Source organism: Enterobacter cloacae complex sp. SHL018 (assembly GCF_049237905.1).
Lineage (GTDB): Bacteria > Pseudomonadota > Gammaproteobacteria > Enterobacterales > Enterobacteriaceae > Enterobacter > Enterobacter hormaechei_C.
The window spans coordinates 166,738-224,408 of sequence record NZ_JBMKJE010000006.1; the positions used below are offsets into that span (position 1 = coordinate 166,738).

Here is a 57,671-nt window from a genome sequence, read left to right on the forward strand (position 1 = left end):
TTCTCCACCCTTGATTTGAAGGGCGCGATCTATCTGGAATCCATTCGCCTGAACGATAAGCAGGGCGACACGACGGATATCGCCCTCTCCCGCCACCAACTGACGCCCGCCCGCCTGACCGATGCAGAACGCCAGCGCTTTGCCGCACCGTAACGCCCTGCGCCCGGCGCTGCTGTGGGTCGCGGTATGCCTGATCCTGCTGGGCGTGCTGCTGTCGCTGCTGCCCGGCGCGCGGCTGAACAGCAGCGTGCTCGCCATGCTGCCGAAACAGACGCTCGGCGCGATCCCTCCCGCTCTCAACGACGGATTTATGCAGCGCCTCGACCGCCAGCTCATCTGGCTGGTCAGCCCCGGCAAACAGCCGGACCCGCGCGTGGCGCAGCAGTGGTTAACCCTGCTGCAACGCAGCCAGGCGCTGAGTGTCGTAAAAGGTCCGCTGGATGCCGCCGGGCAACAGGCCTGGGGAGATTTCTTCTGGCAACACCGCAATGGCCTGGTCGATCCGGCCACCCGCGCCCGCCTGCAAAACGGCGGTCAAGCACAGGCCCAGTGGATCCTGTCCCAGCTCTACTCCGCCTTTTCCGGCGTGAGCGGCAAGGAGCTGCAAAACGATCCGCTGATGCTGATGCGCGGCGCGCAGCTCGCGCTGGCGAAAAACAGCCAGAAGATGCAGCTGATGGACGGCTGGCTGGTGACAAAAGATGCGGCCGGGAACTACTGGTATCTGCTGCACGGCGAGCTGGCGGGCTCATCGTTTGATATGCAGCAAACCCACCAGCTGGTGACCACCCTTAACGCGTTGCAGCAGACGCTGAAAAGCCAGTATCCACAGGCGCAGCTGCTCTCGCGCGGGACGGTGTTCTACAGCGATTACGCCAGCCAGCAGGCTAAAAACGATATTTCCACGCTTGGCGTCGCCACGGTGCTCGGGGTGATCCTGCTGATTGTGTCGGTGTTTCGCTCCGTGCGTCCGCTGCTGCTGAGCCTGCTCTCCATTGCCATCGGCGCGCTGGCGGGGACGGTCGTGACGCTGCTGCTGTTCGGTGAACTGCACCTGATGACGCTGGTGATGAGCATGAGCATCATCGGCATCTCGGCGGACTATACGATTTACTACCTCACGGAGCGGATGGTGCACGGCGCGGAACACTCGCCCTGGCAAAGCCTGGCGAAAGTACGTAACGCGCTGCTGCTGGCGCTGCTGACCACCGTCGTGGCGTATCTCTTCATGATGCTGGCCCCCTTCCCCGGCATTCGTCAGATGGCGGTGTTCGCCGCCGCAGGGCTGAGCGCCTCGTGCCTGACGGTAATGTTCTGGCATCCGTGGCTGTGCCGGGGCATGCCGGTCCGCCCGGTCCCCCTGAGAGGGATGATGCAGCGCTGGCTGAACGCCTGGCGCGACGGTAAAGCCCTCTCTGTCGGTCTGCCGGTAGCGCTGGCGCTGCTCTCCGCCATCGGGATCGCCAGCCTGCGGGTGGATGACGATATCGCCCGGCTTCAGGCGCTGCCGCAGGACATTCTGGCGCAGGAAAAAACCATCACCGCCCTGACCGGGCAAAATGTCGATCAGAAGTGGTTCGTGGTATACGGCGCGTCGGCTCAGGAAACGCTGGAGCGGCTGGAGGCGTTTACCCCGGCGCTGGCGCAGGCGCAAAAAACCGGTGAATTAACCCGCTGGCGCACCCTGCCGCTGAACTCGCTGGCGCGGCAGAACAGCGATTTGCATCTTCTGCGTAACGCCGCGCCGACGGTGATGAAAATGCTGCAAAGCACGGGGCTGAAGACCAGTGAACCGAACCTGAACGCCATGCCTGTCAGCGTGGAGGCGTGGCTCGCCAGCCCGGCCAGCGAGGGCTGGCGTTTGCTGTGGCTGACGCTGCCGGACGGCAAAAGCGGTGTGCTGGTCCCGGTCGATGGCGTCAGGAACAGCGCCGCGCTCGGCGAGCTGGCCGCCCGCCATCCCGGGGTCGTCTGGGTTGACCGTAAGGCCAGCTTCGACAACCTGTTTGCGCTTTACCGCTCGCTGCTGACGGGGCTGCTGGGCGTGGCGCTGGCGGTGATTGCCTGCGGCGCGATGCTACGCCTCGGCTGGCGAAAAGGGCTGGTGGCGCTGGTACCGTCCGTGCTGTCGCTGGGCGGCGGGCTGGCGGCGCTGGCCGTGACGGGCCATCCGGTGAACCTGTTTTCCCTGCTGGCGCTGGTGCTGGTCCTCGGCATTGGCATTAACTACACGCTGTTTTTCAGCAACCCGCGCGGCACGCCGCTGACCTCCATGCTGGCGATTACCCTCGCCATGATGACTACCCTGCTGACGCTGGGGATGCTGGTGTTCAGCACCACTCAGGCCATCAGCAGCTTTGGCATTGTGCTGGTGAGCGGTATCTTCACCGCGTTCCTGCTCGCCCCGCTGGCGATGCCGTCTAACAAAGAGAACTTACCATGACCCGTTTCATTCGCCTGGCGGCAGTGATGCTGGCCCTGCTGCTGGCGGGGTGTAGCCATACGACGAACCGCGATGATGCACGCCCTCAGGCCTGGCTCCAGCCCGGCACCCGCGTCACGCTGCCCCCGCCGGGCATCACGCCTGCCATCCGCGCGCAGCAGTTGCTTACCGGCAGTTTTAAAGGCCAGACCCAGTCGCTGCTGGTAATGCTTAACGCCGATGAAAATAAAGTGACGCTTGCCGGCCTCTCCTCCGTCGGGATCCGCCTGTTCCTCGCCACCTACGACGACACCGGGATCCACACCGAGCAGTCGGTTGTGATGCCGCAGCTGCCGCCCGCCAGCCAGGTGCTGGCCGACGTGATGCTGAGCCACTGGCCGCTCAGCGCCTGGCAGCCGCAGTTGCCGAAAGGCTGGACGCTGAACGATACTGACACCAGACGCGAACTGCGCAACCCCGATGGCAAACTGGTCACGGAAATTGTCTACCTGAACCGTAACGGCAGGCGCGAACCGATTAGCATTGTGCAGCACGCTTTTCACTACCACATCACCATTCAATATCTGGGTGACTGAGATGATTTACCTTTCTGCCGTTGGCATGGTCAACGCACTCGGCAACTCGGCTGATGAAATAGCGGCGAACCTGATCGCTGGTGTGGCCCCCGGGATGCGCCAGCGTGCAGGCTGGCTACAGGGCTTACCCGAGGCCGTGCTGGGGGGCGTGGAGGGTGAACTTCCCCCTGTCCCCGGGTCTTTTTCTGCGCATCGCAGCCGCAACAACCAACTGCTGCTGGCGGCGCTGGCGCAAATCCGGCCCGCCGTCGATGCGGCCATTGCGCGCGTGGGGCGCGACCGCGTGGCGGTTGTTCTGGGCACCAGCACCTCCGGGCTGGACGAGGGTGATGAGTACGTGCGCCGCGCGCAGAACGGCGAGAGCAGCCCGCAGTGGCAATATCCGCAGCAGGAGCTGGGCGATCCGTCGCGCTTTCTCGCCCGCTGGCTTGCGCTGGACGGCCCGGCGTATACCATCTCAACCGCCTGCTCCTCCAGCGCGCGGGCGATCGTCAGCGGTCGTCGTCTGATTGACGCCGGGCTGGTGGACGTCGCCATCGTCGGCGGGGCCGACAGCCTGAGCCGCATGCCGGTCAACGGCTTCAACAGCCTGGAGTCCTTCTCCCCAACCCTGTGCGAACCGTTTGGCCGCCACCGTCGGGGGATCACCATTGGCGAAGCGGCGGCACTGATGGTGCTGACCCGCGAGCCGGGCGAGGTTGCGCTCCTGGGCGCGGGGGAATCCAGCGATGCGTACCATATTTCCGCCCCGCATCCGCAGGGGGAAGGGGCGATCCGCGCCATCAACCAGGCGCTGAACGAGGCGGGCATGACGGCGGCGGACGTCGGCTATATCAACCTGCACGGCACCGCCACGCCGCTGAACGATCGCATTGAGGCGCAGGTGATCCACGATCTCTTTGGCGACCGCGTGCCGTGCAGCTCCACGAAACATCTTACCGGCCACACGCTGGGCGCCGCGGGGATCACCGAGGCCGCCCTGAGCTGGCTGATCCTGACCCGAGACCTGCCGCTGCCGCCGCAGGATTTTTCCCGCTACGCACCAGACGACACCCTGCCCGCCTTCGGCCTGCTGCACCAGAGCGCACCGCTGAATAAACCGGCGATCCTGTCAAACTCCTTCGCGTTTGGCGGCAACAACGCCAGCCTTCTGCTGGGGAGGGTATGATGCGCTACTTACGTCCCGGGGATTATCTTCCTCACGACACGCCGATGCTGCTGCTTGAGAGCGTGGAAAACGTCACCGATGACCGCGCCGTTTGCAGCGTGACGGTGAACGATCGGGGCGTTCTGGCTCCGTTCCTGGACGCGGACGGCAACCTGCCTGGCTGGTTTGCGCTGGAGCTGATGGCCCAGACCGTGGGCGTCTGGTCTGAATGGCACCGGATGCAAAAAGGGCTGCCGCACTGTGCGCTGGGCATGGTGCTGGGCGCGCGCGAGCTGGTGTGCGACGCAGGGCATTTTGCCGCAGGCTGCACGCTGACCATCACCATCGAACGTCTGATGCAGGATGAACGCTTTGGCAGCTTCGAGTGCACCATTCATGCGGATAGTGTCTCCCTCGCCACGGGCCGCGTGAACACCTTCCAGCCGAGCGAGGAAGAATTAACCACACTTTTCAACCAGGGAACACCATCATGAGATCCGTACTGGTCACCGGCGCCAGCAAAGGCATTGGCCGCGCTATCGCCCTTCAGCTTGCGGCGGACGGTTTCACCGTCGGCGTGCATTACCATCGTGATGAAGCGGGCGCGCAGGAGACGCTGGAAGCGATTGTCCAGGCAGGCGGCGCGGGCCGTTTACTCACCTTCGACGTGGGCAACCGCGAGCAGTGCCGCACGGTGCTGGAACAGGAGATCGCTGACCACGGCGCGTGGTATGGCGTGGTCAGTAACGCCGGTATTACCCGCGACGGTGCTTTTCCGGCGCTCAGCGACGATGACTGGGACAGCGTGATCCACACCAATCTCGACAGTTTTTATAACGTCATTCATCCCTGCATTATGCCGATGATCGGCACCCGCAAGGGCGGGCGGATCATCACCCTGTCGTCGGTGTCAGGCATTATGGGCAACCGTGGGCAGGTGAACTACAGCGCGGCGAAAGCCGGGATCATCGGCGCCACCAAAGCGCTCGCCACCGAGCTGGCAAAACGCAAAATCACCGTCAACTGCATCGCGCCGGGGCTGATCGATACCGGCATGATCGAGATGGACGAAGCTGCGCTGCACGCGGCGATGTCGATGATCCCGATGCAGCGTATGGGCCAGGCCGAGGAGGTCGCCGGGCTGGCGAGTTACCTGATGTCGGATAAAGCAGGCTATGTGACGCGTCAGGTGATTTCGATTAACGGAGGCATGCTATGACCCGCCGGGTAGTGATTACGGGCATGGGCGGCGTCACCGCGTTCGGCGAGGACTGGCCGACCATCTCGCGCCGTCTGCGCGAGTATGAAAATGCGGTGCGTACCATGACGGAGTGGCAGGCGTATGACGGCCTGCAAACCCTGCTCGCCGCGCCGATTGAAGACTTCACTCTCCCCGCTCACTATACCCGTAAGCGCATTCGCGCCATGGGCCGGGTGTCGCTGCTCTCTACCCGCGCCACCGAGCTGGCGCTGGAGCAGGCGGGACTGATCGACGACGCGGTGCTGACCAACGGTCAGACCGGCATCGCCTACGGCTCGTCGACCGGCAGCACCGGGCCGGTCAGCGAGTTCGCCTCCATGCTCACCGAAAAGCACACCCACAACATCACCGGCACCACCTACGTGCAGATGATGCCGCACACCACGGCGGTGAATACCGGGTTGTTCTTTGGCCTGCGCGGACGGGTGATCCCCACCTCGAGCGCCTGTACCTCTGGCAGCCAGGCGATTGGCTACGCCTGGGAAGCGATTCGTCACGGCTACCAGACGGTGATGGTGGCAGGCGGCGCGGAAGAGCTGTGCCCGTCGGAAGCGGCGGTTTTCGATACCCTGTTTGCCACCAGCCAGCGTAACGACGCGCCAAAAACCACGCCGTCGCCGTTTGACGTTCAGCGCGATGGCCTGGTGATTGGCGAAGGGGCGGGCACGCTGGTGCTGGAAGCGCTGGATCACGCCAGAGCCCGCGGGGCGACAATCTATGGCGAGATCGTGGGCTTTGCCACCAACTGCGATGCGGCGCACATCACCCAGCCCCAGCGTGAAACCATGCAGGTGTGTATGGCGCAGTCGCTGGCGATGGCGGGCCTTGGCCCTCAGGAGATTGGCTACATTTCTGCCCATGGCACGGCAACCGATCGCGGGGACATCGCCGAGAGTCAGGCGACCGCCGCCATTTTCGGCGACAGCGTGCCCATCTCATCCTTAAAGAGTTATTTCGGCCATACCCTGGGCGCCTGCGGCGCGCTGGAAGCCTTGCTGAGTCTGCACATGATGCGGGAGGGCTGGTTCACGCCAACGCTCAATTTAAGACAACCGGATGAGCAATGCGGCGCTTTAGATTATATTATGGGGGAAACCCGCCCGATTGATTGCGAATTTATTCAGAGCAATAACTTTGCCTTTGGCGGCATCAATACCTCGATAATCATTAAACGCTGGGCGTAACTATGTACCAGTTTGTACTGGGAAAGATCTCCACCCTTAGCGCGGACCCGCTGGCGTCAACGCTCGCAGACATGGCACCTCAGGGTGCACGACACGCTTCCTGGCTTGCAGGCCGGACGCTGCTCGCCAGAACCTTATCCCCCTCACCGCTTCCCGAGATAATTTACGGCGAGCAGGGAAAACCGGCCTTCGCTAACGGCCATCCTCTGTGGTTTAACCTGAGCCACAGCGGGGACGACATTGCCCTGCTGATGAGCGATGAAGGTGAAGTGGGCTGCGATATCGAAGTGATCCGCCCGCGGGAGAACTGGCAGGCGCTGGCGAATGCCGTTTTCAGCCTCACCGAACATGACGAGCTGGAACGTGAAGCGCCGGAAGAGCAGCTTTCCGCATTCTGGCGCATCTGGACGCGCAAAGAGGCAATCGTCAAACAGCGTGGCGGCAGCGCGTGGCAGATTGTCAGTATTGACAGCACCGCCCAGACCCTCCCGGTCAGTCAGCTACGCTTCGGCTCGCTGAGCCTGGCGGTCTGTACCACTACGCCTTTCACCTTAACGGCGGAAGCGGTTACTTACTCCGGTATTTCTGCGGCATAAAAATGACCAGCACACCGAGTATAATCAAGCCGACGCCCGCCAGCCCGCGCCAGGAAAAGTATTCTCCCCAGCCGGGCAGTAAAATTGCAGCACTCCACACCAGGATGTAACTGAGGCTCAGCAAGGCATACGCTTTGCTGAGCGCCATACGATGCAATGCCAGATACCAGCAGCCCATTGAGGCGCAATAGCCTGTCAGCCCCAGCATCAGCGCGCCCGTATCGGGGGCTATATGCCAGAGGGCTGCCCAGAAAGCGTCGCTCATCGGGGGCAGCGTCACCATCGCATGACGCAGCAGCAGCTGCGCCACGCTGACTAACACTACGCTGCATAACGCCCAACACGCACCGTTCACAGGCTTCCTCCCAGCAAAATAACCCCGACGATAATCAACCCGACGCCCAGCCAGTGACGTAGCGGGACAGGCTCATGCCAGACGATTTTTGCCGCCAGCGTTACCCAGACAAAGTTAAGGCTCAGCATGGGGTACGCCACCCCGACGGGCAGATGCTGCAATACCACCAGCCAGGCAACCATCCCGCCACCCAGCATCAGCAGGGCCAGCCCAAGCCACAGGGCGACCTGCTGACCGCCGCCTGCCCGGGTCGCCTGTTTCTGGCACAGTTGACCTGCGCAGCTCAACAGGCTTGCCAGCACCAGCCAGATCCAGGCCATCACTGCGGCAGATATTGCAGGTAAGCCAGACGCCCCTGAATCGTCAGGTTGTCCGGTTTTGGCAGCCCGGCGCGGGCCAGGTCGTCGTTTTTCGACAGCAGGATCACCAGCGACACCGGTCCCTGCTGACGATGCGCTTCAAGCCAGTGCGCGATATCATCTTTGCTCACAAAACGCCCCTTAGCGTCCGGATAATCCAGGCCGTATTTCAGCTCACCGCTCTGCCCATACAAAATGATGTCATTACGCTGAAGCTCCCACGCCAGCCCGGAGGCTATACCAACGTTGTTCGCCAGGACGAATTTACTCATCTGCAATGGCTCACGAACGGAATCCACCAGCGACTGCGGCTGTTTGGAATCCACTACCCGGTCCGGGATCGCAAAACCCACCAGCAGGGCCAGTCCGGCAGGGCAAAGCGCCGCCAGCCACCAGCGCTGCGGATTTTTAAGGGTAAACCAGCCCACCGAGGCCCAGACCAGAAACGCCACCACGGCACAGAAGACTTTGTACAATTCGACCGGTGTCCAGACCGGATGTTTAGCAAGCCCCCATGGCGATACCACCAGCGCCGCCAGCATGCCAAGCACGCCAAACGCGATATTGATCCCACCGTTAATACGTAACGCTTTTTCGGCGACGGTGCAGGCGTAGCGCGCCATCAGGATCGCCAGCGGCGCAAAGCACGGCAGGATATAGGTCGGTAGCTTGCCTTTGGCGATGCTGAAGAACAGCAGCGGCATCACTATCCAGCCCAGCAGATAAAGCCCCGCCCTCTCGTTTTCTCTGTCTCGCCATCCCAGGCGCAGCGAGCCCGGCAGCATCGCCAGCCACGGCAGACTTCCCGCGATGAGGAACGGCAGATAGTACCAGAACGGCGCTTTATGCTGGGCATCGCTCCGGGCAAAGCGCTGGATATGCTCCACCCAGAAGAAGTAACGCCAGAAATCGGGTTCACGCTGAGCGATTGCCAGCCCCCAGGGCAGGACGATAAGTACGCAGCTGAGGATCGCCAGCCAGCCGAAAACCAGCACCTCCTTCCAGCGTCGTTGCGCAATCACCCACGGCAGCACGCCAATCACCGGTACCGCCAGCGCCAGGAAGCCTTTGGTCATGACGCCCATGCCGCAGGCCAGCCCCAGCAGAATGTAGCCCCCCGCTTTTCCGGCTATCGTTTTCGCCTGCGAAGCCAGCCAGAAGCTGCACATAGCCGCCACCAGCCAGAGGGTGATAATGGGATCCAGCACGGCGTAGGTGCCGATGCCATAGACCAGGAACAGGGTTAAGAAGATCAGGCCGGAGAAGATCGCCACCCGCTTATCCTGCCAGAGACGCCAGGCCAGCCAGATCACCAGCAGCGCCGTCAGCCCGGTGCAGAATATCGCCCCCGCGCGAACGGCAAAATTGGTGTGTCCAAATAGCCATTGCCCGATGCTGTTCACCCAGTAACCGGCAATGGGTTTTTCAAAGTAACGCAGCCCGAGGAAATGCGGGACCACCCAATCGCCGGAGGCCAGCATTTCGCGGCTGATTTCCGCATAGCGCGTCTCATCTGGCTGCCATAACAGGCGAAGGTTGACCGGAAGGAGGTAGTAAACGACAAACAGGGCGAGAAGCGTCAGGCCATAGCGGGCTGTTTTCATAGTGCCGGGCTCACGGTTTGTTGATAGCCAAGCCAGCCTTCCCGGCCAGCCATTTCACGACGGACGATTTTTCCCAGGGGCAGCGTGCCAGGATCCTCCGGCAACAGCTGGCTTAACGGGCAGAACTGAATGCCCTCCTGCGCCGCCAGCGCAAGCAACGCGTCAAAATCCTGCTGATACGCAATGCCTTCCACTTCGGCATGGATGGTATAAACCGGCGTACCGGCATCGCGGTGCATCGCATCCAGAATGTAACGGTTGAACCTGTCGGCACTCACCTCGCGCCCGACCACTTCATCCCACGTCGGAAGGGTGACCGGAATCTGCACCGTGCCGGTTCGGTTTTCCCCCAGCAGCGGTAAAAACGGTCCGGTGCCCCGGCAATCGCTGTTGTAGCGAAAGGCAAAGCGCTCTTTGGCCTTCACCACGCGCTGGTCGGCCCGCCATCCCGCCACGGCGGAACAGCGCACAGGCTGGCCGGTAATGGCTTCCAGCTCCAGCACGCCGCGCTCAACCTCACGCGCCAGGCGGGGGATATCCCACACGCCCGCCCAGGCCTGCCAGGCATGGTGATCCCAGGCGTGCAGCCCCACTTCATGATGCTGCGCGGCCTTGCAGATGATCGTTTCATTTTCCGCGCCGATGCGCCTGCCGGGCCATGCGGTTCCGGCCAGCAGGATATCCCAGCCGTAGAGCGATGCCGCGCGCGAGCGCAGCATTTTGTACAGAAAGGCCGGTTTAACCAGGCGCCACAGGTGACGCCCCATATTGTCTGGCCCGACGCTGAAGAAAAGCGTCGCGCGCACGTTGTGTTTGCTCAGCAACTCCAGCAGCCGCGGCACACCCTCGCGCGTGCCGCGAAAGGTGTCGACGTCAATGCGTAAACCGACCTTTTTCATGATGCCTGTTCCGACAGCTCCACGGTGCGCAGGAAGAAGTCGAGCGTTTCATCAATGGTCTGCTCCATCTTCACCGTCGGCGTCCAGTTCAGGCAGCGCTTCGCATTGCGGATGCTCGGCTTGCGGTGCTCAACGTCCTGATAACCCTTGCCGTAGTAGCTGCTGCTCTCCACTTCGCGGAAACCGGCAAACGGCGGGAACTGGCTGCGCAGCGGGTGACGTTCAAAGCTTGCCAGCAGCATTTCCGCCAGCTCGCGGATGCTCGCTTCGTTGTCCGGGTTACCGATGTTGATGATCTCTCCGTTACAGCGGCCGTCTTTGTTTTCGATGATGCGGAACAGCGCTTCAATACCGTCGCTGATATCGGTGAAGCAACGTTTCTGTTTGCCACCTTCAATCAGCTTAATGGGCGAACCTTCCACCAGGTTGAGGATCAGCTGGGTGATAGCGCGGGAGCTGCCGATACGCGCGGCGTTCAGGTTGTCCAGGCGCGGCCCCATCCAGTTAAACGGGCGGAACAGGGTAAAGCGTAGCCCCTCTTTCTCACCGTATGCCCAGATCACGCGGTCCAGCAGCTGTTTGGAGACGGAGTAGATCCAGCGCTGCTTGTTAATCGGCCCGACCACCAGACTGGAGGTGTCTTCATCGAAGTTATTGTCGGTACACATGCCGTACACTTCCGACGTCGACGGGAAGATGATGCGCTTATCGTATTTCACGCAGTCGCGGATAATCTTCAGGTTCTCTTCGAAATCGAGTTCGAACACGCGCAGCGGGTTACGGGTGTATTCAATCGGGGTGGCAATCGCCACCAGCGGCAGCACCACGTCACATTTTTTGATGTGGTACTCGATCCATTCGGAATGGATGCTGATGTCCCCTTCAACGAAGTGGAAACGGGGATTAGTGAGGAATCGACCGATCGCATCGGATCCGATATCGAGACCGTAGATCTCGTAATTGTCGTCTTCCAGCAGCCGTTCGGTCAGATGGTTACCGATAAACCCGTTCACGCCGAGGATTAAGACGCGCGTGCGGCGTTTGATCGCCACCACCGGCGCGCTGGTGATCAGCGCCCCCGCCACCAGCCCAAGAGACTGCGCCAGCTGCGCCCCCTGCACGTACAGCCCGTTATCCGTTTGTCCTGTGACGATCTCCAGCGCCTGCTCGCCGCAGCTCACAATCAGCGGAGAGACGGAGATGACGGTGCCCGGTTTTGCCGCCGGAATGTCCTCACGCACGCGGGATTTCCAGACGATAAATTTACTGACCCCGGCGAAGCTGTACGCGCCCGGCCACGGGTCGGTCACGGCGCGCACCAGGTTATGCAGCTGACGCGCCGGTTTCGCCCAGTCCAGTCGCCCGTCCTCCGGCGTGCGGCGACCAAAACTGCTTGCCTTGCTTTCGTCCTGCACGGTTTCGGTAAAAGTCCCCTGACGGATCGTCGGCAGCGCGTCGCGAAGCAGGCTTTGCGCGGCGATGCAGAGCTTGTGGTGCAGCTCCAGCGCCGTTTCATCAGCGCCAATGCCCACTTTCAGCTGTGCCACGATACCGCCCGCATCGGCACGGCGTACCATTTTGTGCAGCGTTACGCCGGTTTCCATTTCACCGTTAACCAGCGCCCAGTTCAGCGGCGCACGGCCACGGTAGGCAGGCAGCAGCGAGCCGTGCAGGTTAAATGCGCCTTTTGTCGCCACGCTCAGGATGTCGTCGCAAAGCAGATTGCGGTAGTAGAAAGAGAAAATCACGTCCGGCGCAAGCTTCTGAATACGATCCACCCACAGCGGATGGTTCACATCGTCCGGGGCGTAAACCGGAATACCGTGTTCAGCCGCAATACGCGCCACCGAGCCGAAGAAGTGGTTTTCCCCGGCAACATCCGGATGGGTGAAGATGACGGTAATGTCGAAGCCTGCGTCCAGCAAGACTTGCGTGCCCGTGCACCCCATATCGTGATAGGCAAAGACGACGGTTTTCATGGGTGGTTTTCCTCTTGAGATGCCAGGTGCTCCTGACGGACAACACGTTGAATAAAATAGCGCGGACGCGCGCGAACATCGTTGTAAATACGGCCAATGTACTCACCCAGCAGACCCATACCGATGAACTGGGCGCCAATGAACGTGAACAGCACGGCAAACAGCATAAAGACCCCTTCCGCCGCCCACTGGGGACCAAAGACCAGCCGCAGAACGACCAGCAGAACGGAAAGCGCAAACCCGGCCAGCGCGATAACGCTGCCGAACACGCTCAGCAGGCGCAGCGGCGTGGTGGTCAGGCAGGTGATCAGGTCGTACATCAGGTTGATGAGACGCATAAAGCTGTACTTTGACTCCCCGTGCTCGCGCTCGGCGTGCAGCACCGGGATCTCCGTCGCTTTACGGGCAAAGATGTTCGCCAGAATCGGAATGAAGGTGCTGCGCTCATGGCAGTGCAACATGGCGTCGACGATGTGGCGGCGATAGGCGCGCAGCATGCAGCCGTAGTCGCCCATCGCTTTACCGGTGGTGCGCTGGATCAGACGGTTGATGGTGCGAGACGCCAGCTTACGGAACAGGCTGTCCTGGCGGTTTTGCCGCACGGTGCCGACCACGTCGTAGCCTTCGTCGGCTTTGGCGACCAGACGCGGGATCTCTTCCGGCGGGTTTTGCAGATCAGCATCCAGGGTAATCACCAGATCGCCCGTAACGTGGCTGAACCCGGCCATAATTGCCGAGTGCTGGCCGTAGTTACGGTTGAGCAGTACGGCAACAATGTGGCTGCCCTCCGCTTGCGCGGCGTCGGTCAGCATCCGCGCGGAGTCGTCGCTGCTGCCGTCGTCAACCAGCAGAATTTCATAAGCTTTGCCGAGCGTCTCGCAGGCGGCAGTCGTGCGGCGGATGAGTTCCGGCAGGCTCTCCTGCTCGTTATAGACCGGGATCACCACGGAAACTTTTTGTACAGGCGGCGCACTGAACATATCAATGTCCTGCAAGCTGATGGAGCGCGGTAATGACGCGGGTTGTGTCGTCATGGGTCATGTCCGGGAAAAGAGGGAGAGAACAAATACGCGCGCTGTTCCATTCAGAGTTCGGAAGCGACACATCAGGGAAACGCTCGCGGTAGTATTTTTGCGTATGTGCCGCACGGAAATGCAGGCCCGTACCGATGCCCTGCTCCTTCAGCGCGGCCATCAGGGCATCACGCGAGAGGCCGCACCGGGCCTCATCCACGCGAATGATAAACAGGTGCCAGGCGTGCAGATGCGGCCAGGACGGAATGCACAGCGGCTGGAAAGGGGTATCCGAGAGTTCAAGCAGGTAGCGGTCGGCAATGTCGCGACGGCGCCTGTTGGCTTCGCCCAGCTTGCCGAGCTGCACCAGCGCCAGCGCGGCGTTGATATCCGCGAGGTTGTATTTAAAACCCGGGGTGATGACCTCGGCCTGCGGCGCGCGGCCATGGGTCTGGCGGTTATAGGCATCAACGCCCAGACCGTGGAACTTCAGGCTACGGATGTTTTGCGCCAGCTGCTCGTCATCCGTCACCACCAGCCCACCTTCGGCGCAGGTCATGTTTTTGATGGCATGGAAGGAGAAAATTGCGGTGCCCCGCCAGCCCACATGACGGCTGTGGTAGTACGTTCCGGCGGCATGGGCCGCGTCTTCAATGACAGGAATACCGTGACGTTCACCGACGGCGCGGATGGCGTCAATATCGCACGGCGCACCCGCATAATGAACCGGCACAATGGCTTTGGTGCGAGGCGTAACGGCGGCGTCGACCGCTTCAGGCGTCACCATCAGCGTGTCTCTGTCGACGTCGATCATCACCGGTATGGCACCCAGCAGCACGATCATATTCAGCGTCGATACCCAGGTCAGGGAGGGCGTAATCACCTCATCGCCGGGACCAATCCCCATCGCCATCAGGGTGACGTGCATCCCCGCCGTGGCAGAGGAGACGGCAATCGCATGACGGTTTCCCGTCAGCGTACAGAACGCCTCTTCAAGCATCTGATTTTTCGGCCCGGTGGTGATCCAGCCGGAGGTTACTACCTCCTGTACCGCGGCGATTTCCTCCGCGCCCATTGAGGGCCGGGAAAAAGGCAAAAAATCACGCATTATTAATTTCCTTGAGTTATGCATGGCAACTTTTTGATATTAACCAAATGCCGATTCGTTTATTTCAACGAACCATAAACTCATCTCAAGGTAACGTTCATTTCTTAGGGAAAAATTAAGATGGTGATAAAAAGGAGGGGTGAATTTATATAAATTCATTATTAAACAATAGTTTAAGTAATTATGAATTATTTATTATGTGATTCCGCTCACCGTATTAAAGTCAATTATCTAAACCAAACATCAACAAATAAAAAAATCCCCGACCATTTCCAATAAATATGAAATGAGTCGGGAACTTTTCTTTTTAGTTAATTGTCGCGCTTATTTTAAATTATCAGGAAAGTTTTTTGGCAACTCGCTGGCCGCGCACGCAATAACGCTGTCGTCATTCGCACCGCAGTCGCGCACGAAGGTGATGGTGGCAAATTCATCAATCACTTCGGTTGGATACGCTGGCCCGGCATCACGGTAGCTATTCATCAGTGGAATGTGATCGTTCTGGAAGCAGACGGTTTTTTCCGGATTATTCATGACCCAGCGCGGGAAGAAGATGGTGCCGTGGAACAGGCTGTCTCCCAGGTTCACGATCAGGCTCACGTCGGTACCGGTTGGCTCCGTCCAGGAAATTTTATAGATGCTCTCCCCAACACGAACAATGTAGGCCTGCTGATCTTTCACCCAACGGTTGCCCACCAGACCGCTGTGAATACGGTAGTCCAGGGTGTTTTCGTTTTTAACGTAAATTTCGTAGTTCCAGCCATTATCGTAGGTATATACCAGATGTTTGCCGACGAAGCCGCTTAAATCATGTTTATCGAAGGTGCTCATACGATGTCTCCTTTGTTTTGATGAGACGATCTTATTCCTTCAAAAAACGAATGAATAACGCTATGTTTGAATCAAATTCATCCAAAATTTAGATTAATTATGCACAAGACGACGCTCGAACAGTGGGCCTTGCTGGAGAGAGTCATCGAGGCTGGCAGCTTCGCTAAGGCGGCGGAAGAGACCCACCGCAGCCAGTCCTCGGTCAGCTATAACCTGTCGCTGTTGCAGGAGCGGCTGGGCGTGGCGCTCCTGATGACAGAGGGACGGCGTGCCGTGCTGACACCGGCGGGTGAGCTGTTGCTGAATCAGGTTAAACCGCTGCTGAAAGCCTTCGCCTATGTTGAAACGCGCGCTGCGACCCTGCGCAGCGGGATGCGAACCCGTATCGACCTGATGGTAGACAGTATTTTTCCGCGCAGCCGGCTGTTCGCGATTTTGCGCCAGTTTCAGCAGCTGTACCCGCAAACGCAGGTGCGGCTTACCGAGGTGCTGGAAAACAGCCGCGCGGATGCGCTCAATGATGAAGCCGACGTGATGGTCTTAACCCGCCGCCAGGACATTACCGGCCTGGGCGAATGGCTGATGAATATCGATTTTGTTGCCGTCGCGCATCACGCTCACCCGCTGTTTGCGCTGGATACACCGCTTAACGACGAGATGCTACGACCGTGGCCGCGCATTCAGATCGCAGACAGCCAGCCAACCGCTCACCCCACCGGGGAGTCGTGGACCTTCTCCACCATCGATGCCGCGATCGAAGCGGTGATGTATCAGGTTGGATACGGCTGGTTACCGGAAGAACGCATTCAGACCCCGCTCCAGCAGGGCATCCTTAAAACGCTGCCGCTCAGCCACGGCGTACGTCGCGCCACGCCGCTGCACCTCATCGTCAAACGCTCCCTCAGCCCGCTGGACGAGCAGGTTGAGACGCTGTTGCGCCTTTTTAAACAGGAGCCGTCATCGTCAACTGCTACGCTTTAAGTTTTGAACCATAAGATGACAAGGAGCGAATGATGAAAATTGATTTAACGGGGAAAGTAGCGCTGGTGACCGCGTCCACCGGCGGTATTGGGTTTGCCATCGCCCGCGGGCTGGCGGAGAGCGGTGCGGAAGTGATCGTGAACGGGCGCAGCGTCGACTCGGTGAACAAAGGCATTCAGGCGCTACAGCAGGTGGTGCCGGGCGTACAGGTCCGTGCTGCCATAGCCGATCTGAGCTCGCAGGAGGGCGTTGACGAACTGCTCAGGGTTGCCACGCACGTCGATATTCTGGTGAATAACGCCGGGATCTATGGCCAGCAGGATTTTTATTCCACCGACGACGAGACCTGGGAACGCTACTGGCAGACCAACGTGATGTCCGGCGTGCGCCTTTCTCGTGCCCTGCTGCCCGGCATGGTACAAAAGGGCTGGGGTCGCGTGGTGTTTATCTCGTCGGAATCGGCATGCAATATTCCTGCGGATATGATCCACTATGGCGTGACAAAAACCGCCCAGCTCTCGCTGGCGCGCGGTCTGGCGAAGTTCGTGGCAGGCAGTGGCGTGACGGTGAACAGCGTGCTGCCGGGCCCGACAATGTCGGACGGTTTTGCCGCGATGATGAAAGACGAGATCGAAAGAACCGGTAAATCGCTGGAACAGCTGGCGAAAGAGTTCGTGATGGCGAATCGCCCCAGCTCGGTGATCCAGCGCGCCGCCACGGTGGAAGAAGTGGCGAATATGGTGGTGTATGTCTGTTCCATGCAGGCCTCCGCGACTTCCGGCGCGGCGCTGCGCGTTGACGGCGGCGTGGTGGATGACATTGTTTGACCCGTCAGGCCACAGGTTCAGGAAAAAATGCGACCTGATATAAGGACTGTGAAGGTAAAGCAGGTAAACTAGTGAACAGAATGTGTATTTCAGCTAAGACGTATTTATGACCAATATGATTGCCGACGAAGCCGTGGCGAAGTCCAGCGTGCTCTCTGTCTTTGACTTTGATGGTACGTTGACGCACCACGACAGTTTTATCCCGTTCCTGCGCTTTGCCTTTGGCAAGCGCTACTTTGCTGGCCGACTGGTGCGCATGGCCCTGCCTACGCTGCACTGTGTGCGCCGCAAGCTGACGCGAGATGAGCTGAAAGAGGTGTTGATCAAAACCTTCCTGACGGGGGTGGATGAGCACTGGTTACGTCAGCAGGCGGAAGCCTTCTGTGAAAAATACTGGAACAAGCTGATGCGCCCGGAAGGTGTGCTGGCCGTCGCCAACGAGGTCAATTCCGGTGCGGAAGTGACGATTTGCTCTGCTTCCCCGGCGCTGGTATTGCAGCCGTGGGCCGATAAGCTCGGCATTAAGCTGATTGGCACGCAGCTGGAAGTGAAAGACGGCAAGCTGACCGGGCGGATCACCGGCCACAACTGCCGTTGTGCCCAGAAGGTGGCGAGGCTGGAGAAGGTGTATGGGGATTTGAACGCGTATCACCTGCGCGCCTGGGGCGACACGCGTGGCGACCACGAGTTGCTGGCGGCGGCGCAGGATCCACACTGGCGGCATTTTCATCATCCGAGCAAGCGCCGAAATTCACCAATTAAGGGTTAGGTGCGGCCCGGTGCCCTCACCCCGGCCCTCTCCCACAGGGAGAGGGAGAAAAGCGGTACATCAGGCCTCACGTTTTCCCGGGAACATCACGCTCGCAATAATCCCCAGCGCCAGTACCCCCAGCACCACAAACAGGCTTGCCGTGGCGCCGATGTTATAACCGTGATGCCAGAAGTGGTCGGTCGCATTCAGCCCCAGCTTGAACGCCACGAAGAACAGCAGTAACACTACCGCTTTCTCCAGATGCACCAGATACTGCTTCAGCGCTTCCAGCACGAAGTAGAGGGTACGCAGGCCGAGGATCGCGAACATCATGGCGCTGTAGATGATCAGCGGCTCACGGCTGACGGCGATGATTGCGGGTACGGAATCGAAGGCGAACATCACGTCGGACAGCTCCATCACCGCGACGCAGAGCAGCAGCGGCGTCGCGTAGCGCTTCGCCTTCTTCACGCGGCCTACCATCACATCCTTGTTTTCAGGTTTCTCCAGTTCGGCATCCACCTCTTTCTGGGTCAGGATAAACGCATGGCTGCTGATTTTTGGCCACACCGGGTAGAAGCGTTTCACCAGGCGGTACGCCAGATGGTTGGAGTAATCTTCTACTTCATCGCTCTCTTCATTGCGTTTCAGCATCATCACCGCCGTCCAGCCGACGACCAGCGCAAAAATGACCTCAACATACGGTCCCAGGCTCAGCAGGCTGGTGCCAATGGCAACAAAAATACCGCGGAACACAATCGCCCCGAGTACGCCCCAGTAGAGCACGCGGTGACGATATCTATCCGGCACGCCAAACCAGGCGAAGATCGCCATCATCACAAACAGGTTGTCGACGGAGAGCACCTCTTCCAGCGCATAGCCGGTCAGGAACAGACTGGCCATCTCCGCGCCGTGGTGCACGTATAAGAATCCGGCGAAGGCCATCGCCATCATGACCCAGAAGATGGACCACATGACCGCGCTTTTCAACGAGATCGGTTTATCGTGACGGTGCATGAAGAGGTCGATAAACATCGCCCCAACGGCCATCACCACGAAGACAACAACGGTTTCCGTCGGGAAACCGAGATGAGCAGCAGACATAGACAACCCTTTTAAGAAGACAAAACACCATGCACACAATAAAAAGCGTGGACCCGATAAGGACGCAGCACGCTAAAAAAATAAATATTAACCGTTCTTTTCAGCGAGTGCCTGCGCGCATGCCCAGGCACTCGCCCACGCCCACTGGAAGTTATACCCGCCGAGCCAGCCGGTCACGTCCATCACTTCACCAATGAAATAAAGACCCGGCACGTTGCGGGCTTCCATCGTGCGGGATGAGAGTTCGTTTGTATCCACGCCGCCCAGCGTCACTTCCGCCGTGCGGTAGCCTTCGGTGCCGTTTGGCTGTACGCGCCAGTTCGTCAGCGTCTCCACCAGCGTTTCCTGCTCGCGGCTGTTGAGCTGCTTGAGCGCGACATCCGGAATTTGCCCTAACACCTGCAAGCACTCCACGAGACGCTTCGGCAGCTGCATCGCCAGGGTATTTTTCAGGCTTTGATTCGGGTGCGCGGCGCGTTGCTCGTTGAGGAAGGCGTCCAGATCGCAGTCCGGCACCAGGTTTACGGAGACAAACTCCCCCGGCTGCCAGTAGCTGGAGATCTGCAATACCGCCGGGCCCGAGAGTCCGCGATGGGTAAAGAGCAGATTTTCGCGGAACACCGTGCCGTCTTCGGCCGTAATGACCGACGGCACAGACACGCCGGAGAGCGTCTGAAGCTGTTCCAGCAGGGGCTTATGCAGCGTGAACGGTACCAGCCCGGCGCGGGTGGGCAGTACCTTCAGGCCAAACTGCTCGGCGATTTTATAGCCGAACGGTGAGGCGCCCAGACCCGGCATCGAGAGGCCGCCGCTGGCGATCACCAGGTTATCGGCGCTGACGGTTTCACCGTTGAGTTGCAGCGTGTAGCCCTGCTCGTCACGGGCGACGTCCAGCACTTCGGTGCGCAGGCGCATAACTATGCCGCCTTTCTCGCACTCGGCCACCAGCATATCGACAATTTGCTGCGCGGAGTCGTCGCAGAACAGCTGCCCCAGCGTCTTCTCATGCCACGCGATACCGTGTTTACCCACCAGCTCGATAAAATCCCACTGGGTGTAGCGCGCCAGCGCAGATTTGCAAAAATGACGGTTCTGGCTCAAATAGGCCGCAGGCTCGACATAAAGATTAGTAAAGTTGCATCGCCCGCCGCCAGACATAAGGATCTTGCGGCCAGGCTTTTTTCCGTTATCCAGCAGCAGCACGCGACGACCCGCTTGTCCGGCCATCGCCGCACAAAACATACCCGCCGCACCGGCGCCAATTACTACGGCATCAAACCTTTCCACGTCAAAATCCTCTTCGTTAACTGCCGCGGATTGTAAAGTTTCCTCAGTGGTCGCACCAGCGTAAAAAGATATTACAAAGCCATTTCATTGATATTTAAAGATTATCCTTTCAGGCACATTTCTCAAATCAGGTGGTATGTCAAAAAAAGTCTATATTTCACTTTGCCCGTTGCGCATTTGTCCTGGATAATGCGCCGCGTTCATGTCCTCAAAATGGCGTAACGTCCTATGCTACATTTGTTTGCCGGCCTGGATTTACATACCGGGCTTTTATTATTGCTTGCTCTGGTTTTTGTGCTGTTTTACGAAGCGATCAACGGCTTCCACGACACTGCAAACGCAGTAGCAACGGTTATCTACACTCGCGCAATGCGATCGCAGCTTGCGGTCGTTATGGCGGCGGTATTTAACTTTTTTGGTGTCCTCCTGGGCGGACTGAGCGTTGCGTATGCCATTGTGCATATGCTGCCAACGGATCTGCTGCTTAACGTGAGTTCCGGTCATGGCCTGGCCATGGTGTTTTCAATGCTGCTTGCTGCGATTATCTGGAACCTCGGTACCTGGTATTTCGGCCTGCCGGCATCCAGCTCTCACACCCTCATCGGCGCGATTATCGGTATCGGGTTAACCAATGCCCTGATGACCGGGACCTCCGTCGTTGATGCGCTGAACATCCCGAAAGTTATCGGCATTTTCGGCTCTCTGATCATCTCCCCTATCGTCGGTCTGGTGGTGGCGGGTGGCTTGATTTTCATCCTGCGTCGCTACTGGAGCAACACGAAAAAACGTGCGCGTATCCATCTGACGCCAGCAGAGCGTGAGAAGAAAGACGGCAAGAAAAAGCCGCCGTTCTGGACGCGTATCGCGCTGATCATTTCCGCTATCGGCGTCGCCTTCTCTCATGGCGCGAACGATGGTCAGAAAGGTATCGGCCTGGTGATGCTGGTTCTGATTGGCGTCGCACCGGCGGGCTTCGTGGTTAACATGAACGCCTCCGGTTACGAAATCACCCGTACCCGTGATGCGGTAAACAACGTTGAGACTTACTTCCAGCAGCATCCTGATTTGCTGAAGAAAGCGACCGGCGTGGACCAGCTGATTCCTTCTCCGGAGTCAGGCGCAACGACGGCACCGGGCGAGTTCCATTGCCATCCGGCAAACGCGATTAACGCGCTGGAACGTGCGAAAGGTATGCTGGCCGATATCGAAAGCTATGACAAACTGGCTGTTGAACAGCGTGGTCAACTGCGTCGCATCATGCTCTGTATCTCCGACGTGACGGATAAAGTCGCGAAGCTGCCAGAGGTTAATGCTGACGACCAACGTCTGCTGAAGAAACTGAAAGGCGATATGCTCAACACCATTGAGTACGCGCCAATCTGGATCATCATGGCGGTCGCGCTGGCGCTGGGTATCGGTACGATGATTGGCTGGCGTCGTGTGGCGACCACCATCGGTGAGAAGATCGGTAAGAAAGGCATGACCTATGCGCAGGGTATGTCCGCGCAGATGACGGCAGCGGTATCTATCGGTCTGGCGAGCTACACCGGTATGCCAGTCTCCACCACCCACGTACTCTCTTCGTCCGTGGCAGGTACCATGATTGTTGACGGCGGCGGTTTGCAGCGTAAAACCGTGACCAACATTCTGATGGCCTGGGTGTTCACCCTCCCGGCGTCCATCCTGCTGTCTGGCGGTCTGTACTGGATTTCGCTGAAGCTGATTTAATCGGCTGAAGGCGACAAAAAAGCGGGTCAGGAAACTGGCCCGCTTTTTTTATGCTCAGTGCCAAATCATCAGCGCAATCATACTCACCACAACCAGACCACACAGGGCGCTGGTCAAAATGAACTGACGACGCAGGCGCTCGCAGCGACGGATAAACTCTTCATCGTGGTGATCGCGGTAGCGTTGGTAGTAGATATACCCCACCAGACGCATCTGCTTGCTGGGCTGTCCGTGCGAGGTGAAGAACCCTCCACCGTCCACATACTGATAAAGCAACGGATCGCAACCACGAAGTACCACTAACAGCGCACGTAACGATGAGAAGTAGCGCGCCATATTCACTATGCAAACCACGCATAACGCCCAAAACAATGCGACGGTGCTAATCATACATCCTCCCCGGCGTCCGCCCACGAAGCAAGGCTCCTGAGCTACCGCACCCCAATGCCCTGACAGACAGTTCAGTGAAAGAATGACCAAAAGTCGATCCGGTTCGCGTTTTAATATCCGAACGGCTCATTAAATAGTGTAGGAGATCCGTTAATTTTTTTGCCACAAGGTTAATCGTTATCAACACCAAAGCTTGAAAAATATGTTTAACTGGGCCGTAATGAAAGCATCAGACGACGGCTTTCCCATTTAGTCATCGATAACTTAAGGAAGGAGTAACACTATGGCTTACAAACACATTCTCATCGCGGTAGACCTCTCCCCGGAGAGTAAAGTGCTGGTTGATAAAGCAGTATCCATGGCACGTCCCTACAACGCGAAAGTTTCGCTGATTCACGTTGATGTGAATTACTCCGACCTCTACACCGGTCTGATCGACGTGAATCTCGGCGATATGCAGAAACGCATCTCCGAAGAGACTCACCACGCGCTGAGTGAGCTTTCTACCAACGCGGGCTATCCAATCACTGAAACCTTAAGCGGTAGCGGCGATCTGGGCCAGGTGCTGGTTGATGCGATTAAGAAATACGATATGGACCTGGTGGTATGCGGTCATCACCAGGACTTCTGGAGCAAGCTGATGTCTTCCGCGCGCCAGCTGATTAACACCGTACACGTGGATATGCTGATTGTTCCACTGCGTGACGAAGAAGACGAGTAAGTGCAAAAAAGCCCGGTGGCGCTAACGCTTACCGGGCCTACGAGCGGCACTGAATGTAGGCCGGGTAAGGCGAAGCCGCCACCCGGCTTTTTTATTCTGGCGTTCCCGAATAAATATCAAATCGGTGTCCTTTGGTGGTCACCGCGTTAGTGGTCGCAACGTCCGCCAGCGGCGGCGCATAGTCCGGCCGCTTCACCACCACCCGCTTCGTCGCCAGCTGACAAGCCGGCTCCAGCAGGCCATCGGCATCTAAATCTGGCCCCACCAGAGACTGAAACACCCGCATCTCTTTCTTCACCAGCGCGCTTTTCTGCTTATGCGGGAACATGGGGTCGAGATAGACCACCTGCGGGCGCGGGGTGATATCGGTCAGCGCCGTCAGGCTGGAGGCATGAATAAGTTGCAAACGTTCCTGTAACCACGGGCCGATTTCCGGGTCCGCGTAGCCCCGCGTCAGCCCGTCGTCGAGCAGCGCGGCGACAACCGGATTACGCTCCAGCATCCGCACCCGACAGCCGACAGACGCCAGCACAAAGGCATCGCGCCCCAGCCCCGCCGTGGCATCCACCACGTCCGGCAGATAGCTGCCTTTAATGCCGACCGCTTTGGCCACCGCTTCACCGCGACCGCCGCCAAACTTACGCCGGTGCGCCATCGCGCCGCCGACAAAATCGACAAAAATCCCGCCAAGCTTTGGCTCATCGCGCTTGCGCAGCTCCAGATGTTCCGGCGTCATCACCAGCGCCATCAGGTTGTCTTCATCATGTTCCAGCCCCCAGCGGGCCGCCAGAACAGATAAGGCGCCGTCCCCGGCGCCTGTTTCATCTACTAAGCAGATCTTCACGTAGCAATCAGCCTTTGATTCCGTAATGCTCCAGCATCGCATCCAGCTGCGGCTCGCGGCCACGGAAGCGTTTGAACAGCTCCATAGGCTCTTCTGAACCGCCGCGCGTCAGGATGTTATCAAGGAACGACTGACCGGTTTCGCGGTTGAAAATCCCCTCTTCTTCGAAGCGCGAGTAGGCATCTGCCGCCAGCACGTCGGCCCACAGGTAGCTGTAGTAGCCTGCGGCGTACCCGCCTGCGAAGATATGGCTGAACGCGTGCGGGAAGCGTCCCCAGGTCGGGCCTGGAATAACCGCGACCTGCTTTTTAATCTCAGCCAGGGTTTCGAGGATTTTCGCCCCCTGCTCCGGGCTGAACTCGGCGTGCAGGCGGAAGTCGAACAGGCCGAACTCCAGCTGACGCAGGATGAACATCGCCGCCTGGTAGTTTTTCGCCGCCAGCATTTTATCCAGCAGTTCTTTCGGCAGCGGTTCGCCCGTTTCGTAATGGCCGGAGATAAATGCCAGCGCGTCCGGCTCCCAGCACCAGTTTTCCATAAACTGGCTTGGCAGCTCGACCGCATCCCATGGCACACCGCTGATACCGGCGACGCCAGCGGTTTCGATGCGGGTCAGCATGTGGTGCAGGCCGTGACCGAACTCGTGGAACAGGGTGATCACTTCATCGTGGGTAAACAGCGCAGGTTTGCCGCTCACCGGGCGGTTGAAGTTACAGGTCAGGTAGGCGACCGGTTTTTGCAGGGAACCATCCGCTTTACGCATCTGGCCCACGCAGTCGTCCATCCACGCCCCGCCACGTTTGTTTTCACGCGCGTAAAGATCCAGATAGAAGCTGCCGCGCAGCTCGTTTTTCTCGTCATACAGCTCGAAGAAGCGCACGTCCGGATGCCAGACGTCGATGTCGGTACGCTCTTTCGCGGTAATGCCGTAGATGCGTTTCACCACCTCGAACAGGCCGTTAACGGCTTTGTTTTCCGGGAAGTACGGACGCAGCTGTTCGTCGCTGATGCTGTAGAGATGCTGTTTCTGTTTTTCGCTGTAGTACGCGATATCCCACGGCTGAAGCTCGTCCACGCCGAACTCCGCTTTCGCAAAGGCGCGCAGCTGAGCCAGTTCTTTTTCACCCTGAGGACGGGCGCGTTTCGCCAGATCGGTCAGGAAGTCGAGCACCTGCTGTGGGTTCTCAGCCATTTTGGTGGCGAGGGATTTATCCGCGTAGCTGTCGAAGCCCAGCAGCTGTGCCAGTTCGTGGCGCAGGGCGAGGATCTCCGCCATCACCGGGCTGTTATCCCACTTACCGGCATTCGGCCCCTGATCGGAGGCGCGGGTGCTGTAGGCGCGGTACATCTCTTCGCGCAGGGCCTGGTTGTCGCAGTAGGTCATCACCGGCAGATAGCTTGGGATATCCAGCGTTAACAGGAAGCCTTCCTGCTCTTTCGCTTCGGCCTGGGCTTTTGCCGCCGCCAGCGCGCTTTCCGGCATACCCGCCAGTTCAGATTCATCGGTAATCAGCTTCGTCCAGCCCATGGTGGCGTCGAGGACGTTGTTGCTGTACTGGTTGCCCAGCTCGGACAGGCGCGCGGCGATTTCGCCGTAGCGAACCTGTTTTTCTTTTGGCAGGCCAATCCCGGACAGTTCGAAATCACGCAGGGCGTTATCGACCGATTTTTTCTGCGCCGTGTTCAGTTCGGCATAGTGGTCGCCGTCGCGCAGGTCGCGGTAGGCTTTGTAGAGCCCCTCATGCTGACCGACCCAGGTGCTGTACTCAGAGAGCAGCGGCAGGGTCTGTTCGTAGGCCTCACGCAGCTCCGGGCTGTTTTTCACCGAGTTCAGGTGACTCACCGGGGAGAAGATACGCCCCAGCACGTCGTCCACTTCGGCCAGCGGCTGACACAGATTTTCCCAGGTGTACGGCGCGCCCTGCGCGACCACGTTTTCTACCGCCGCACGGCAGTTGTTCAGCGACTGGGTAACGGCCGGAACCACATGCTCAGGGAGGATTTTAGAAAACGGTGGCAACGAAAAAGGCGTCAGTAATGGATTGGTCATAAACGCTGTCCTGTTGAAAGAGATGAATGAAGCGCGCATCCGGCGCTGTGCATATTGTTCAGTAATGGGGTTAAGTGTAGAGGATTTCAATAGCCGCGCTTACCGGGCCTGCGGGTAATCTGTGCCGTTCTGCTGTAAACTGTGGCAAATCGTCAATTCAGCGGAATATCATTACCCATGCTCAGTTATCGCCACAGCTTCCACGCAGGCAACCACGCCGACGTCCTCAAACATACCGTTCAGAGCCTGATCATCGAATCGCTTAAAGAAAAGGATAAACCGTTCCTTTATCTGGACACCCACGCGGGCGCGGGCCGTTATCAGCTGAGCGGCGAGCATGCCGAGCGTACCGGTGAATATCTGGAAGGGATTGCGCGTATCTGGCAGCAGGACGATCTGCCTGCCGAGCTGGAGCCGTACATTGGCGTGGTGAATCACTTCAACCGCAACGGCCAACTGCGTTACTACCCGGGTTCACCACTGATTGCCCGCCAGCTGCTGCGTGAGCAGGACAGCCTTCAGCTGACAGAGCTGCACCCGAGCGACTTCCCGCTGCTGCGTTCTGAGTTTCAGAAAGATAACCGCGCCCGCGTGGACAAAGCCGATGGCTACCAGCAGCTGAAAGCCAAACTGCCGCCGGTTTCCCGTCGCGGCCTGGTGCTGATCGACCCGCCGTACGAAATCAAAACCGACTATCAGGCGGTGGTGACCGGCATTAACGAAGGTTACAAACGCTTTGCGACCGGCACCTATGCCCTGTGGTATCCGGTAGTGCTGCGCGCGCAAATTAAACGCATGATCAAAGACCTCGAAGCGACCGGCATTCGTAAAATCCTGCAAATTGAGCTGGCGGTGCGCCCTGACAGCGACCAGCGCGGCATGACCGCGTCCGGCATGATCGTCATTAACCCGCCGTGGAAGCTCGAAGCACAGATGAACAACGTGCTGCCGTGGCTGCACAAAACGCTGGTGCCAGCCGGTACGGGTCACGCCACCGTGAGCTGGATCGTGCCGGAGTAATCGCAGCCATCGGTGGAAACTATTGATTTCAGGTATACAATCGCGGCAATTCACGATTAAGGACAACGCTATGACTAAGCATTATGACTACATCGCAATCGGCGGCGGCAGCGGCGGCATCGCCTCCATCAACCGTGCGGCCATGTACGGCCAGAAGTGTGCGCTGATTGAAGCCAAAGAACTCGGCGGCACCTGCGTGAACGTGGGTTGTGTACCGAAGAAAGTGATGTGGCATGCCGCGCAAATCCGTGAAGCTATCCATATGTATGGCCCGGACTACGGCTTTGACACCACCATCAACCACTTCGACTGGGATAAACTGATCGCCAGCCGTACCGCCTACATCGACCGTATTCACACCTCGTACGATAACGTGCTGGGCAAGAATAACGTCGACGTGATCCGCGGCTTCGCCCGTTTCGTGGATGCGAAGACGATCGAAGTGAACGGCGAGACGATCACCGCCGATCACATCCTGATCGCCACCGGCGGCCGTCCGAGCCACCCGAACATTCCGGGCGCGGAATACGGTATCGACTCCGACGGTTTCTTCGAGCTGCCTGCTCTGCCAGAACGCGTTGCCATTGTGGGCGCAGGTTACATCGCGGTTGAGCTGGCCGGCGTGATTAACGGCCTGGGAGCGGAAGCGCACCTGTTCGTGCGTAAACACGCGCCGCTGCGCAGCTTTGACCCGCTGATCGTCGACACGCTGGTCGAGGTGATGAACGCCGAAGGCCCAACCCTGCACACCAACGCCGTGCCAAAAGCGGTGGTGAAAAATGCGGACGGTAGCCTGACTCTGGAGCTGGAAGATGGCCGCAGCCAGACCGTTGATTGCCTGATCTGGGCGATTGGTCGTGAACCGGCCACCGACAACTTCAACCTGGCCGCAACCGGGGTGAAAACCAATGAAAAAGGCTACATTGTCGTTGATAAGTTCCAGAACACCAGCGTACCGGGCATTTATGCCGTCGGTGATAACACCGGCGCCGTAGAGCTGACGCCGGTAGCCGTGGCGGCGGGGCGTCGTCTTTCCGAGCGTCTGTTTAATAACAAGCCGGACGAACATCTGGACTACAGCAACATCCCGACCGTGGTCTTCAGCCACCCGCCAATCGGTACCGTCGGCTTAACCGAGCCGCAGGCGCGTGAGCAGTACGGCGATGACCAGGTGAAAGTGTATAAATCGGCGTTTACCGCGATGTATACCGCGGTCACCTCGCACCGTCAGCCATGCCGCATGAAGCTGGTGTGCGTGGGCCCGGAAGAGAAGATCGTCGGCATCCACGGCATTGGTTTCGGCATGGACGAGATCCTGCAAGGCTTCGCGGTGGCACTGAAGATGGGCGCAACGAAGAAAGACTTCGATAACACCGTGGCGATCCACCCGACTGCGGCGGAAGAGTTTGTGACTATGCGCTGATCCGTCTGATCCGCAACAAAACCGGCCAGCTGGCCGGTTTTTTTATGCCTTTGGCGGGTAAACCCAACGGGTGTACAAACGGTAACAAAATAACCCGCCACCCGGGGTGGAATTAACTAATCTTAGAAAGCGCTACGCGTTCGCCTGTTACTACGGAAAAAGATTAGAGATATGAAAATGCACGTAAAGATCACCGCAAAACTGATGGCCAAAATGCACCTTGTTCTCGCGCTGGTATGGGCGATACTGACTATTCCTACCCTGCTGTGGTGGAAAAACAGCATTCTGTGGGTGTCGTTAATGAGCATTTACGCCATCGTGATTTCCCATCTGGCTGCGTACAGCGCCGCCCATGCGGAAAAAGCGGCCAGCAAGGCGATGGATAAAAGCGAAGGCGCCAGCCAGAAAGCCAATCAAACCGCCAACAGCCTTCAGGGCGATGCACGTCAGGCACACTAATCCGTGCGTATATGCAGAATACCGAATGCTCTGAATTTTATTCCTGCTCTGTTTCCAAAGATTCTGATTTAATAATTTCATAATCAAAGGGATATCTGATTTTCAGCGTGTTTAAATCCATTTTGAAAGCGTGATCTACCGCACACTTCGCACCGCATTAACCGAAGCGAATGTCTACGCTTAAAAGATAGCCGGGAAAAACCCGTATTTGTTACGACAAAAACCGGAGGTCCTGAACACCATGTTCAACCAGAAACTACAGACTGCCGAGGATATCGAGTTCGAGATTGCAGAAGAGCTGCGCTACGAAACCGATCCCTGTGAGTTAAAACTGGATGAGATGATCGAGGCAGAGCCGGAACCGGAAATGATTGAAGGACTGCCGGCGTCCGATGCCCTTACGCCCGCAGACCGCTACCTTGAACTGTTTGAACACGTCCAGTCGTCGCGGCTGTTTGCGGACAGCAAAACCTTTCCCGACTGCGCGCCGAAGATGGATCCGCTGGATATTTTGATCCGCTATCGCAAGGTGCGTCGTCACCGTGATTTTGACCTGGCGCGCTTTGTGGAGAATCACTTCTGGCTGCCGGAGGACTACAGCAAAGAGTACGTCTCTGACCCCGGCCTGTCCCTGAAAGAACATATTGATAATCTGTGGCCGGTGCTGACGCGCGAACCGCAGGATCACATCCCGTGGTCGTCGCTGCTGGCGCTGCCGCAGGCCTATATTGTGCCCGGCGGGCGATTCAGTGAGACCTACTACTGGGACTCTTACTTCTCCATGCTGGGGCTTGCTGAAAGCGGTCGTAACGATCTGCTGAAATGTATGGCCGATAACTTCGCCTGGCTGATTGAGCGCTACGGCCATATCCCGAACGGCAACCGTACCTACTATCTCAGCCGCTCACAGCCGCCCGTTTTTGCCCTGATGGTGGAGCTGTTTGAAGAGGACGGCGTGCGCGGGGCGAAGCGCTATCTTGAGCATCTTAAGATGGAGTACGCCTTCTGGATGGACGGGGCGGAATCGCTGCTGCTCAATCAGGCCTATCGCAGTGCGGTACGCATGCCGGATGGCTCATTGCTCAACCGCTACTGGGACGATCGCGACACGCCGCGAGATGAATCGTGGATTGAGGACGTGGAAACCGCCCGTCATTCCGGTCGTCCGCCGAACGAGGTGTATCGCGACCTGCGCGCCGGGGCAGCCTCAGGATGGGATTACTCATCCCGCTGGCTGCGCGATCCTGCGCGGCTGGCCAGCATCCGCACGACACAATTTATCCCCATTGATTTGAACGCATTCCTGTTCAAACTGGAGAGCGCTATCGCCAATATCTCCGCGTCGAAAGGGGATAAAGAGACGGCTGATCTGTTCCGCCAGAAAGCCAGCGACCGGCGCGCGGCGGTGAACCGCTATCTGTGGGACGAAGAGAACGGCTGTTATCGTGATTACGACTGGCGGCGTGAAGCCCTGGCGCTGTTCTCTGCGGCCAGCATTGTGCCGCTGTATGTGGGCATGGCGACGCATGAGCAGGCTGAACGGCTGTCCGATGCCGTTAAAGCCCGTCTGCTCACGCCGGGCGGTATTCTCGCCACCGAATATGAAACCGGGGAGCAGTGGGATAAGCCGAACGGCTGGGCGCCGCTCCAGTGGATGGCGATCCAGGGGTTCAAGCAGTACGGCAACGACTCGCTGGGAGATGAAATCGCCTGGAGCTGGCTGCACACGGTGAACCATTACTACAAAACCCATCATAAGCTGATTGAGAAGTACCACATCGCCAGCAGCACGCCACGCGAAGGTGGCGGGGGTGAGTATCCGTTGCAGGATGGCTTCGGCTGGACGAATGGCGTGGTGCGGCGGTTGATTGGGCTGTATGGGGAGCCCTGAGCCTCACCCCTCACCCTGCCCCTCTCCCCTGAGGGGCAGGGTGAGGGGGAAAAATAATCAGCGGATCACCTCATAAATGGCAGTCTGGATGGACTGCCATTTTTTTGTGCTGGCATCGGGCTGCGTCTTCGCGCGGCGCGTTGCCATATCGGCGTCGTGCTGCTGGCGTTTCACCACCGCGGGAACGGTACAGAATGCTTCCAGGTACTGCTTACGCATAGGCGTCAGCGATTCGCCGTTCGCCATCGCATGGCTAAGCGTATTAATAAAGCGTCGGCAGGGCTTTTGCTCTGTCATTTGCAGGCGGTAGCGCAACATTACTTCCAGTACATCGTCGTAGCCTGCCGACAACGCCTCCTCCGTCCATGACATTTTCCAGTCCATCCCGCCCTGCAAAAACAGGAGCGCCACGCGGGTGTCATTGCGATTGATGGCCGAGCGGAAATTATTCTCATCCCAGGTAACACCCATGCGGGTTAACGTCTCGCGTGAGGAAGGCGTTTCGCGCATCTCCTGCACCTGCGCGGGAGATACCGTACTGGCCACAGCCGGCTGCGGTTTACTGCTGGTCACCAGCCAGAATCCCCCCACGACAATCGCGATAACCATCACGCCAACCGCTCCCCACAGCACGCCGGAAATCAGCTGTTCGCGCTGCTCTGGCGTACGCGCGGCGCGCTGAGTCGGTTTTTCTATGCTGTCGCGCACTTCAAAAAGATCGCCGCCTGTGGTGCGGTCTATTTTTTGCGCCTTTTCCCAGAACGCGTGCAGCTCGCTTTCGTCCACCGCCATCAGCGCCGCCGGGTTAACGCGTGTCCGCCCTTCCTCAAACGCGCGCTGAACGGAGCGGGTGATCTGCGTGTAATAGCAGTCGAGCAGCTGGATTTGCGCCCTGCTTAACGGCTGCTGCACGGTGATGCTGTTGCGGATTTGTCGAATATCTTCGAGGAAGGTTTGCAGGGTTTTGCGGGGCTCTACCAGCAGCGTCAGCATGTCCGGAGCGTTAAACAGCGGCGCGTAGTAGCGGCTAAATTCTTTTTTATCCACCAGCAACTGGGCCAGCTCGCTGAACAACATGCCGCTCAGAACATCATTAATCTCACCGTTTTTCAGCCAGCGACGCACGCGTTCAGCGTTAAACAAGGTCTTAAGATGATTATTCAGCCGCACCGGATCGGGCCACGCCTGCTGTATCAGTCCTTTAATCATCAGCTCAATGGCACGCACCTGTTTCTGCGCCTGAAGCTGGCTCTCCTTCTCTGGCACCCTCCCGGTTTCGTAGGTCAGGAGGGGCTGTTGCAGACGCAGATATTCAAGGGAGGTGACGAAGCGCATCGCCGCAATCAGCTGATTTTCGCTGACATCCTGCCCGCTTTCATACTGGGGAACACGCTGCTGAAGCAAGCGTAATTGCAGCGTAAAGGCCGTCATTTCCGCATCATTCAGATTCAGCTTCCTGGCTACGGCGCCCCACCCGCCCAGCCCCAGGCGGGCGCTATCCAGTTGCTCCAGAAACCAGCGTGGATCTTTTCCTTCAGAAACATGTACATTCAACAGAAGTAAAATTTCAACAGACGCCTGACGGATCGCTGCCAGACAGTGTTCAAACTGTTCGCGGGTATGATGCGATGAGCTAATCATCATTGTTTTCCTTGAGAGACAATGAGTACCGCTAAAGCGGCATTAAAAGTCGTTTTTCTTTTTATTTATATGAGGTTAAACATACCTGACTTTCTGTTGAAATAAAGTGACAACCTTATAATCATTTGCAATGCCTCCGGAGGATCGTCATGCCCGCCTTAACCACCGCGCGTCTCACCTGCTCGCCGCTGCAAGAGCAAGACTGGCCCTTTTTTCTGTCGCTACAGCAAAATCCTGAGGTGATGCGTTTTGTCGCCCCTGCGCGTAGCGAGGCGGACATTCGGGAAGCCTTTGAGTCTCGTCTGTTGCCGTGGACGCCGGGCAGCTCGCACTGGCTCTGCCTTGTGGTGCGTGAGACGGCCAGCCAGACGCCGCTGGGCGTAACCGGCTATGTGCACCGGGAAGCAGATTGTGCTGAAGTCGGTTTTCTCTTTGCGCCCTCTGCGCAGGGGAAAGGTTACGGCTTTGAATCTCTGCGGGCTGTGTGTGATTTCGCGCTGACTCAGGGTAATATCCGTCGGCTCACCGCCACCGTGACGGCGGGAAATATCGCCTCAAGGCGACTGCTGGAAAAAACAGGTTTTCAACTGGAAGGTGAGTTGCGTGAGAGTTATTTCCTTTCAGGGCAATGGCATAACGACTGGCTATTCGGTTTACTGAAAAAGGAATTCCCGTTCAGTTAAACCTGATCAACAGCCATTTGGCGGATATTTCCCCGGCGGCGTTTCCTCTATAGTCGCGCCACTAAGAGGAAACGCTTATGACGGGTTATGCAATGCAGATATCTTCTGCTGCAATCGCATTAATTAAAAAACAACAGGGTCTTTCCCTGGAGAAATACCGTGACGAAAAGGGTATATGGGTTATTGGTTATGGTCACGTGATTCGCCAGTGGGAAAAATTTAACAGTCTCATCACGCCGATTGAGGCGGAGAATTTGCTTTTTAATGATATTCAATTATGTGAGGCGCTGCTGCGGGAAATGAACAAACGCCCATTAACCCAACAGCAGCATGACGCCCTGATATTAACCCTCTTCAGTTTTGGGGAAGAGTCCCCTCTGCCTGAGAAGATCCTTCAGGCCGTCGCCCGGGTGTAGTACATCGCGGCCTGCGTCCGGTTTTTGACATCAAGACGCCGGAAAAGCGTCTCAAGATGGGCTTTTACCGTTGCCGCACTGATATTGAGATTACGACCAATCTCTTTATTGGACTCTCCGGCCGCCAGTAACTTCAATACCTCACGCTGGCGCTCGCTTAACACTGCCAGTTCATCCTGAGAGGAGTGCTGCTTCAGCCACTCGCCGGGAAAACAGACCATTCCACGCGATACGGAATCCAGCACTGCGGAAAAGCGTTCGGGATTCGCATTGCGGGGAACTATCGCCACCACGTTGCGCTGAAACATTTGCTCAACCCAACGTCGCTCTTTTTTCGTTAACACCAACACCACGCGCGACGCTGGAAAACGATCCATAATCTCTTCCAGTAAAGCCACACCATTATCACGAATTAAATACCCATCTATCATGATGATAGCGGAGGGTGACGCGGATAATTGCGCCCATAATTCATCAGTCTGACGAGCCCCTGTCATCTCTATTTTCGGAATTAACTTCTGCAAACTGTACATCGCTCCATGAATAAATAATGACTGCCTGTCAAACATGATTACTCGCATCGTTTTACTCCTCTGAGAATAGCGAAGGGGGATTCTACAGAGGCATTTTTTAAGAAAAAACTCAATGAATGGAGAGGTTACAAATCACCCAGCTCTCTTTATATCTTCCAGCATTTAGACATACCTGTTTTAAGGATTTCCTTAAGAGGGTTCCCTCCCCCTTAAGACTGAACATTACAGGAACATACCGCCTGAAACTTCAATACGTTGCGCATTCATCCAGCCCAGTTTGTCACTGAGCAACGCCGCAATGGCGTCACCAATATCATCGGGCAGGCCCACGCGTCCCAGCGCTGTCTGCGAGGCCAGCAGCTGGTTAAGCTCCGCATTATCCCGCACGCGTCCGCCCCCAAAGTCGGTTTCAATCGCGCCGGGCGCGATGATATTGACGGAAATTCCGCGCGCATCAAGCTCTTTTGCCTGATAGCGGGTCAGCACTTCCATCGCCCCTTTCATTGCCGCGTAGGTGCCTGAACCGGGCTGAGTAAAACGGGCCAGTCCGCTGGAGACGTTCAGGATCCGCCCTCCGTCTTTTATGAGCGGCAGCAGCTGTTGCGTGAGGAAAAACGGCCCTTTGAAGTGAATGTTCAGCGCATCATCAAACTGCGCCTCGGTCGTCTCGGTATAGGGTGCGTATAACCCTGTACCTGCGTTGTTCACTAAATAGTCAAAGGTGTCACGTTGCCAGACGTGTTTGAGGGTATCCTTCACCTGCTGAGCAAAGCGCGAAAAGTTTACCGTATCGCCGACGTTAAGCTGCAATGCTGCCGCTTTTCCACCTGTTCCCTCGATTTCGCGCACAACTTCCTGCGCCTCCTGCTGGCTGTTGTTCCAGGTCAGGATGATGCCTGTCCCTTCCGCCGCCAGCTTCAAAACGGCATTTTTCCCCAGGCCGCGGCTACCGCCCGTCACTAAAGCAATACGTTCACTCATAATTCACCTCGTTTCGGCTGTGATGAAGATTGAGAAAGAGCTTATTAGATGGTAGAAAATCAATAAATAGTGCCGTCAGCGCTTCACTGTTTCATTCATAACAACAATGACCAACATCTATGGATAAAATACACGCAATGCAGCTATTCCTTCGGGTCGCGGAACTGGAAAGTTTTTCCCGCGCGGCGGAGACGTTAAGCCTGCCGAAGGGGAGCGTATCGCGACAGATCCAGGCACTGGAAAACGCACTCGGCACGCAGCTGCTGCACCGTACTACCCGCCGCGTCAGCCTGACGCAGGACGGCATGGTTTATTACGAGCGCGCTAAAGATCTGCTGATGAATCTGGACGAACTGGACGGCATGTTCCTGCACGACCCTTCAACCATCAGCGGTCGGCTACGTGTGGATATGCCCGTTGCCATTGCGCGAAATGTAGTCATTCCGAAACTGCCTGCATTTTTACAACAGTTTCCCGGCATTGAGCTGGAGCTGAGTAGCAGCGATCGTCTGGTCGATGTCATCCGCGAAGGATTTGACTGTGTGGTTCGCGTGGGAAACTTAAAGGACTCCGGGCTTATCGCCCGCCCGCTTGGGAAACTCTCGGTGATTAACTGCGCCAGCCCGGATTATCTGACGCGATTCGGCTACCCTGAGACGCTGGACGATTTGGCTTCGCATGCCCTCATCCACTACTCCGCCACGCTGGGCACGCGTCCGCAGGGTTTTGAGTATTACAACGGCAGCGCGACCCAGTGGGTAAAAACGGGAGGCGTATTGACGGTTAACAGCACTGAAACCTACCAGGCCGCCTGTATCGCCGGGCTTGGCATTATTCAGGTTCCGCGCGTCGGGGTACGTGATGCCCTGCGCACGAAAAAACTCGTTGAGATCCTGCCGCAATACCGGGCTGAACCGATGCCCGTCTCCCTCATTTATCCCCACCGCCGTAACCTCTCCCGCCGGGTGCATGTGTTTATGGAGTGGCTTACCGAACTCACAAAAGGTTACGTCGACTAGTCACAAGCTATAATTCAGTAACATCCAGCTCAACGAAAAGGAAAATGCGCGTGACGCCGGAAAATAACCCGCAACGACCGACTCAACATTTAGATTATGAACCCATCAAAAAGATGGATAACGAGCCTGAAGCGCCGAAAGAGCCTGGAACGGCCAGCAAAGCGCTGGGCACCGTGACCGGCATAGCCGAAAAAATTCAGCAGATACCCGCGATTGCTCACCTGATACGCGCCGCTGAGCGCTTTAACGACCGCATGGGAAATCAGTTTGGCGCGGCGATTACCTATTTCTCGTTCCTGTCGATGATCCCCATCCTGATGGTGTCATTTGCCGCCGCCGGTTTTGTGCTGGCGTCTCACCCGACGCTGTTGCAGGACATCTTCAATAAGATCCTGACCAACGTCAGCGACCAGACGCTCGCCGCAACGCTCAAAAGCACTATCAACACCGCCGTGCAGCAGCGTACCACCGTGGGTATCGTCGGGTTGCTGATTGCGCTCTATTCCGGGGTGAACTGGATGGGCAACCTGCGTGAGGCTATTCGCGCCCAGTCGCGTGACGTCTGGGAGCGTAGACCGCAGGATCAGGAGAAGATATGGGTGAAGTATTTGCGCGACTTTATTTCTCTGATTGGGCTGCTGGTGGCGCTGGTCATTACGCTCTCCATCACCTCGGTCGCCGGTTCCGCGCAGCAGATGATTATCTCCGCGCTGTACCTGGATTACATTGAATGGCTGAAACCGGCCTGGCGCGGCATTGGGCTGGCCATTTCTATCTTTGCTAACTACCTTCTGTTCTTCTGGATCTTCTGGCGTTTGCCCCGCCATCGTCCGCGCAAGAAGGCGCTGATGCGCGGGACATTGATTGCCGCCATTGGTTTTGAGGTGATCAAGATTGTGATGACCTATACGCTGCCGTCCCTGGTGAAGTCTCCCTCCGGCGCGGCCTTTGGTTCGGTGCTGGGGCTGATGGCTTTCTTCTATTTCTTCGCTCGCCTGACGCTGTTCTGCGCCGCGTGGATCGCCACGGCAGAGTATAAAGATGACCCGCGCATGCCGGGTAAAACCCACCGCTGATATCATGTCGGGCTGATATTTCAGCCCGATTCGCCATTTCAGCATATAAATCCAGGCCGTAACTTTTATTTAACGCAAAACCAGTTTTAATGACTGACATTTAAAAAGTGTGAAGCATTTCATAGAAGTGTTTTCGCTGGTCTGAAAATTATCCGCTTTTTGTTGCTTTTATGACCACACCACGCCTTTGTTACAGATTGAAATGTCGCTTTTGCTATGCCTAATATGGCCCTTCGTTCGTCCAAAAATAAGAAAATATTATGCAAGCAACAGCCACCACACTTAACGAAGGGGCGGAACACGTTCCGGTCAACTCGCGCAATAAAGTCGTCGTCGCATCGCTGATTGGCACCGCCATTGAGTTCTTCGACTTTTATATTTACGCCACCGCTGCGGTCATTGTCTTTCCGCATATTTTCTTCCCTCAGGGCGACCCGACGGCAGCCACGCTACAGTCTTTAGCCACCTTTGCTATCGCCTTCGTTGCGCGTCCGATTGGTTCAGCGGTCTTTGGGCATTTTGGCGATCGCGTCGGCCGTAAAGTGACGCTGGTTGCCTCGCTGCTGACGATGGGGATCTCCACCGTCGCCATCGGCCTGCTGCCGACCTATGAAACTATTGGCATTCTGGCGCCTGTGCTGCTGGCGCTGGCGCGCTTTGGGCAGGGTCTGGGGCTGGGCGGGGAATGGGGCGGCGCGGCACTGCTGGCGACCGAAAACGCCCCGGCGCGCAAACGAGCCCTGTATGGCTCTTTCCCGCAGCTGGGCGCACCGATTGGGTTCTTCTTCGCTAACGGCACCTTCCTGCTCCTCTCCTGGCTGCTGACTGATGAACAGTTCATGAACTGGGGCTGGCGTATTCCATTCGTCTTCTCTGCCGTGCTGGTGCTGATTGGCCTGTACGTTCGCGTGTCGCTGCACGAGACGCCGGTCTTCGCTAAAGTCGCCGCGGCGAAAAAGCAGGTTAAAGTTCCGCTGGGGACGCTGCTGACCAAACACCTCCGCGTGACCGTGCTGGGCACGTTCATCATGCTGGCGACCTACACGCTGTTCTACATCATGACCGTTTACTCCATGACCTTCAGTACCGCCGCCGCGCCGGTCGGCCTGGGCCTGCCGCGTAACGAAGTGCTGTGGATGCTGATGATGGCGGTCATCGGATTTGGTGTGATGGTGCCCATCGCGGGCCTGCTGGCGGATAAATTTGGCCGTCGTTCAAGCATGATCGTCATCACCTCGCTGATTATTCTGTTCGCGCTGTTTGTCTTCCCGCCGCTGCTGGGTTCAGGTAGCCCTGCGCTGGTGATGGCGTATCTGCTGATTGGCCTGAGCCTGATGGGGCTGACTTTTGGCCCAATGGGCGCGCTGCTGCCGGAGCTGTTCCCGACTGAAGTGCGTTACACCGGCGCGTCGTTCTCCTATAACGTTTCGTCGATTCTGGGCGCCTCGGTGGCTCCGTATATCGCCACATGGCTTCAGGCGAACTATGGCCTGTTCTATGTGGGTGTCTATCTGGCGGCAATGGCAGCGCTGACGCTGATTGCGCTGCTGCTGACGCACGAGACGAAGCATCAGGCGCTGTAAGTGAATGCCGGGTGGCGGATACGCCTTACCCGGCCTACAATTTAGCCCTCACCCACAGGGCTGAGGGCTCCCCACAAAATAATGCCTGCACAGACGGCCCCCTCTCCCTTGAGGGAGAGGGCTGGGGTGAGGGGGAACATACGGCTCAGGTGGTCATTCCGTTCACTTTATGTTCCTTGCTACTCTGTCACGACATGAGCGGTGAACGTGCCAGGGTGGCTCAGTCGCCACCACCCTGGCGACCCGGGCTTCCGGCGGAAAATCGCCGCTTCGCGGTGCCTTCGGCTTATTCCTTCCGGCTTATCGGGGACGGGCGGAGGTAACATCCCTGTAAAGCCCGCCCTCTCGGCGCATCCCTGCGCCTCGCCCCAGCCTACAGGAAACGCCTCAGCGATTTACAGCCGGACCGAGGCATCGCTGAAAGCCCTCAGTTTTTCTGAGGCAACGTTATAGCTTTTGCTTTCAAATTACTGGAGCCCCCTCTCCCCACAGGGAGAGGGAGAAACGGAACTACTTCTTCATCTGCGATAAAATCGTCCGACACTGATTCGCTTCGCCTTCTGACGGCGAAATCAACGCCAGCAGCGCCGCCGCAGGGGTGACCAGCGTAGCGAGCGCGGCGGCGACCGCACCACGCGCAATCAACGGCCCGGCCTTCACGCCCGCCTGCGGATCTTTGAAGGTCCCGCGAACGTACAGCGGCGAGCGCAGGGTAATGATACGAATGCCTTTACTTTCCGGATCGATGGTTAAATCCAGCTGCTCGGACGCCATGCTGGCGGTACCGGTGACGTTGATAACCGCGTTTTCCGTGTCGAAAGCGAAGATCTGCGGACGCGCCACGCCGTTGACCAGATCCAGATTTGCCGCCGCGCAGTTAACGCGTACTTCGTCGTCACCGAAGATTTGCCCGATGATAAAGTTCCCGACGTTCAGCCCCAGGATCTCCATCAGGTTACGGCTCACCAGCCCGTCGTTCATCAGCAGCTTCAGGTTGCCGTTTCCGCTACCCAGCAGCGCCGCTACCGAGTTACCCGTGCCGCGAATATCCGCGTCGCCGTTCATCTCACCGAGGGTTTTCTGCATCAGCTCCACGTCCGGCATCAGCTCTTTCAGCTTCAGCCGACGCGCCTGGATCTCCGCCCTTCCCTGCATCGGCTTTTTATCCCCCTCCAGGTGGATATTCGATGAGATGGTTCCCCCAGCCATGCCAAACTTCAGCGGTTGCAGGCGCAGGTCGGCGTTTTTCAGGATGATATGGGTCGAGAGGTTGCTCAGCGGCAGCGTGCTGCCATGCTCAATTTTACGTCCTTTGAAGCGCACATCCGCATCCATCACGTCCCATTTGTCGGTTTCGAAGCGGTCATAGGGCAGCACTTTACCCGCAGGCTGAACGTCCTTTTTAACCTCTTTAGACTTCGTGCCTTTGCCCGAATCTACGCCAATCAGCGGACCAAGATCGGCCAGACGCAGCTGGCGGGATTCAACGTCCCCCTCCAGTTTCGGGCGCGGTTTACCGGTGGTGTAGGTCAGCGTGCCGTGGATATCGCTGTCGCCGATGCGGCCGTTGAATCCCCGGTAGTCAAAGACGGACGATTTTTCGGTGTTGATTTTGGCAACCAGGCGCCCGTCCGTTTCAAACGGCGGGGTATCCGGCAGCAGCACGCCGGTCAAATCGTACAGTTCACCCAGCGAATCCCCGGCAAACTTAAGCTGGAGGTCGACGCCGCCCATGTTCATCGGGTCGTTAACCGTGCCCACGAACGCCACGCGGGTGTTGCCCGAGCGGAAATCCGCCTGCACCGGGAACGGCGTGCCCTCACTCCTGAGCGCCAGCATGCCGCCGATTTTGCCTTTACCGGTCAGCGGCTGGCCGTTGTAGCGCCCTTTCGCCGTCAGGCCGAAGACGTAATCGCCCGCTTTGCTGTCATCGCCTTTGGCTTTACTGCCCGTCACTTCGCTAAACGGCAGCGGCTTGCCCAGCGGATCGACGAGGATCTCCACGTCAGCCTTACTCACCTTATCGTCAATGGCGATCCTCCCCCGATCGAACAAAATATTGTCGAGGCGGAAAGACCACGAAGAGGGCTGCGCATTCTGATCTTTATCGCCGCTGCTGGCGAGATCGAACGTCCAGTTGTTGTTTTTCTCTGACAGGCGAATTAGCCGCGCGTCGGGCTGCTGAAGTTTGATCCACGGCAGATACACCGTTTTGGTTAACAGGGCTAACGGCGCCAGCGTGGCTTCCACGCGCGGCAGGTGGATCATGGTCACTTCGGGGATGTCCGGCGGGTTGCCGAGAATGATGTCGTCGGCGTGAACGTGCGGCCATGGCACCCAGCTTCGCCAGCCGGTTTCCTCTTTCTGGCGCTCCCACACGACACCCAAATCGCCACGTATTGCGAAGGGGCGGTTTAGCTCGGTTGAGACTTTCTGGTTGATGGTCGGTTTGAGCCGGTTCCAGTCAAACGTGGCGATAATGATGATTAAGACCACGATCAGCAACAAGAAAATCCCTGCTGTCCAGGAAATCACCCTGGTTGTTTTTGTCATTGTTGTCCCCTTTCCTGATGAACTTGCCTCTAAAACTATAGTTCAGACAAAGGGAAGCGGGCAGATCAGAGGGTGGTTATCACCTTTTCCAGGGTATCCATGGGGACAGGACGGGAGAGGAAATAACCCTGTGCCGCCGCTGCCGGAGAATTTTGCACGTCGCGCCACTCCTCCAGCGTCTCTACGCCTTCCACAATGACGCCCTGGCAATAGCGGTTCATCAGTTGCAGGAGCATCGTAAACAGGTTCCGTCCCTCCGGCGTCTGGCGCAGCATGATAAACAGATCGCGGGCCACTTTGATGTAGTCATAACGCACTTCGCTCAGGGCGGAGAAGTTCGCCATACCGGTACCGAAATCATCCAGCCACAGCGGGCCAAACTCACACATCGAGGCAAACGAGGAGTCCTGCGGCAGCTGAACATGTTCCACCAGCTCGAAGCGCATCCACGGCAAGGTGGCAATCAGCGCCTGCAATGTCGCGTTTTGACGTAACGCCATCAGGGTTGGGCCATCCACGTTCACCGACGCCAGAATACCGTGCTGCTCGAAGAACGCCTGCTTCGTCGCCAGCATTCTTAACTGCTCTTCCAGCACGTCGATACGCTGACGCACGGCAACCTCCGCAAAATAGCGGTCCGGCGCAATACGCTGTGAAGGATTCGATGGATGAGTGACGACCGTTAACACCTCAATCGCCATTAACCGACCGTCGGTACGGTAGATGGGCTGATAGGTGTATGCTCGCTCACATTGCAGCCAGTAGCGATGCTCCTGCAAGTTCTCAATACTTGCCTCAGGCGTAGTGCTCAGCCGCTGGATAACCTGCTCTGACTTCATTTCGGATGTCCTGTTGTATGGGATAGCCTTTCTGGACTCGTCACTGAGTTATCGGCCCGCCAGGTGAGAACTTTATGTTCAATTCACCGGGAAAATGAAATTAAGATGACAGAAATATGCCGGAATACGCGCTGGCTCAAAAAAAATAATGGAACGTCGTTTTAATATAGTTGACCGTAAAAAACACACAGCGCACACTACCCTTAATTACTTTGTTCAGGTTCACGACTATGTCTAAAAAAATTGCCGTGATTGGCGAATGCATGATTGAGCTGTCCCAGAAAGGCGCGGAAGTCAGCCGCGGTTTTGGTGGCGATACATTGAACACCTCCGTTTACATTGCCCGTCAGGTCTCCCCCGACGCGCTGAGCGTGAGCTACGTTACCGCGCTGGGAACGGACAGCTTCAGCCAGCAGATGCTGGAAGCCTGGCAGGGTGAAAACGTTGGGACCTCGCTGATCCAGCGAATGGAAAACCGCCTGCCGGGTTTGTACTACATCGAAACCGACAGCACCGGCGAGCGCACCTTCTATTACTGGCGTAATGAAGCGGCCGCCAAATTCTGGCTGGAAAGCGAGGCCGCCGCTGCCATTTGCGAAGAACTGGCGACCTTCGATTATCTCTACCTGAGCGGGATCAGCCTGGCGATCCTGAGCCAGGAGAGCCGTGAAAAACTGCTGTCACTGCTGCGCGAATGCCGTGCCAATGGCGGTAAGGTGATTTTCGATAACAACTACCGTCCGCGTTTGTGGGCCAGCCGTGAAGAGACGCAGCAGGTCTACCAGCAGATGCTCGAATGCACCGATATCGCCTTCCTGACGCTGGATGATGAAGATGCTCTGTGGGGCGAAAAACCGGTTGATGAGGTCATCGCCCGGACGCAGGCTGCCGGGGTCAGCGAAGTGGTGATCAAGCGCGGGGCGGAGTCTTGCCTGGTGGCGGTTGCAGGTGAAGCCGTGACAGAGGTGCCGGCAGTGAAGCTGGCGAAAGAGAAAGTGATCGATACCACGGCGGCGGGAGATTCTTTCAGCGCGGGGTATCTGGCGGTACGTCTGACGGGAGGGACGCCGGAAGCGGCGGCGCAGCGCGGTCATTTGACGGCCAGTACGGTGATTCAGTATCGCGGAGCGATTATTCCGCGCGAGGCGATGCCTGCTTAAGGACTGTGCGGGCTGATGCCCGCACCCTAACCCTCTCCCTCAGGGCTGAGGGAACGCAGAGCTTACTGGCCCTGCGGAATATCGCTCGCATCCTGGTGTAAATCATCGGCTGCCGTTTGCGCTGGCTGCGGCGGCGTCGCCATGATGGCGCTCCAGGTGGCCTTCAACTCTTTCATGTCATATTCCGGCTCACCTTTCGGCTGCAACAGAATCAACGCCATATCCTGCGACAGCTGCTGACGCAGATCCTGATTCAGCATCTCCACGGTCAGACCGTTCAGGAAGTCCTGACGCAGTTTCTGATACTGCTCCGGCGCGATATCCACCACCTGATTCTGCAAGGAGCGAATGCGCTGGCTGATTAAGATATCGGTATCGGCGCGGGCATAGGTGGCGAACAGTTTCTGCAATTCGAGGGATTTCTGCGCCACCAGCGCGTTAAACTCCTCTTCAGACAGGCCCTCTTTCCGCACTTTAGCCAGTTCTTTCGCCACCACGCCGAGATTGGCATTCAGCTTATCGCCCGGAGATTCCACGTTAATGGCGCACTGGGCGCGCTGGAACAGCACTCGGCAGTCAAAGCCCAGGCCAATATCTTTCACGTTGTTCTTGCTGAGCGTCTGCTGAACGTGCCAGAAGAGCGCTTCACGCGCGAGATCCGCACGCCAGTAACGCAACAGCGCAGAAGACTCGCGGATCGGCTGCCAGGCCGTATCCCACATCATTGAAAGACGATCCTGACGCACGGTATCCGTCATGATGCTGACCGTCTCAGGACGCAGCGGGGACAAGGTAGGAACAGGGGCGGGCGTTTCACGCTTCCCTTTCAGATCGCCAAATGCTTTGTTGATCTGTTCTATCACCGCACGGCTGTCCACGTTGCCCACCACAATCAGGGTCATGGCATCCGGGGTGTACCACTGCTGGTAGAAAGATTTCACCTGCGCGGCATCAACCGGCTGTTTCAGCGGCTCTGCCGGGTCGTGGCCAAGCAGCGTTGACCCTTTCAGGCGGTAGCGCCACCAGCCTTCTTTGGTATCCGTCGGCCAGGTCGCCACCATGTCGCTGTTGCTCAACGCATAGTTAACGGTCTCAGGCGTAATCGCCAGTTTGCCGGTGGCATCGGAAAGGTAGGTCAGTGCTTCTTTAAGCAGATCGTTACGGTTGTTGGGCAGGCTCAGGTTAAACATGGTGTAGTCATAGGAGACCACAGCCGGGGGCAGCGGGCGTTTCGGATCGATGGCCTGTTGCCATAAAGAACGCACCTGAACCGCCTGCAAACTGCCGCTCTGGGTGAGCGCCAGTCGAGGAATAAAGTGGCTTAAGCCGGTCTGCTGGGTGCTTTCAGTGAGGGAGCCGGTATTCACAGAAAGACGGATTTCAATGCGATCGCTCGGACGTTGCGGAGTGGATAATACCTGCCACTGGAAACCGTTCGCCAGTGTTCCCTGTTGCCAGGCCGGGTCTGGCTGGAGCGCATCTGCCTGCACATAACTGGCTGCTGCCATCATCAGCAAACCGCCGGTTAAGAGTCGAATTTTTGTGCCCTGCATGTGAACCCCTGATCAACATTCCTGGTTAAAGAGAGTGTCTCGCGACGTGAGCACTCAAAGATGACGATGAAAACCTTCCGATTAGACAGCGTGTTCGGCTAAACGTCACGGGCGGAAGTGAAATATACCCAAAAAAAATCTTGTCGAATTATGACAGGTATGAACGGTTATTATGCGCAGGTGCCCGCATCCCCACAAGGGAATACGGGCATTTATGAGGGATTAAGAGGATAAACCGGGGGTTTTGTCCTCAGATGTACGGTTATTCAGCGTATCGTTAAGCTTCTTGTGATCCAGCTCTTTCACCCACTTCGCCACCACAATCGTCGCCACGCCATTGCCGACCAGGTTGGTTAACGCACGGGCTTCAGACATAAAGCGGTCAATACCGAGGATCAGGGCCAGGCCCGCTACCGGCAGATGGCCCACCGCCGAAATGGTGGCCGCCAGCACGATAAATCCGCTGCCCGTTACGCCCGCCGCCCCTTTTGAAGAGAGCAGAAGCACCACCAGCAGCGTAATCTGATGGAAGATATCCATGTGGCTGTTAGTGGCCTGGGCAATAAAGACCGCCGCCATCGTCAGGTATATCGAGGTGCCATCCAGGTTAAAAGAGTAGCCCGTAGGAATAACCAGCCCCACCACTGACTTACGGCAGCCCAGCTTTTCCATTTTATCGAGCATACGCGGCAGCGCGGACTCCGAAGAGGATGTGCCGAGGACAATCAGCAGCTCTTCACGAATGTAACGGATAAATTTGAAGATGCTGAAGCCGGTCGCACGGGCGATGGAGCCGAGCACCACCACCACAAACAGAATACAGGTGATGTAGAAACAGACGATCAGCTGGCCCAGCTGTACCAGCGTGCCGACGCCATATTTCCCGATGGTGAAGGCCATCGCGCCAAAGGCGCCAATTGGGGCCAGACGCATAATCATGTTGATGATGCCGAAGATCACCTGCGAGAAGCTTTCAATGACGTTAAAAATCAGCTGGCCTTTGCTGCCAAGACGGTGCAGGGCAAAGCCAAACAGCACGGCAAACAGCAGCACCTGGAGGATGTTTCCGCTGGCGAACGCGCCAATCACGCTGCTCGGGATCACGTCCAGCAGGAAGGCAACAATCCCCTGATCTTTCGCCTGTTCAGCGTAAACCGCCACCGCTTTCGCATCCAGCGTGGCCGGGTCGACGTTCATGCCCGCGCCAGGCTGTACTACGTTGACAATTATCAGGCCGATAATTAGCGCGATGGTACTGACAATCTCGAAGTACAGCAGGGCAACCGCCCCCGTACGCCCGACCGCCTTCATGCTTTCCATGCCAGCGATACCAGTCACCACGGTACAGAAAATGACCGGCGCGATGATCATTTTGATGAGCTTAACGAACGCGTCGCCAAGCGGTTTCATCTGCGCGCCCAGCTCCGGGTAGTAGTGACCGAGCAGAATACCGATGGCGATGGCTGTCAGGACCTGGAAGTAAAGACTTTTGAAGAGTGAGGTTTTCATAGGGTGTCCCTGGAAAGAAAAACTACAGGCTTTGTAAGGTTATGGTTAACCTGCGGCTTTAAAATAACACCCACATAACAGGACAGAAATAAACGGGGTTCAAATTTGAAACACAAATGTTAAGAACTTTGAGCTGGCTCGCACAAGCCAGCAACAAAATTACACTTTTGCGTTATTGCCAGCGTCGGAGAGATAGCGTTGCTCAAAGATATCCGTCGGTACGGCGCGGTCAAACAGGAAGCCCTGTCCGCTCTCCACGCCCGCCGCAGCCAGCCAATCACGCTGGGCGTCGGTTTCAATACCCTCGGCAATGACGTGCAGATTCAGGCTGTGCGCCATCTGAATAATGGCCTGTACCAGGCTGCAATCCTCCGGCAGCCCTTCCACAAAGGTTTTGTCGATTTTCAGGACGTCCACCGGCAACGTTTTCATGTGCTGGAGCTGACGCAGGCCAGAATACCCCATACCAAAATCGTCCAGCGCAATGCGGATCCCGGCATTACGCAGCGGTTTCAGAATGGCGACAGCATCGTCAGGATTGTCGATACAACGGCTCTCGGTGACTTCCAGGATCAACGTGTGGGGCTGAATGCGGTAGCGGTGGATCAACTCGAGCATCTCCGGCACCATGGTCGGGTGCATCAGCTGTAGCGCAGAGAGATTCACCGACAGCGGCAGCGTGATGCCCCGTTGTTGCCAGGCCGCAAGCTGGCGGCAGGACTCTTCCAGCACCCAGTAGCCGACGGTGACCATCAGGCCGCAGGACTCGATACGTTCGATCATCCCCTCAGGCAGCTCCCACGTGCCGTCCGGCTGTTGCATACGCAGCAACGCTTCGGCGCTGGTCACTTCACCCGTGCGCAAATTGACCTGCGGCTGTAGCCAGAGCGCAAACTGGCGATTGTCCATCGCCGTCAGAATGTCGCTCTCTTCCGTCAGGCGCTGCTGGGCTTTTTCCATCTGCTCCGGATCAAAGAACTGGATCTGGTTTTTGCCTTTCCGGCGCGCGGTGAACGCGGCCGAGAAGGCCCGACGATAAAGCTGCTCGGCGGTCAGCCCCCCGTAGTACATCGCAATACCGATGCTGGCGCTCGGGCGAAGCTGGATACCCTGAATGGGCAGCCGCTCATTAATGACAGTGAGTACTTGCTGACCTAGCGTAATGGCGTGCCACGGCTCTTTAACACCGTGCGCGATCACCACCAGGTCATAACCGCTGACCTGGGTGAGCACCATGCGCGGCGCCAGAACGGATTTCACCTTTTCCACCAGCGTCAGCAACAGCATCTCGCGCTGGCTCTCTTTCAGCACGCCCGCCGTATCCTGCAAGGTTTCGCAGGCAATCACCATCAGCGCGGTGGTCTGCTGGCGGGCGACGGTCTGCTCCAGCAAGGCCATTAAAAACGCTTTGTTTGGCAGATCGGATACCGGAAAACGGGTGGCGTTGCTACTGAGCTCTTCCTGCTGACGCAGGACACGCTGCTGGTTGATATTGTAACTCCGGACCAGCATGCCAATTTCATCGTCGTGATGCAGGCGCGGCAAGGGAAGCTGATGCCCCATGTGCTCCTGTGGAGAGAGGTCGTTCAGCTCCCGGGCTATGCGGCGCAACGGATGCACAATTAACCGGTTGATACACCACGTCAGCGCCACGCTCAGCATTAGTGTCAAAAGTAAGTAAGTAGTCACTAACGTAGCAACCCAGCTCATGACGAATTTATACATGCGGTACGAGTCGGCCTGTAGCACCAGGTAGGCCAGCGGCTGCGGGTTAGCCGGTCTTTCCAGGGAATAGAGAGGCAGGGAAATTTGCACCGGCAGTTCAAACAGGCGCATCACCATCATCGGGACGGGACGCTCCGGGATAAAACTCATCCGCAGCGCCTGGAACTGGTTCGGCAGCACGACATCCGCGCGGCTCACGATACCGGCGGGCTGAATGCGCTTCAGGATGGATTCCGCCTCGGGGATATCCCCTTTCAGGATCGAGGCTGACAGGGGTTCCCGCACCGAGCGGGCAATACTTTCCAGTTGCGAAGCCGTGTTATAGCGATTCTGCTGTACGGAGTGAAACAGCAAAATGACGCAGAAGATGAAGACAAACAGCATTGTGACGGCAGACACCATCGCCATCTGTTTGATCGTTAAGGAACGGCTGACACGCAAAATGACTCTCCACAAAACTCGAAGCGCAGGGCGCACCAGGGTGTAAACCTGGTGCGCCCGAGTATACCCGATAGCTGCACTTTTAAGAGAGACTTACAATTAGATTAAGAAAAAATCCGATCACCAGTCTGCATAAGGCACCAGCGGTTCCGGTGGTAAGTCCATATCACCTTGCCAGCCCGCGGCAGAATACCGAACGTAGAGCAGCGCATGGCTCGGGGTATAGTCTTTTGCTTCCTGAATATCGACGCCCAGTCCGACAAACCAGTTGGACGTCACGCGGCGTTCAACAATCGCCCTTGCGGTATAACCCGTGCCTGACGAGCTACTTCCGGTTTCCATTACACCTTTATCGGTATAACGGCCTGGCTCATTGTCCGGGATCAGCCCCTGTAACGGATAACGCATCACATCTTTTGTTTTTGAATGAGACCAGGAGACGGAGCCGCCCAGCTCCCATGACCAGTTCTCTGTGCGTTTACGCCAGTTCACCGGTAAGGCGAACGACACATACTCCTGGGGACTGTAGTAACCGCCCTGGCCCAGCGAATAGCCACTTAAATCCTTATCGTAATGCCAGAGCATGTTGGACACGCCCACCGTCAGGCGTTCGTTGTTCTGATTGATGAGCTTGTAGTAATAGCCGGTCATCCAGCGGACGCGCCAGTTATCTTCGACATTCTTCCCGGTGAGGCTGTCGGCACTCAGGCTTGACCAGATCCCGTTAGCTTCGCCTTTGTCGTAGCTCATGCTCACGCCGCCACCGGTGGCACGCACGCCGCCCCAGGTGGTGTCGGTATTGGGATCTTTTTGCCCGGCGAAGGCCAGCACCGAGCTGGAAATCGGACGGCGATGAGCGTTCAGGGTGTAGCCAATCGGCCCTAAATCGTTGCTGTAGCTCAGGCTACCCACCACATCGACCACGTCGAAGCCCATCGGCGTTGTACCGATATCCCACGCCCAGGTTTTGTTCTGCCAGCCGACGGCCACGCTGGCGCCGTTGGCCGACTGGTTCGTGCTGCCGTGACATGGCGTTTCGGCACAGGTACCCCATGTCGGATCGTAGGTTCCGTTATCGGTGGCAAAGGAACCGGCGTTCATATTGACCAGATCGCTACGGAAGAACATACGTCCGTCCGACAGCGGCGCATCAACCTGGAGCATGGTGGTGTGCGCTTTCAGGTCGGAATAGCCTCCCGTGCCGCTGGAGCCCCAGTAGTCGTGTTGCAGCGTGACGTTCAGATCCTGCTGACGATAAAGATCGCCTGCATCGCTGCGCACGCCGCGCTTCAGCCAGTCATCTTTCTCATCGTTACGCGTGAGCCGCGTAAAGCTGTCGTTATCGGTCGGACGGGTCGTTGTGATGCCCGATGAGACCATCGCATCTTTCCAGGTGTCCAGCGCCTGCTGAGGCTGACCATTTTGTGCCTGGAAACGGGCGGCATCGCGCATCACCAGCGCACTTTCCATCGAAGGCGGCTGCGATTTGGCCTGCGGAAGAATGGCGTTGAAGGTCTTTTCTGCCGCGGCATGATCACCCAGGCCAGCCTGCGCCATGGCAAGCCGGCGCTGCATATTGATGGAGAGCGGTTCGCCGTTCTGTGCCGCGGGCAGTTTCGCCAGCGCCGCGCGCGCCGCGTCCTTGTTACCCTGGGCAAGATAGACCTCGGTCAGGCCGAGGATCGCGTCTTCATTCTGCGGTTCGCGTTGCAGGACGGTGTTGTAGGCGGTTTTCGCGGCCTCATGATCGCCACGCTGTTCAGCCCAGTCCGCCAGCGTCAGGTCGATACGGGTGGACGGAGGCTGCTGGCGAAGCAACGTTTCCGCCTCCTGCTCTTTTCCACTGTCGCGCAGGCGGTTGGCGGTTTCCAGCACCTGGTTACTTTGCAGGCGGTCCGCCAGCGCCTGAATGTTGCCGTTCCACTTGTCGCGCGGCAGCGTGTTCAGATGCGCCAGCGCCGCCCGATCCTGATCGTTACCGGACAGGTACAGCCCGCTGGCGTAAACCTGATCCGGATCGCCCGGTTTCTGGCTTGCCAGCTGACGCATCAGGTTATCCGCCTGGCTGCGCTGACCCGCGCTATACAGATCGCGTGACAGTCGGTAGGTGATCCACACGTCGCCCGGGGAAAGCGCAAGGCGTCGGCGCTGAATTTCTGCGGCCTGCGCATATTTCCCCTCGCTTTCCAGCTGTTCGGCCTGGGCTGACAGCTGCTCGTTCGTCAGGCTACGTTCAATATCATCAATGCTGCGGCGCTGGCTGGCAGAGAGCGACTGAATAAACTGCGTCGCCTTCTCCGGAGACTGCGCGCGATAAATATTGGCGAGACCGCGTACCGCGTTGCTGTTGCCGCTGTCCATCCGCAACGCCTGGCGGTAATAGCGCTCGGCCGCGTCGTTATCTTTGCGCGCCGCCGCCGCATCACCGAGGCCCAGAACCGCGTAGCTGTCGGTATTGTCGATATTGCGCGCCTGCTGGTAATAGCGTTCGGCCTGGGCCGTATTGTTGGCTTTCAGGGCGTTATCCCCCTGCTGGATCAGCAGCCAGTATCGGTTGACCTTCAGCAGGCTGTCCCATTTGCCCCGGTTATCGCTCTGCGGATCGAGGGCGATCGCCTTTTCAAACTGCGCAACCGCACGCGCGCGATCGCCTTTCTGAGAATAGGCCTGCCCCAGCGCGCCTACGGCTTCACTGTCGGCGTGGTTGGCGCTGACTGCTTTCTGCAACTCCGTTACCGCTTTACTGCCCTGCCCGGCATCCACTGCGGCTAACCCTTCGGCTTTGGCGCGGAACGCCGGATCGGCGAGCTGTTTTTGCTGCGCTTCAAGCTGGGCGCGCGCCGCCGTCACGTTATCGCCATCGCTGAACACGCTCAGGTATTGTTGCAGCGCGGTAACGCTGGCGCTGCTGGCCGGCTGATCTTTGATCTGCTGGTACCACATGTCCGACGCCTGACTGCGGCCATTGTTCGATTTGGCCATCTCCTGTAACACCGCAAACCCTTCATCACGCCGTCCGCTCTGGAACAAAAGCTGTGCCAGCGAGGACTGTAGCGGGACGTTGCCCGGACTGCTGGCGTTTATTTTCTTAAGCTGATTAATGGCCAGGTTGCGGCGGGCTGGCTCTTTCGCCACCACGTTCCAGTACTCCGTCGCGATGTCGCCACTGGGCGGCTTACCGTCAAACAGTTTGTCATACGCGGCAATGGCTTCCTGGGTGTGCCCGGTGGTGGCAAGCAGGCGAGCCTGCTGGAGGGACTGGCGACCATCCGGCGTGGAGAGCAGCATGGTAGTACGGGAGGACTGATAGGCACTGGAATCGGGCGCCATTCCTTTCAGGCGATCCAGCTCTTTTTGCGCGCCCGCCGTATCGCCCTGTCGTAACAGGTAGCGGAAGCGCGCGGCAATCACGTCCGGGTTGTTGGGGTCGATCAGCTCAAGGCGATAGAGCGACTGGCGCACTAAATCCTCACGCTGGGTGGATTCCCCCAGACGGACCTGTTCCAGCAGCTGTCTCTGCTGCGGGGAGTTGGCGGCCTGGGCCAGGGGCATTAGCGCCAGGCCAAGCGATAAGGTGAGTAGATTCAGTGTGAACGTGCGCATTCCTGGCCCCAGTCCGGTAGTAATTCACCTTGCACGGTGAAACGAAAACGATGCTGATCCCACCCTTGTCCAAAGAGGGTCAGAACGTAGCTGTAATAAGCATTGTTATCGGGAAAACGATCGGCGACGTGCTGGCGTTGCACCGCTTGCGCGTCCCGGTTTTGTAAAAACGGAAGGAGGGAGGCAGAAAACCCTACCGGCCCATCTCCGGTGCGTTTCCCGGTCGCGACGTCCACTTTCTCCGGCGGCAAGCCTTGTTTGATTGTGGTGGTCGCCATGGGCTTGAAACGCGCCAGTAGTCGGGCTTTCTGCGGATCGTTATCGTTCATCATCCCTACCCACAGATAGACGCGAATCGCATCGTAGCTGCCGATCAGGGATGCATCCTGCGACAGCTGCCAGCCGCCCTTTTTCTGGTATTTCACCCAGTTCGGGGAAAATCCTTTAGGCGCGGTCTCCAGCAGCAGACGCAGGTTGGTTTCACGGAGCGTCGTCCACGGCGCGCCAAAACGGGTGAAATAGCTCGCAAGCTGCGGCGGCAGGTAGCTGGGGTTGAAGCGCCAGACGCTCTCTTCGGCAAAACCGACTTTACCCGGCAGCAGCATAGAACCCAGCCCCGGCACCTTCACCACTTCCTCACTGGCAATGCGCGTCAACAGCGCCTTACCCGTGCGCGTGTAATCGGGATTTTTCCACAGCCGCCCGGCTTCCAGCAGCGACCAGGCAATCCAGATATCGGCATCAGACGCGGAGTTAGGGTCGATAACCGCCCAGGTTTCGTCGTCCTTTTTCCCCCACAGCCAGGCCGGGAGATGTTGGGTTAAATCTCCCTCGGCAAGGTTATCGCGCGTCCATGCCAGCAGCAGATCGAACGCCTTGCGATCGTTTGCCGCGAGGGCAAAGAACAGTCCGTAGCTTTGCCCTTCGGAGGTGGTGATTTTGCGCGCGTCACTGGGATCAATGACGCGCCCACTTTCGCTCATATAATCCTGCTTGAACGTCTCCCAGGCAGGCCAGCGACAGGCGGCGTGAAGATTCGCCGCCGCCAGCATCAACGCTGCGACTAGACACCCGCGAAAGATTTTCATCACCGCTTACTCATGGTCCGGGTTAAGACGACGACGGCTGATGATTCGCAGCAGACGCCACAGTACCCACGCCAGCAGTACAACGCTGAGCGCAGCCAGCACGGCCAGCAGCACCGGGTGGTTAGACAGGGCGTACCACAGGCGTTCGAACCACGGCAGATGACCGACGTAGTAGACATCCCCCACGCGCAGGCTGTTTACCCCCGACTCACGGATCACCGAGACGGAACCGAACATTGCCGCCCGTTTACCGCTGTCGTTCATGGCCGTGTTGAGTAGCTCATACCCGCGCGGGCTATCCGCCAGCAGGGCGATAACGCTGCGCTGGTCGTTATACGGCGACTGGAAGCCGACAATCGCGGCCATCGGACCCGTTGAGCTTACGGTCGTCCTGATATTGGCCTGACGATCGCCGCTGTCCGGCATGATGCTCGGGAACTCGGTCTGACGCAGCGGCGTGTTAACCCACGACTGAGCCGCCTGCACCAGCAGATCGACGCGCTTCTCGTCTTTCAGCTTGTCCGGAATGTTGCCGATGACCATGATATCGGCATCTTTGTTCTGGATCTGGCTCCCGTCATCCGTCACCGTCACGTTGATAGCCGGCAAGCCGGTTTGCGCCCCGACGGTGCCCATGGTGTCCAGCAGCGTGGTAACCTGGCCTTCGTTGGCCGCTTTTGGCATCACGACAATCGATTCAGAGAGGTCTGCCATGCGGCTGAACGGGAAGCTGGCGTTAGCAAAGGCACGCAGATCCGGCATCGCAATAAAGTGGTAATACTTCGAGAAGTCGATCGTGGAATCATCGCCAATCACCACGTGGTTTTGCACCGGCTGGAAGGTAATACAGTTTTCCACCGATCCACCCGGCATGGGGTTCATATACTGGAAGTTAAACCGCAGCTGGTTCACCGCACCGAGCTTCAGCGCCGGGATCGACACATCGGTTTTGCCATCCAGCAGCCCCTGTAATACAGGCAGACGAAGCATCAACCGGTTTGTCTCCTGGCTGCTGGTCAGGCTGAACGATTGCAGGAACTGGTTGTTGAGGCTGATATCCATGCGCGAGCTGTCTTTGGTCGCCGGCGCGGTGTAACGGTAGTTCAGATTGATATCAATGCCGTTGGTGCGCAGCAGATAGAGATCCGGCGGCAGGTTCAGCGACAGGCTGACAGGAGAAGGTTCAAGCCCGGTTGACTGCAATTGCTCTTCATAGGTTTTCAGTTCGCCAAAGGTGATGGCCCGGTCGGTACGTACCCAGTTCGGCGCATCATAAGGCTTACGTGCCAGCAGCGGTTTCACCTCGTCCACCACAACGCTGTTACCGCGGAACAGGATATTCCCCTGCGCAATGCCTTTCGCCGCCTGCACCAGATCTTTGTCATCACGGCCGAAGATCACCAACAGCTTCACGTACGGATTGTCCGGATGGCTGATCATCTCGATGGTGGGCGCTTTCACCTCCGGATGGTCACGCAGGAAAGCCGGACGTTTGGCGTTGGTGGCAAACACGATCGCGTTTTTGTCCGGCATTTTGTCGTACATGACCGGGAAACTTTGACCACGCCAGCCGGAGCGGGAACCAAACCAGGATGCCACGATAGAGGCCGCCAGCTGTTCGGTCACATCGGGAGAGCCGGCAAAGACCATCGGCAGGTTCAGCGGACGGTTATCACGCGGGTCGAAGAACGGCACCGGGAAGGCGGAGAGATCGTTTTTCAACGCCAGCGGCTGATAGGTCATCTGAAGCGAAGAGTTACGCCCGACATCCAGCCACAGGGTGCTGCTGGCCGGGTTTTCACAGACATCGCGGTAGTGGCCGACAAACTCCAGACGCACGCGGTTAAAGTCGGTGATAAACAGCGGATTAATCGGCACCTGAGCCAGGGTTTTCTTACCCAGTTGCTCTTTGGTGACGGGCAGGACGTCCATCAGCTCGTCATTCAGATAGACCTTAAGCTGGGACTGCACCGGCAGCAGCGACGGCGATGGGGTGTATTCCAGGTTGAGCATCGCTTTCGACACGACTTCATCGCTGCGCATACCGAATTCGATACCGCCATTTGGGTTGATGCCGCGCAGAACCATGCTGCCCGGAGGAGGCGCGATCTGGGCAAACGTCAGCTTAACGTCACGCGACGGCGTATTTTCGGCAACCACCGGCGCACTGGCTCCCGGCACGCCAGGCATGACCTGCCCAACCACCGGGTTGTCGGCGGGCAGCGTATTCCCCGTCGTCGGCTGATTCGGGACGACGTTTTCCGTCTGCCCCGGCGCGGCCGTCACAACCGGATCGGTCGCTTGCGCGACGACAGGCACCGTTGGCGCGGGCGTGGCCGCTGCGTTATCAGGCGCTGCGTTAGCCACTGTTGCAGGGAGCGCACTCATCCCCATTGCCACTGCACATAACCAGGAAAGTTTTGTTTTCATCGCGTTATCATCATTGTTGAGCCATAACCGGGTCCGCCTGCTTCGCTTCATCTCGCTCAGGTCGACGCGGAATGAACGACACGACCCAGGAAACCAGTGAAGTAAGTGACCGGAAAATTAATTTCACCGACGACGGGGCAAATTCTGCAAGGTGACGATAGCCACGGAACCCCAGCTTAAGAATATCCAGCAGGCTTTCCAGAGGCTTATCCTCAGGGAAGCTGTCCTGCCAGAGAGCCCACGTATCCGCGCGGGCAAACGTACACTGCACAAAATCAATGTGTTGCTTTTTGGTCAGCGGCATCAGTTGCAGACCCACTTCATTTCCTCTCACACGCACCACCTGCGTCGGGAAGACATACTCCTGCTGGCCGCGCTTAAGCAGTAGGTTGACCTTCTGCCCCTCCAGCACCTTCGCCTGACCGTTGATCTTGATACCCAGACCGCCATCCGAAAAGTCATGTACGGTACAGGAGAAGAGATGTCCATCGTCGCGGGCAATGGCCGCTGGCATGCTGATTTCGACGCGATGCGCGCGGCGAACCTGTTTGCTCTCCACCGATACCGCCACCGCGCCACCGAGGATAATCAGGTTATAAAACACCCACGCCATACTCACGAAGACCGTCAGAATTTCGTTTTCCGGGCCGTAGAAGTAGCGCCAGATCCCAACAATCACGCCCACAATATTCAGCAGCACCAGGAAGATATAGGGCCGGGAGATCACCCAGTCGACATACTCCTCTTCCACCAGCCCGCCCTTCGCGGTGACGTTGAATTTCCCTTTATGCGGGTTAATCAGCGCCACCATGGTGGGCGGCGCGATGTACCAGGCCAGCACCGTTTCGTAAATTTCACTCCAGAAGGAGTGGCGATATTTCCCCTGAATCTTCGAGTTCGTCAGGCTGGCGTGGATCATGTGCGGCAGAACGAACAGGGCAATCATCAGCGCAGGCGCATAGATGATGTAAGCGTGAAGGAGCAGGAACGCCAGCGGCGCAGTGAGGAAGATAAGCCGTGGAATACCGGACAGGAAGTGGAACATGGCGTTGACGTAGCACAGCCGTTGCGCCAGCTTCAGCCCTTTACCCATCAGCGGGTTATCGAGCCTGAAAATTTGCACCATGCCGCGGGCCCAGCGAATACGCTGGCCGATGTGCGCCGACAGGGATTCCGTGGCCAGCCCCGCCGCCTGAGGAATACGCATGTAGGCGGAGGTATAGCCAAGACGGTGCAGACGCAGCGAGGTGTGCGCATCTTCCGTGACCGTCTCGACGGCGATCCCGCCAATTTCATCCAGCGGTTTCCGGCGGATCACCGCACAGGAGCCGCAGAAGAACGTTGCGTCCCACATGTCGTTCCCGTCCTGCACGAGTCCATAGAACAGCGTGCCCTCGTTCGGGGTTTTACGAAAACGGCCGAGGTTACGTTCAAACGGGTCCGGCGAGAAGAAGTGGTGCGGCGTCTGCATCATCGCCAGCTCTTTCTCCTTCAGGAACCAGCCCATGGTCATTTGCAGGAACGAGCGCGTTGGCACGTGGTCGCAGTCGAAAATAGAGACGAACTCCCCTTTGGCATATTTCAGCGCATTGTTGATGTTACCGGCTTTCGCGTGTTCATGCGTGGTACGGGCGATGTACTCTACCCCCACTTCGTCCGCGAACTGGCGGAACTCGGCACGGCCACCGTCATCGAGGATCCAGATTTTGATTTTATCCTTCGGCCAGTCGATACCCAGCGCGGCATAAATGGTGTTTTTTACCACCGACAGATCTTCGTTGTAGGTCGGCACGAAAAGGTCAACCGTAGGCCACTGGGTCGTGTCTTTTGGCAGCGGCACCGGCTGTCTATTTAGCGGCCAGATAACCTGGAAGTAACCCAGCACCAGCACGATCCAGGCGTAAGTCTCAGCAAACAGCAGCACTAAGCCGCACACCAGGCTGACCGGATCGTCCCAGTTCAGCGTTGAGGTATATCGCCACCAAATGTAGCGGCAGGAAACGGTCAG

At 57.7% G+C, this 57,671-nt stretch carries 48 protein-coding genes (2 of these 48 only partly in view); 23 read left to right on the plus strand and 25 right to left on the minus strand.

The features are described 5' to 3' along the window. The 8 genes in view from ACOTY5_RS20220 to acpT are tightly spaced (at most 2 nt apart) and all read left to right on the plus strand, a layout consistent with a single transcriptional unit that may run on beyond the window. Nucleotides 1-153: the 3' end of an outer membrane lipoprotein carrier protein LolA gene (locus tag ACOTY5_RS20220; RefSeq protein WP_023295558.1), read on the plus strand. Its footprint begins 453 nt before the window's first position; the window shows 153 of its 606 coding nt (coding positions 454-606); its start codon lies beyond the left edge, outside the window; the stop codon is at nucleotides 151-153. After that, nucleotides 122-2,443, plus strand: coding sequence for an MMPL family transporter (locus ACOTY5_RS20225; RefSeq protein ID WP_047731211.1), 2,322 nt, complete (start codon nucleotides 122-124; stop codon nucleotides 2,441-2,443). The genes ACOTY5_RS20220 and ACOTY5_RS20225 overlap by 32 nt, the downstream gene beginning before the upstream one ends. Beyond that, nucleotides 2,440-3,018, plus strand: coding sequence for a DUF3261 domain-containing protein (locus ACOTY5_RS20230; protein ID WP_045142173.1), 579 nt, complete (start codon nucleotides 2,440-2,442; stop codon nucleotides 3,016-3,018). The genes ACOTY5_RS20225 and ACOTY5_RS20230 overlap by 4 nt, the downstream gene beginning before the upstream one ends. Nucleotide 3,019: 1 nt before the next feature. Further along, the gene (locus ACOTY5_RS20235) at nucleotides 3,020-4,186 is read left to right on the plus strand and encodes a beta-ketoacyl-[acyl-carrier-protein] synthase family protein (protein ID WP_023304573.1); all 1,167 of its coding nucleotides are present in this window, start codon (nucleotides 3,020-3,022) and stop codon (nucleotides 4,184-4,186) included. After that, nucleotides 4,186-4,659 carry a 3-hydroxy-fatty acyl-ACP dehydratase gene (locus tag ACOTY5_RS20240; protein ID WP_045142206.1) on the plus strand — a complete coding sequence of 158 codons (474 nt, stop codon included), beginning with the start codon at nucleotides 4,186-4,188 and terminating at the stop codon, nucleotides 4,657-4,659. Before ACOTY5_RS20235 ends, ACOTY5_RS20240 begins: the two co-directional genes overlap by 1 nt. Then, nucleotides 4,653-5,384 (plus strand): 3-ketoacyl-ACP reductase FabG2, encoded by a 732-nt coding sequence (locus ACOTY5_RS20245; protein WP_026094333.1) that lies wholly within the window; start codon nucleotides 4,653-4,655, stop codon nucleotides 5,382-5,384. The genes ACOTY5_RS20240 and ACOTY5_RS20245 overlap by 7 nt, the downstream gene beginning before the upstream one ends. Beyond that, nucleotides 5,381-6,610: a beta-ketoacyl-ACP synthase gene (locus ACOTY5_RS20250; RefSeq protein WP_017384107.1), complete on the plus strand. Its 1,230-nt coding sequence runs from the start codon at nucleotides 5,381-5,383 to the stop codon at nucleotides 6,608-6,610. The genes ACOTY5_RS20245 and ACOTY5_RS20250 overlap by 4 nt, the downstream gene beginning before the upstream one ends. Nucleotides 6,611-6,612: 2 nt before the next feature. Further along, on the plus strand, nucleotides 6,613-7,206 hold the full coding sequence (acpT, locus tag ACOTY5_RS20255) for a 4'-phosphopantetheinyl transferase AcpT (protein ID WP_045142172.1): 594 nt from the start codon (nucleotides 6,613-6,615) through the stop codon (nucleotides 7,204-7,206). Here acpT and arnF read toward each other — a convergent pair. The 8 genes from arnF to ACOTY5_RS20295 form a co-directional block, all read right to left on the minus strand. After that, entirely contained in the window at nucleotides 7,178-7,561 is a 384-nt protein-coding gene (gene arnF / locus ACOTY5_RS20260) for a 4-amino-4-deoxy-L-arabinose-phosphoundecaprenol flippase subunit ArnF (protein ID WP_045142171.1), read from the minus strand. The genes acpT and arnF overlap by 29 nt on opposite strands. Continuing rightward, on the minus strand, nucleotides 7,558-7,881 hold the full coding sequence (gene arnE, locus ACOTY5_RS20265) for a 4-amino-4-deoxy-L-arabinose-phosphoundecaprenol flippase subunit ArnE (RefSeq protein WP_015571497.1): 324 nt from the start codon (nucleotides 7,879-7,881) through the stop codon (nucleotides 7,558-7,560). The genes arnF and arnE overlap by 4 nt, the downstream gene beginning before the upstream one ends. Then, nucleotides 7,881-9,524 (minus strand): lipid IV(A) 4-amino-4-deoxy-L-arabinosyltransferase, encoded by a 1,644-nt coding sequence (gene arnT / locus ACOTY5_RS20270; protein ID WP_015571498.1) that lies wholly within the window; start codon nucleotides 9,522-9,524, stop codon nucleotides 7,881-7,883. Before arnT ends, arnE begins: the two co-directional genes overlap by 1 nt. Next, a complete protein-coding gene (gene arnD / locus ACOTY5_RS20275; protein WP_045142170.1) occupies nucleotides 9,521-10,423 on the minus strand; it encodes a 4-deoxy-4-formamido-L-arabinose-phosphoundecaprenol deformylase in 903 nt (300 codons plus the stop codon). Before arnD ends, arnT begins: the two co-directional genes overlap by 4 nt. Then, on the minus strand, nucleotides 10,420-12,402 hold the full coding sequence (arnA, locus tag ACOTY5_RS20280) for a bifunctional UDP-4-amino-4-deoxy-L-arabinose formyltransferase/UDP-glucuronic acid oxidase ArnA (RefSeq protein WP_045142169.1): 1,983 nt from the start codon (nucleotides 12,400-12,402) through the stop codon (nucleotides 10,420-10,422). The genes arnD and arnA overlap by 4 nt, the downstream gene beginning before the upstream one ends. After that, a complete protein-coding gene (arnC, locus tag ACOTY5_RS20285) occupies nucleotides 12,399-13,382 on the minus strand; it encodes an undecaprenyl-phosphate 4-deoxy-4-formamido-L-arabinose transferase (RefSeq protein ID WP_045142168.1) in 984 nt (327 codons plus the stop codon). The genes arnA and arnC overlap by 4 nt, the downstream gene beginning before the upstream one ends. A gap of 1 nt (nucleotide 13,383) precedes the next feature. Continuing rightward, the gene (gene arnB, locus ACOTY5_RS20290; protein ID WP_045142167.1) at nucleotides 13,384-14,523 is read right to left on the minus strand and encodes a UDP-4-amino-4-deoxy-L-arabinose aminotransferase; all 1,140 of its coding nucleotides are present in this window, start codon (nucleotides 14,521-14,523) and stop codon (nucleotides 13,384-13,386) included. A 324-nt stretch (nucleotides 14,524-14,847) separates the two neighbouring features. Then, nucleotides 14,848-15,354 carry a phenolic acid decarboxylase gene (locus ACOTY5_RS20295; RefSeq protein ID WP_017384099.1) on the minus strand — a complete coding sequence of 169 codons (507 nt, stop codon included), beginning with the start codon at nucleotides 15,352-15,354 and terminating at the stop codon, nucleotides 14,848-14,850. 99 nt (nucleotides 15,355-15,453) lie between these two features. Here ACOTY5_RS20295 and ACOTY5_RS20300 point away from each other — a divergent pair, with 99 nt between their 5' ends. The 3 genes from ACOTY5_RS20300 to ACOTY5_RS20310 all read left to right on the plus strand — a co-directional run bounded on the left by ACOTY5_RS20300 (nucleotide 15,454) and on the right by ACOTY5_RS20310 (nucleotide 17,931). After that, complete coding sequence (locus ACOTY5_RS20300) at nucleotides 15,454-16,335, plus strand: LysR family transcriptional regulator (RefSeq protein WP_032649778.1); 882 nt, start codon at nucleotides 15,454-15,456, stop codon at nucleotides 16,333-16,335. Between the two features lie 32 nt (nucleotides 16,336-16,367). Then, nucleotides 16,368-17,162 (plus strand): SDR family NAD(P)-dependent oxidoreductase, encoded by a 795-nt coding sequence (locus ACOTY5_RS20305; RefSeq protein ID WP_032649780.1) that lies wholly within the window; start codon nucleotides 16,368-16,370, stop codon nucleotides 17,160-17,162. Nucleotides 17,163-17,268: 106 nt separating this feature from the next. After that, nucleotides 17,269-17,931: an HAD family hydrolase gene (locus ACOTY5_RS20310; protein WP_003861228.1), complete on the plus strand. Its 663-nt coding sequence runs from the start codon at nucleotides 17,269-17,271 to the stop codon at nucleotides 17,929-17,931. A gap of 60 nt (nucleotides 17,932-17,991) precedes the next feature. On the opposite strand, the gene ACOTY5_RS20315 is transcribed toward ACOTY5_RS20310, so the two are convergent. Both ACOTY5_RS20315 and ACOTY5_RS20320 read right to left on the minus strand, forming a co-directional pair. Further along, nucleotides 17,992-19,017 (minus strand): TerC/Alx family metal homeostasis membrane protein, encoded by a 1,026-nt coding sequence (locus ACOTY5_RS20315; RefSeq protein ID WP_045142165.1) that lies wholly within the window; start codon nucleotides 19,015-19,017, stop codon nucleotides 17,992-17,994. An 87-nt stretch (nucleotides 19,018-19,104) separates the two neighbouring features. Next, nucleotides 19,105-20,304, minus strand: a complete 1,200-nt coding sequence (locus tag ACOTY5_RS20320; RefSeq protein WP_126497470.1) for an NAD(P)/FAD-dependent oxidoreductase — start codon at nucleotides 20,302-20,304, stop codon at nucleotides 19,105-19,107. Nucleotides 20,305-20,532: 228 nt separating this feature from the next. Here ACOTY5_RS20320 and pitA point away from each other — a divergent pair, with 228 nt between their 5' ends. Next, nucleotides 20,533-22,032, plus strand: a complete 1,500-nt coding sequence (gene pitA, locus ACOTY5_RS20325) for an inorganic phosphate transporter PitA (RefSeq protein WP_017384176.1) — start codon at nucleotides 20,533-20,535, stop codon at nucleotides 22,030-22,032. Nucleotides 22,033-22,086: 54 nt separating this feature from the next. On the opposite strand, the gene uspB is transcribed toward pitA, so the two are convergent. Continuing rightward, nucleotides 22,087-22,422 carry a universal stress protein UspB gene (gene uspB, locus ACOTY5_RS20330; RefSeq protein ID WP_003861224.1) on the minus strand — a complete coding sequence of 112 codons (336 nt, stop codon included), beginning with the start codon at nucleotides 22,420-22,422 and terminating at the stop codon, nucleotides 22,087-22,089. 283 nt (nucleotides 22,423-22,705) lie between these two features. Between uspB and uspA the strand changes: the two genes are divergently transcribed. Continuing rightward, entirely contained in the window at nucleotides 22,706-23,143 is a 438-nt protein-coding gene (uspA, locus tag ACOTY5_RS20335; protein WP_003861223.1) for a universal stress protein UspA, read from the plus strand. Nucleotides 23,144-23,234: 91 nt separating this feature from the next. On the opposite strand, the gene rsmJ is transcribed toward uspA, so the two are convergent. Together rsmJ and prlC are read right to left on the minus strand one after the other, a co-directional pair. Further along, a complete protein-coding gene (rsmJ, locus tag ACOTY5_RS20340) occupies nucleotides 23,235-23,987 on the minus strand; it encodes a 16S rRNA (guanine(1516)-N(2))-methyltransferase RsmJ (protein WP_045142217.1) in 753 nt (250 codons plus the stop codon). Between the two features lie 7 nt (nucleotides 23,988-23,994). Continuing rightward, on the minus strand, nucleotides 23,995-26,037 hold the full coding sequence (gene prlC / locus ACOTY5_RS20345; RefSeq protein ID WP_045142218.1) for an oligopeptidase A: 2,043 nt from the start codon (nucleotides 26,035-26,037) through the stop codon (nucleotides 23,995-23,997). Nucleotides 26,038-26,214: 177 nt separating this feature from the next. Here prlC and ACOTY5_RS20350 point away from each other — a divergent pair, with 177 nt between their 5' ends. The 4 genes from ACOTY5_RS20350 to ACOTY5_RS20365 all read left to right on the plus strand — a co-directional run bounded on the left by ACOTY5_RS20350 (nucleotide 26,215) and on the right by ACOTY5_RS20365 (nucleotide 30,830). After that, nucleotides 26,215-27,057, plus strand: coding sequence for a 23S rRNA (adenine(2030)-N(6))-methyltransferase RlmJ (locus ACOTY5_RS20350; protein ID WP_006808562.1), 843 nt, complete (start codon nucleotides 26,215-26,217; stop codon nucleotides 27,055-27,057). Between the two features lie 70 nt (nucleotides 27,058-27,127). Beyond that, nucleotides 27,128-28,480: a glutathione-disulfide reductase gene (gene gorA, locus ACOTY5_RS20355; RefSeq protein WP_017384179.1), complete on the plus strand. Its 1,353-nt coding sequence runs from the start codon at nucleotides 27,128-27,130 to the stop codon at nucleotides 28,478-28,480. A 171-nt stretch (nucleotides 28,481-28,651) separates the two neighbouring features. After that, a complete protein-coding gene (locus ACOTY5_RS20360; RefSeq protein WP_015571509.1) occupies nucleotides 28,652-28,939 on the plus strand; it encodes a hypothetical protein in 288 nt (95 codons plus the stop codon). Between the two features lie 241 nt (nucleotides 28,940-29,180). After that, a complete protein-coding gene (locus ACOTY5_RS20365) occupies nucleotides 29,181-30,830 on the plus strand; it encodes an alpha,alpha-trehalase (protein WP_015571511.1) in 1,650 nt (549 codons plus the stop codon). A 57-nt stretch (nucleotides 30,831-30,887) separates the two neighbouring features. On the opposite strand, the gene ACOTY5_RS20370 is transcribed toward ACOTY5_RS20365, so the two are convergent. Continuing rightward, nucleotides 30,888-32,474: an STY4199 family HEPN domain-containing protein gene (locus ACOTY5_RS20370; RefSeq protein WP_045142219.1), complete on the minus strand. Its 1,587-nt coding sequence runs from the start codon at nucleotides 32,472-32,474 to the stop codon at nucleotides 30,888-30,890. A gap of 146 nt (nucleotides 32,475-32,620) precedes the next feature. Between ACOTY5_RS20370 and ACOTY5_RS20375 the strand changes: the two genes are divergently transcribed. Continuing rightward, the gene (locus tag ACOTY5_RS20375; protein WP_017693814.1) at nucleotides 32,621-33,154 is read left to right on the plus strand and encodes a GNAT family N-acetyltransferase; all 534 of its coding nucleotides are present in this window, start codon (nucleotides 32,621-32,623) and stop codon (nucleotides 33,152-33,154) included. 77 nt (nucleotides 33,155-33,231) lie between these two features. Further along, nucleotides 33,232-33,570, plus strand: a complete 339-nt coding sequence (locus ACOTY5_RS20380; RefSeq protein ID WP_015571514.1) for a lysozyme — start codon at nucleotides 33,232-33,234, stop codon at nucleotides 33,568-33,570. Here the strand turns inward: ACOTY5_RS20380 and ACOTY5_RS20385 are convergent. Beyond that, complete coding sequence (locus ACOTY5_RS20385) at nucleotides 33,549-34,151, minus strand: response regulator transcription factor (protein ID WP_032655463.1); 603 nt, start codon at nucleotides 34,149-34,151, stop codon at nucleotides 33,549-33,551. The two genes, ACOTY5_RS20380 and ACOTY5_RS20385, sit on opposite strands and share 22 nt — an antisense overlap. Nucleotides 34,152-34,325: 174 nt before the next feature. After that, complete coding sequence (locus ACOTY5_RS20390; RefSeq protein ID WP_421632001.1) at nucleotides 34,326-35,084, minus strand: SDR family NAD(P)-dependent oxidoreductase; 759 nt, start codon at nucleotides 35,082-35,084, stop codon at nucleotides 34,326-34,328. Between the two features lie 119 nt (nucleotides 35,085-35,203). On the opposite strand from ACOTY5_RS20390, the gene ACOTY5_RS20395 reads away from it, so the two are divergent. From ACOTY5_RS20395 to ACOTY5_RS20405, 3 genes are all read left to right on the plus strand, one after another. Beyond that, nucleotides 35,204-36,103: a LysR family transcriptional regulator gene (locus tag ACOTY5_RS20395; RefSeq protein WP_017384184.1), complete on the plus strand. Its 900-nt coding sequence runs from the start codon at nucleotides 35,204-35,206 to the stop codon at nucleotides 36,101-36,103. A gap of 50 nt (nucleotides 36,104-36,153) precedes the next feature. After that, the gene (yhjD, locus tag ACOTY5_RS20400) at nucleotides 36,154-37,179 is read left to right on the plus strand and encodes an inner membrane protein YhjD (protein WP_023295574.1); all 1,026 of its coding nucleotides are present in this window, start codon (nucleotides 36,154-36,156) and stop codon (nucleotides 37,177-37,179) included. A 260-nt stretch (nucleotides 37,180-37,439) separates the two neighbouring features. After that, on the plus strand, nucleotides 37,440-38,762 hold the full coding sequence (locus ACOTY5_RS20405) for an MFS transporter (RefSeq protein ID WP_015571519.1): 1,323 nt from the start codon (nucleotides 37,440-37,442) through the stop codon (nucleotides 38,760-38,762). 510 nt (nucleotides 38,763-39,272) lie between these two features. On the opposite strand, the gene ACOTY5_RS20410 is transcribed toward ACOTY5_RS20405, so the two are convergent. Together ACOTY5_RS20410 and pdeH are read right to left on the minus strand one after the other, a co-directional pair. Further along, on the minus strand, nucleotides 39,273-41,315 hold the full coding sequence (locus ACOTY5_RS20410) for an AsmA family protein (RefSeq protein WP_015571520.1): 2,043 nt from the start codon (nucleotides 41,313-41,315) through the stop codon (nucleotides 39,273-39,275). Nucleotides 41,316-41,380: 65 nt separating this feature from the next. Further along, nucleotides 41,381-42,154 carry a cyclic-guanylate-specific phosphodiesterase gene (gene pdeH / locus ACOTY5_RS20415; RefSeq protein ID WP_015571521.1) on the minus strand — a complete coding sequence of 258 codons (774 nt, stop codon included), beginning with the start codon at nucleotides 42,152-42,154 and terminating at the stop codon, nucleotides 41,381-41,383. Nucleotides 42,155-42,384: 230 nt separating this feature from the next. Here pdeH and ACOTY5_RS20420 point away from each other — a divergent pair, with 230 nt between their 5' ends. Continuing rightward, on the plus strand, nucleotides 42,385-43,314 hold the full coding sequence (locus ACOTY5_RS20420; RefSeq protein ID WP_003861191.1) for a sugar kinase: 930 nt from the start codon (nucleotides 42,385-42,387) through the stop codon (nucleotides 43,312-43,314). A 62-nt stretch (nucleotides 43,315-43,376) separates the two neighbouring features. On the opposite strand, the gene ACOTY5_RS20425 is transcribed toward ACOTY5_RS20420, so the two are convergent. The 7 genes from ACOTY5_RS20425 to bcsA all read right to left on the minus strand — a co-directional run. Further along, on the minus strand, nucleotides 43,377-44,867 hold the full coding sequence (locus ACOTY5_RS20425) for a M16 family metallopeptidase (RefSeq protein WP_023295577.1): 1,491 nt from the start codon (nucleotides 44,865-44,867) through the stop codon (nucleotides 43,377-43,379). A gap of 222 nt (nucleotides 44,868-45,089) precedes the next feature. Further along, nucleotides 45,090-46,376 carry a C4-dicarboxylate transporter DctC gene (dctA, locus tag ACOTY5_RS20430; RefSeq protein WP_015571524.1) on the minus strand — a complete coding sequence of 429 codons (1,287 nt, stop codon included), beginning with the start codon at nucleotides 46,374-46,376 and terminating at the stop codon, nucleotides 45,090-45,092. Between the two features lie 159 nt (nucleotides 46,377-46,535). Then, nucleotides 46,536-48,542 carry a biofilm formation regulator HmsP gene (gene hmsP / locus ACOTY5_RS20435; protein WP_045142222.1) on the minus strand — a complete coding sequence of 669 codons (2,007 nt, stop codon included), beginning with the start codon at nucleotides 48,540-48,542 and terminating at the stop codon, nucleotides 46,536-46,538. Between the two features lie 120 nt (nucleotides 48,543-48,662). Continuing rightward, a complete protein-coding gene (bcsC, locus tag ACOTY5_RS20440) occupies nucleotides 48,663-52,145 on the minus strand; it encodes a cellulose synthase complex outer membrane protein BcsC (protein ID WP_045142223.1) in 3,483 nt (1,160 codons plus the stop codon). After that, nucleotides 52,127-53,233 carry a cellulose synthase complex periplasmic endoglucanase BcsZ gene (bcsZ, locus tag ACOTY5_RS20445; protein WP_045142224.1) on the minus strand — a complete coding sequence of 369 codons (1,107 nt, stop codon included), beginning with the start codon at nucleotides 53,231-53,233 and terminating at the stop codon, nucleotides 52,127-52,129. The genes bcsC and bcsZ overlap by 19 nt, the downstream gene beginning before the upstream one ends. Before the next feature lie 6 nt (nucleotides 53,234-53,239). Beyond that, nucleotides 53,240-55,663 (minus strand): cellulose biosynthesis cyclic di-GMP-binding regulatory protein BcsB, encoded by a 2,424-nt coding sequence (bcsB, locus tag ACOTY5_RS20450; protein ID WP_071591748.1) that lies wholly within the window; start codon nucleotides 55,661-55,663, stop codon nucleotides 53,240-53,242. Nucleotides 55,664-55,673: 10 nt separating this feature from the next. Further along, nucleotides 55,674-57,671 carry the 3' portion of a UDP-forming cellulose synthase catalytic subunit gene (gene bcsA, locus ACOTY5_RS20455; RefSeq protein WP_045142226.1) on the minus strand. Its footprint extends 618 nt past the window's final position, so only the last 1,998 of its 2,616 coding nucleotides appear in the window; the start codon falls outside the window, past its right edge; its stop codon occupies nucleotides 55,674-55,676.

Excerpts from the sequence above, each read along its gene's own strand:
- ACOTY5_RS20225 (WP_047731211.1), top strand. The coding sequence starts at position 122 with ATGCAGAACGCCAGCGCTTTGCCGCACCGTAACGCCCTGCGCCCGGCG.
- ACOTY5_RS20230 (WP_045142173.1), top strand. The coding sequence starts at position 2,440 with ATGACCCGTTTCATTCGCCTGGCGGCAGTGATGCTGGCCCTGCTGCTG.
- ACOTY5_RS20235 (WP_023304573.1), top strand. The coding sequence starts at position 3,020 with ATGATTTACCTTTCTGCCGTTGGCATGGTCAACGCACTCGGCAACTCG.
- ACOTY5_RS20240 (WP_045142206.1), top strand. The coding sequence starts at position 4,186 with ATGCGCTACTTACGTCCCGGGGATTATCTTCCTCACGACACGCCGATG.
- ACOTY5_RS20250 (WP_017384107.1), top strand. The coding sequence starts at position 5,381 with ATGACCCGCCGGGTAGTGATTACGGGCATGGGCGGCGTCACCGCGTTC.
- acpT (WP_045142172.1), top strand. The coding sequence starts at position 6,613 with ATGTACCAGTTTGTACTGGGAAAGATCTCCACCCTTAGCGCGGACCCG.
- arnE (WP_015571497.1), bottom strand. The coding sequence starts at position 7,881 with ATGGCCTGGATCTGGCTGGTGCTGGCAAGCCTGTTGAGCTGCGCAGGT.
- arnT (WP_015571498.1), bottom strand. The coding sequence starts at position 9,524 with ATGAAAACAGCCCGCTATGGCCTGACGCTTCTCGCCCTGTTTGTCGTT.
- arnD (WP_045142170.1), bottom strand. The coding sequence starts at position 10,423 with ATGAAAAAGGTCGGTTTACGCATTGACGTCGACACCTTTCGCGGCACG.
- arnA (WP_045142169.1), bottom strand. The coding sequence starts at position 12,402 with ATGAAAACCGTCGTCTTTGCCTATCACGATATGGGGTGCACGGGCACG.
- arnC (WP_045142168.1), bottom strand. The coding sequence starts at position 13,382 with ATGTTCAGTGCGCCGCCTGTACAAAAAGTTTCCGTGGTGATCCCGGTC.
- arnB (WP_045142167.1), bottom strand. The coding sequence starts at position 14,523 with ATGCGTGATTTTTTGCCTTTTTCCCGGCCCTCAATGGGCGCGGAGGAA.
- ACOTY5_RS20295 (WP_017384099.1), bottom strand. The coding sequence starts at position 15,354 with ATGAGCACCTTCGATAAACATGATTTAAGCGGCTTCGTCGGCAAACAT.
- ACOTY5_RS20300 (WP_032649778.1), top strand. The coding sequence starts at position 15,454 with ATGCACAAGACGACGCTCGAACAGTGGGCCTTGCTGGAGAGAGTCATC.
- ACOTY5_RS20305 (WP_032649780.1), top strand. The coding sequence starts at position 16,368 with ATGAAAATTGATTTAACGGGGAAAGTAGCGCTGGTGACCGCGTCCACC.
- ACOTY5_RS20310 (WP_003861228.1), top strand. The coding sequence starts at position 17,269 with ATGACCAATATGATTGCCGACGAAGCCGTGGCGAAGTCCAGCGTGCTC.
- ACOTY5_RS20315 (WP_045142165.1), bottom strand. The coding sequence starts at position 19,017 with ATGTCTGCTGCTCATCTCGGTTTCCCGACGGAAACCGTTGTTGTCTTC.
- pitA (WP_017384176.1), top strand. The coding sequence starts at position 20,533 with ATGCTACATTTGTTTGCCGGCCTGGATTTACATACCGGGCTTTTATTA.
- uspB (WP_003861224.1), bottom strand. The coding sequence starts at position 22,422 with ATGATTAGCACCGTCGCATTGTTTTGGGCGTTATGCGTGGTTTGCATA.
- uspA (WP_003861223.1), top strand. The coding sequence starts at position 22,706 with ATGGCTTACAAACACATTCTCATCGCGGTAGACCTCTCCCCGGAGAGT.
- prlC (WP_045142218.1), bottom strand. The coding sequence starts at position 26,037 with ATGACCAATCCATTACTGACGCCTTTTTCGTTGCCACCGTTTTCTAAA.
- ACOTY5_RS20350 (WP_006808562.1), top strand. The coding sequence starts at position 26,215 with ATGCTCAGTTATCGCCACAGCTTCCACGCAGGCAACCACGCCGACGTC.
- gorA (WP_017384179.1), top strand. The coding sequence starts at position 27,128 with ATGACTAAGCATTATGACTACATCGCAATCGGCGGCGGCAGCGGCGGC.
- ACOTY5_RS20360 (WP_015571509.1), top strand. The coding sequence starts at position 28,652 with ATGAAAATGCACGTAAAGATCACCGCAAAACTGATGGCCAAAATGCAC.
- ACOTY5_RS20365 (WP_015571511.1), top strand. The coding sequence starts at position 29,181 with ATGTTCAACCAGAAACTACAGACTGCCGAGGATATCGAGTTCGAGATT.
- ACOTY5_RS20370 (WP_045142219.1), bottom strand. The coding sequence starts at position 32,474 with ATGATGATTAGCTCATCGCATCATACCCGCGAACAGTTTGAACACTGT.
- ACOTY5_RS20375 (WP_017693814.1), top strand. The coding sequence starts at position 32,621 with ATGCCCGCCTTAACCACCGCGCGTCTCACCTGCTCGCCGCTGCAAGAG.
- ACOTY5_RS20380 (WP_015571514.1), top strand. The coding sequence starts at position 33,232 with ATGACGGGTTATGCAATGCAGATATCTTCTGCTGCAATCGCATTAATT.
- ACOTY5_RS20385 (WP_032655463.1), bottom strand. The coding sequence starts at position 34,151 with ATGCGAGTAATCATGTTTGACAGGCAGTCATTATTTATTCATGGAGCG.
- ACOTY5_RS20390 (WP_421632001.1), bottom strand. The coding sequence starts at position 35,084 with ATGAGTGAACGTATTGCTTTAGTGACGGGCGGTAGCCGCGGCCTGGGG.
- ACOTY5_RS20395 (WP_017384184.1), top strand. The coding sequence starts at position 35,204 with ATGGATAAAATACACGCAATGCAGCTATTCCTTCGGGTCGCGGAACTG.
- ACOTY5_RS20405 (WP_015571519.1), top strand. The coding sequence starts at position 37,440 with ATGCAAGCAACAGCCACCACACTTAACGAAGGGGCGGAACACGTTCCG.
- ACOTY5_RS20410 (WP_015571520.1), bottom strand. The coding sequence starts at position 41,315 with ATGACAAAAACAACCAGGGTGATTTCCTGGACAGCAGGGATTTTCTTG.
- pdeH (WP_015571521.1), bottom strand. The coding sequence starts at position 42,154 with ATGAAGTCAGAGCAGGTTATCCAGCGGCTGAGCACTACGCCTGAGGCA.
- ACOTY5_RS20420 (WP_003861191.1), top strand. The coding sequence starts at position 42,385 with ATGTCTAAAAAAATTGCCGTGATTGGCGAATGCATGATTGAGCTGTCC.
- ACOTY5_RS20425 (WP_023295577.1), bottom strand. The coding sequence starts at position 44,867 with ATGCAGGGCACAAAAATTCGACTCTTAACCGGCGGTTTGCTGATGATG.
- dctA (WP_015571524.1), bottom strand. The coding sequence starts at position 46,376 with ATGAAAACCTCACTCTTCAAAAGTCTTTACTTCCAGGTCCTGACAGCC.
- bcsC (WP_045142223.1), bottom strand. The coding sequence starts at position 52,145 with ATGCGCACGTTCACACTGAATCTACTCACCTTATCGCTTGGCCTGGCG.
- bcsZ (WP_045142224.1), bottom strand. The coding sequence starts at position 53,233 with ATGAAAATCTTTCGCGGGTGTCTAGTCGCAGCGTTGATGCTGGCGGCG.
- bcsB (WP_071591748.1), bottom strand. The coding sequence starts at position 55,663 with ATGAAAACAAAACTTTCCTGGTTATGTGCAGTGGCAATGGGGATGAGT.